The sequence below is a fragment of the Methylocaldum sp. 14B genome, from assembly GCF_002005105.1.
GTDB lineage: Bacteria > Pseudomonadota > Gammaproteobacteria > Methylococcales > Methylococcaceae > Methylocaldum.
In genome coordinates this window covers 57,672-115,342 of sequence record NZ_MSCV01000014.1, presented here as the reverse complement: position 1 = coordinate 115,342, position 57,671 = coordinate 57,672, and the positions used below count along the sequence as shown (strand labels likewise).

At 59.2% G+C, this 57,671-nt stretch carries 45 protein-coding genes (2 of these 45 cut by a window edge); 24 read left to right on the top strand and 21 right to left on the bottom strand.

The genetic code is table 11. From position 1 onward, the window contains the following. The 4 genes from B2A78_RS12295 to radC all read right to left on the bottom strand — a co-directional run. Positions 1-117 carry the 5' end (the start) of a sodium-translocating pyrophosphatase gene (locus tag B2A78_RS12295; RefSeq protein WP_205780763.1) on the bottom strand. Its footprint begins 2,016 nt before the window's first position, so 117 of the gene's 2,133 nt are visible here — the first part of the coding sequence; the start codon lies at positions 115-117; the stop codon falls past the left edge of the window. Between the two features lie 59 nt (positions 118-176). Beyond that, the gene (locus B2A78_RS12290; protein ID WP_077730285.1) at positions 177-1,439 is read right to left on the bottom strand and encodes a 6-phosphofructokinase; all 1,263 of its coding nucleotides are present in this window, start codon (positions 1,437-1,439) and stop codon (positions 177-179) included. 431 nt (positions 1,440-1,870) lie between these two features. After that, entirely contained in the window at positions 1,871-2,554 is a 684-nt protein-coding gene (locus tag B2A78_RS12285; protein WP_077730310.1) for a class I SAM-dependent methyltransferase, read from the bottom strand. 35 nt (positions 2,555-2,589) lie between these two features. After that, a complete protein-coding gene (gene radC, locus B2A78_RS12280; protein WP_077730284.1) occupies positions 2,590-3,264 on the bottom strand; it encodes a DNA repair protein RadC in 675 nt (224 codons plus the stop codon). Positions 3,265-3,376: 112 nt separating this feature from the next. Between radC and coaBC the strand changes: the two genes are divergently transcribed. The 3 genes from coaBC to argB are packed head-to-tail and all read left to right on the top strand — an operon-like array spanning position 3,377 to position 5,985. After that, positions 3,377-4,597 (top strand): bifunctional phosphopantothenoylcysteine decarboxylase/phosphopantothenate--cysteine ligase CoaBC, encoded by a 1,221-nt coding sequence (coaBC, locus tag B2A78_RS12275; RefSeq protein ID WP_077730283.1) that lies wholly within the window; start codon positions 3,377-3,379, stop codon positions 4,595-4,597. Continuing rightward, on the top strand, positions 4,566-5,021 hold the full coding sequence (gene dut, locus B2A78_RS12270) for a dUTP diphosphatase (protein ID WP_077730282.1): 456 nt from the start codon (positions 4,566-4,568) through the stop codon (positions 5,019-5,021). Before coaBC ends, dut begins: the two co-directional genes overlap by 32 nt. Before the next feature lie 55 nt (positions 5,022-5,076). Further along, on the top strand, positions 5,077-5,985 hold the full coding sequence (gene argB / locus B2A78_RS12265; protein ID WP_077730281.1) for an acetylglutamate kinase: 909 nt from the start codon (positions 5,077-5,079) through the stop codon (positions 5,983-5,985). A 177-nt stretch (positions 5,986-6,162) separates the two neighbouring features. Here argB and B2A78_RS12260 read toward each other — a convergent pair whose 3' ends face one another. From B2A78_RS12260 to B2A78_RS12250, 3 genes are all read right to left on the bottom strand, one after another. Next, a complete protein-coding gene (locus B2A78_RS12260; protein WP_077730280.1) occupies positions 6,163-7,176 on the bottom strand; it encodes a DUF4124 domain-containing protein in 1,014 nt (337 codons plus the stop codon). Continuing rightward, the gene (gene pyrE / locus B2A78_RS12255) at positions 7,173-7,814 is read right to left on the bottom strand and encodes an orotate phosphoribosyltransferase (protein WP_077730279.1); all 642 of its coding nucleotides are present in this window, start codon (positions 7,812-7,814) and stop codon (positions 7,173-7,175) included. The genes B2A78_RS12260 and pyrE overlap by 4 nt, the downstream gene beginning before the upstream one ends. A gap of 138 nt (positions 7,815-7,952) precedes the next feature. Next, positions 7,953-8,957, bottom strand: a complete 1,005-nt coding sequence (locus B2A78_RS12250; protein ID WP_077730278.1) for a MoxR family ATPase — start codon at positions 8,955-8,957, stop codon at positions 7,953-7,955. Positions 8,958-9,156: 199 nt separating this feature from the next. On the opposite strand from B2A78_RS12250, the gene B2A78_RS12245 reads away from it, so the two are divergent. After that, positions 9,157-9,846 (top strand): hypothetical protein, encoded by a 690-nt coding sequence (locus tag B2A78_RS12245; protein ID WP_240502504.1) that lies wholly within the window; start codon positions 9,157-9,159, stop codon positions 9,844-9,846. Positions 9,847-9,865: 19 nt separating this feature from the next. Here the strand turns inward: B2A78_RS12245 and purD are convergent, their stop codons facing one another. The 4 genes from purD to B2A78_RS12225 form a co-directional block, all read right to left on the bottom strand. Then, positions 9,866-11,143, bottom strand: a complete 1,278-nt coding sequence (purD, locus tag B2A78_RS12240; protein WP_077730276.1) for a phosphoribosylamine--glycine ligase — start codon at positions 11,141-11,143, stop codon at positions 9,866-9,868. Between the two features lie 4 nt (positions 11,144-11,147). After that, positions 11,148-11,807, bottom strand: a complete 660-nt coding sequence (locus B2A78_RS12235; protein WP_077730275.1) for a MarC family protein — start codon at positions 11,805-11,807, stop codon at positions 11,148-11,150. Then, the gene (locus B2A78_RS12230) at positions 11,807-12,322 is read right to left on the bottom strand and encodes a hypothetical protein (RefSeq protein ID WP_077730274.1); all 516 of its coding nucleotides are present in this window, start codon (positions 12,320-12,322) and stop codon (positions 11,807-11,809) included. The genes B2A78_RS12235 and B2A78_RS12230 overlap by 1 nt, the downstream gene beginning before the upstream one ends. Positions 12,323-12,441: 119 nt before the next feature. Continuing rightward, complete coding sequence (locus B2A78_RS12225; RefSeq protein WP_168175406.1) at positions 12,442-12,894, bottom strand: glutaredoxin domain-containing protein; 453 nt, start codon at positions 12,892-12,894, stop codon at positions 12,442-12,444. Positions 12,895-13,283: 389 nt separating this feature from the next. Between B2A78_RS12225 and B2A78_RS12220 the strand changes: the two genes are divergently transcribed. Continuing rightward, a complete protein-coding gene (locus B2A78_RS12220; RefSeq protein ID WP_077730272.1) occupies positions 13,284-14,027 on the top strand; it encodes a CHRD domain-containing protein in 744 nt (247 codons plus the stop codon). 79 nt (positions 14,028-14,106) lie between these two features. Here B2A78_RS12220 and pgl read toward each other — a convergent pair whose 3' ends face one another. Further along, the gene (gene pgl / locus B2A78_RS12215) at positions 14,107-14,814 is read right to left on the bottom strand and encodes a 6-phosphogluconolactonase (RefSeq protein WP_077730271.1); all 708 of its coding nucleotides are present in this window, start codon (positions 14,812-14,814) and stop codon (positions 14,107-14,109) included. Between the two features lie 3 nt (positions 14,815-14,817). Further along, on the bottom strand, positions 14,818-16,293 hold the full coding sequence (zwf, locus tag B2A78_RS12210) for a glucose-6-phosphate dehydrogenase (protein WP_166642659.1): 1,476 nt from the start codon (positions 16,291-16,293) through the stop codon (positions 14,818-14,820). A gap of 268 nt (positions 16,294-16,561) precedes the next feature. Here zwf and edd point away from each other — a divergent pair, with 268 nt between their 5' ends. Together edd and B2A78_RS12200 are read left to right on the top strand one after the other, a co-directional pair. Continuing rightward, the gene (gene edd, locus B2A78_RS12205; RefSeq protein WP_077730270.1) at positions 16,562-18,382 is read left to right on the top strand and encodes a phosphogluconate dehydratase; all 1,821 of its coding nucleotides are present in this window, start codon (positions 16,562-16,564) and stop codon (positions 18,380-18,382) included. A 41-nt stretch (positions 18,383-18,423) separates the two neighbouring features. Next, positions 18,424-19,047 carry a bifunctional 4-hydroxy-2-oxoglutarate aldolase/2-dehydro-3-deoxy-phosphogluconate aldolase gene (locus B2A78_RS12200; RefSeq protein ID WP_077730269.1) on the top strand — a complete coding sequence of 208 codons (624 nt, stop codon included), beginning with the start codon at positions 18,424-18,426 and terminating at the stop codon, positions 19,045-19,047. A 502-nt stretch (positions 19,048-19,549) separates the two neighbouring features. On the opposite strand, the gene rpiB is transcribed toward B2A78_RS12200, so the two are convergent. The 4 genes from rpiB to B2A78_RS12180 all read right to left on the bottom strand — a co-directional run bounded on the left by rpiB (position 19,550) and on the right by B2A78_RS12180 (position 22,604). Then, complete coding sequence (rpiB, locus tag B2A78_RS12195; protein ID WP_077730268.1) at positions 19,550-19,978, bottom strand: ribose 5-phosphate isomerase B; 429 nt, start codon at positions 19,976-19,978, stop codon at positions 19,550-19,552. Between the two features lie 92 nt (positions 19,979-20,070). Beyond that, the gene (locus tag B2A78_RS12190) at positions 20,071-20,901 is read right to left on the bottom strand and encodes an inositol monophosphatase family protein (protein ID WP_077730267.1); all 831 of its coding nucleotides are present in this window, start codon (positions 20,899-20,901) and stop codon (positions 20,071-20,073) included. 100 nt (positions 20,902-21,001) lie between these two features. Beyond that, positions 21,002-21,508, bottom strand: coding sequence for a peroxiredoxin (locus B2A78_RS12185; protein WP_077730266.1), 507 nt, complete (start codon positions 21,506-21,508; stop codon positions 21,002-21,004). Positions 21,509-21,554: 46 nt separating this feature from the next. Next, on the bottom strand, positions 21,555-22,604 hold the full coding sequence (locus B2A78_RS12180) for a transaldolase family protein (RefSeq protein WP_205780762.1): 1,050 nt from the start codon (positions 22,602-22,604) through the stop codon (positions 21,555-21,557). Positions 22,605-22,873: 269 nt separating this feature from the next. On the opposite strand from B2A78_RS12180, the gene B2A78_RS12175 reads away from it, so the two are divergent. The 14 genes from B2A78_RS12175 to B2A78_RS12105 all read left to right on the top strand — a co-directional run bounded on the left by B2A78_RS12175 (position 22,874) and on the right by B2A78_RS12105 (position 49,500). Beyond that, on the top strand, positions 22,874-23,887 hold the full coding sequence (locus tag B2A78_RS12175; protein ID WP_077730264.1) for a Gfo/Idh/MocA family oxidoreductase: 1,014 nt from the start codon (positions 22,874-22,876) through the stop codon (positions 23,885-23,887). A gap of 552 nt (positions 23,888-24,439) precedes the next feature. After that, positions 24,440-25,705: an HD-GYP domain-containing protein gene (locus B2A78_RS12170; protein WP_077730263.1), complete on the top strand. Its 1,266-nt coding sequence runs from the start codon at positions 24,440-24,442 to the stop codon at positions 25,703-25,705. Positions 25,706-26,337: 632 nt separating this feature from the next. Continuing rightward, positions 26,338-33,906 carry a type I polyketide synthase gene (locus B2A78_RS12160; protein ID WP_077730261.1) on the top strand — a complete coding sequence of 2,523 codons (7,569 nt, stop codon included), beginning with the start codon at positions 26,338-26,340 and terminating at the stop codon, positions 33,904-33,906. Between the two features lie 66 nt (positions 33,907-33,972). Then, on the top strand, positions 33,973-35,193 hold the full coding sequence (locus tag B2A78_RS12155) for a type III polyketide synthase (RefSeq protein ID WP_077730308.1): 1,221 nt from the start codon (positions 33,973-33,975) through the stop codon (positions 35,191-35,193). 2 nt (positions 35,194-35,195) lie between these two features. Beyond that, positions 35,196-37,067, top strand: a complete 1,872-nt coding sequence (locus tag B2A78_RS12150) for a polyketide synthase dehydratase domain-containing protein (RefSeq protein WP_077730260.1) — start codon at positions 35,196-35,198, stop codon at positions 37,065-37,067. A gap of 28 nt (positions 37,068-37,095) precedes the next feature. Further along, a complete protein-coding gene (locus tag B2A78_RS12145) occupies positions 37,096-37,836 on the top strand; it encodes an ABC transporter ATP-binding protein (RefSeq protein ID WP_077730259.1) in 741 nt (246 codons plus the stop codon). Next, positions 37,833-39,083 carry an ABC transporter permease gene (locus tag B2A78_RS12140; RefSeq protein ID WP_077730258.1) on the top strand — a complete coding sequence of 417 codons (1,251 nt, stop codon included), beginning with the start codon at positions 37,833-37,835 and terminating at the stop codon, positions 39,081-39,083. The genes B2A78_RS12145 and B2A78_RS12140 overlap by 4 nt, the downstream gene beginning before the upstream one ends. Before the next feature lie 57 nt (positions 39,084-39,140). After that, positions 39,141-39,887, top strand: a complete 747-nt coding sequence (locus B2A78_RS12135; protein WP_077730257.1) for an outer membrane lipoprotein-sorting protein — start codon at positions 39,141-39,143, stop codon at positions 39,885-39,887. A 41-nt stretch (positions 39,888-39,928) separates the two neighbouring features. Further along, on the top strand, positions 39,929-41,128 hold the full coding sequence (locus B2A78_RS12130; RefSeq protein WP_143735162.1) for a hypothetical protein: 1,200 nt from the start codon (positions 39,929-39,931) through the stop codon (positions 41,126-41,128). 619 nt (positions 41,129-41,747) lie between these two features. Then, entirely contained in the window at positions 41,748-43,136 is a 1,389-nt protein-coding gene (locus tag B2A78_RS12125) for a hypothetical protein (RefSeq protein ID WP_077730255.1), read from the top strand. A 206-nt stretch (positions 43,137-43,342) separates the two neighbouring features. Continuing rightward, positions 43,343-44,722 (top strand): hypothetical protein, encoded by a 1,380-nt coding sequence (locus B2A78_RS12120; protein WP_077730254.1) that lies wholly within the window; start codon positions 43,343-43,345, stop codon positions 44,720-44,722. Between the two features lie 258 nt (positions 44,723-44,980). Next, positions 44,981-46,003 (top strand): sulfotransferase, encoded by a 1,023-nt coding sequence (locus B2A78_RS12115; RefSeq protein ID WP_205780761.1) that lies wholly within the window; start codon positions 44,981-44,983, stop codon positions 46,001-46,003. Between the two features lie 230 nt (positions 46,004-46,233). Beyond that, positions 46,234-47,151: a methyltransferase domain-containing protein gene (locus B2A78_RS12110; RefSeq protein WP_077730252.1), complete on the top strand. Its 918-nt coding sequence runs from the start codon at positions 46,234-46,236 to the stop codon at positions 47,149-47,151. A 750-nt stretch (positions 47,152-47,901) separates the two neighbouring features. Then, complete coding sequence (locus B2A78_RS12105) at positions 47,902-49,500, top strand: hypothetical protein (RefSeq protein ID WP_077730251.1); 1,599 nt, start codon at positions 47,902-47,904, stop codon at positions 49,498-49,500. Between the two features lie 234 nt (positions 49,501-49,734). Here B2A78_RS12105 and B2A78_RS12100 read toward each other — a convergent pair whose 3' ends face one another. Further along, a complete protein-coding gene (locus tag B2A78_RS12100) occupies positions 49,735-50,154 on the bottom strand; it encodes a hypothetical protein (RefSeq protein ID WP_077730250.1) in 420 nt (139 codons plus the stop codon). Between the two features lie 346 nt (positions 50,155-50,500). Continuing rightward, the gene (locus B2A78_RS12095) at positions 50,501-52,324 is read right to left on the bottom strand and encodes a glycoside hydrolase family 15 protein (protein ID WP_077730249.1); all 1,824 of its coding nucleotides are present in this window, start codon (positions 52,322-52,324) and stop codon (positions 50,501-50,503) included. Positions 52,325-52,903: 579 nt separating this feature from the next. Here B2A78_RS12095 and B2A78_RS12090 point away from each other — a divergent pair. Beyond that, entirely contained in the window at positions 52,904-53,875 is a 972-nt protein-coding gene (locus tag B2A78_RS12090) for a DUF5996 family protein (RefSeq protein ID WP_077730307.1), read from the top strand. Here the strand turns inward: B2A78_RS12090 and B2A78_RS12085 are convergent. Both B2A78_RS12085 and B2A78_RS12080 read right to left on the bottom strand, forming a co-directional pair. Then, positions 53,872-54,732: a pirin family protein gene (locus B2A78_RS12085; protein ID WP_077730248.1), complete on the bottom strand. Its 861-nt coding sequence runs from the start codon at positions 54,730-54,732 to the stop codon at positions 53,872-53,874. The two genes, B2A78_RS12090 and B2A78_RS12085, sit on opposite strands and share 4 nt — an antisense overlap. Positions 54,733-54,755: 23 nt before the next feature. Then, complete coding sequence (locus tag B2A78_RS12080) at positions 54,756-55,394, bottom strand: FMN-dependent NADH-azoreductase (protein WP_077730247.1); 639 nt, start codon at positions 55,392-55,394, stop codon at positions 54,756-54,758. A gap of 43 nt (positions 55,395-55,437) precedes the next feature. Between B2A78_RS12080 and B2A78_RS12075 the strand changes: the two genes are divergently transcribed. Together B2A78_RS12075 and B2A78_RS12070 are read left to right on the top strand one after the other, a co-directional pair. Next, positions 55,438-56,415 carry a LysR family transcriptional regulator gene (locus tag B2A78_RS12075; protein ID WP_240502503.1) on the top strand — a complete coding sequence of 326 codons (978 nt, stop codon included), beginning with the start codon at positions 55,438-55,440 and terminating at the stop codon, positions 56,413-56,415. Positions 56,416-56,727: 312 nt separating this feature from the next. Beyond that, positions 56,728-57,671, top strand: partial view of a metallophosphoesterase gene (locus B2A78_RS12070; protein WP_077730246.1) — the 5' portion only. Its footprint extends 553 nt past the window's final position; only the first 944 of its 1,497 coding nucleotides appear in the window; its start codon is at positions 56,728-56,730; the stop codon falls past the right edge of the window.

Below are 57,671 nucleotides of genomic sequence, written 5' to 3'. Positions count from 1 at the left end.
TGTGAAACCGATGTATAGGAACTCGATGAGTCCCAAACCGGCGATCATTTTACAGCGACGGTCATTCAGCACTAACCGGACGCCCTCTTGCGCGCGGGCGACGAGTAAATAAGCCATTTTCTCCTCCTCTTTTTTGCTTTCTTGTTTTTACGTCACATGGGGCATGAACTCGGAAATCAAACTGCAAATTGGCTGGTCAGCTTCTTGGGAACCGACGCATTTTTCAACACGACGTAATTCGGCAAGCCATCTTTGTACGGCGGGTAATCTTCGCCCTCTATCAAAGGGAGCAAATAGGCGCGACAAGCATCGGTAATGCCAAAGCCGTCTGGAGAAATGAATTCCCGCGGCATCTTCTTTTCCACATTGGCCACGTCCGACAAGTCGGCGTGACCGATCTTCCACCGATAGGGCGAATCGGAAATACGATCGATCGTGGGCATGACCGCATTCCGGCCATCCAAAGCCAGTTCGACGGCGGCCTTACCGAGGCCGTAAGCCTGTTCGACATCGGTTCTGGAAGCAATGTGCCGGGCGGCGCGCTGCAGATAATCGGCTACGGCCCAGTGATACCTGTGGCCCAGCGAGCTCTTGATCAGAGCGGCAATGACCGGGGCGACACCGCCAAGCTGGGTGTGGCCGAAAACGTCTTTGATACCGGCATCGGCGAGAAACTTGCCGTCCGCCCCCTTTACGCCTTCCGAGACCACTACCGAGCAATAGCCGTAACGCTTGACCCTCTCGTCGACCGCGGCCAGAAACTCGGTTTGATCGAAGGGAATTTCGGGAAACAGGATCACCAGCGGGATATCGTGTTCCGCACCGGCCGCCAATCCTCCGGCGGCAGCGATCCAGCCAGCATGGCGCCCCATGACCTCGATCACGAATATCTTGGTTGAAGTGGCCGCCATCGAGGCCACGTCGAAGCTCGCTTCACGGGTGGAAACCGCAATGTACTTGGCTACGGAACCGAAACCGGGACAGTTGTCGGTAATGGGCAGGTCGTTATCGACTGTCTTGGGAATATGAATGGCGCACAATGGATAACCCATCTTCTCCGAAAGCTGAGACACTTTCAGACAGGTATCGGCCGAATCGCCGCCGCCGTTGTAGAAGAAATAGCCGATGTCGTGGGCCTTGAAGACTTCGATCAGCCGTTCGTATTGCGCCTTGCTCTCCTCGAGTCCCTTCAGCTTGTAGCGGCAGGAGCCGAAAGCGCCGCCCGGCGTGTGCCGCAGCCCGGCAATGGCTTGATCGGATTCCTGAGCCGTGTCGATAAGATCTTCGGTCAACGCACCGATAATGCCATTCCGCCCGGCATAAACACTACCAATATGATTACGGTGCCGCCGCGCGGTTTCGATCACACCGCATGCCGATGCGTTAATGACGGCGGTTACACCGCCGGATTGGGCATAAAATGCATTCCGAATGGCCATGGCCGCCCTTTATCGTTCTAAAGTCCTAATAAAAAGCCTACATTAGAACAATTACCCTTGCAGTACAAGGCGCTTAGGCTAACCGCCAAGGGTATTTGCACCATACGGCTATATTGGAATTGACAGCCAGATACGATGATTGTTTTCCACAGCGTCCGATGTTGTCTTTAGCCTTTCTACTGCGCCTCCTCCCGTGACACGCCGAGCAATGCGCCGGGACGATTCGCCGCGTCTGAGATGTTTACACAGATGCGGCATAAGGGTGATCCGTGTCGCCGAGCCATTAAGGCGGCACGGGCGACAATGTGCTGAGCGTCTTGCCCGGAGTCCGGAGCAACGACAGAATCGGCGGCGGTCCTCGAGTCAACGCGACAAATGCGTCGTGCAAGAACTGACTCTATTCGGCCATGAAAGCGGCCTCGGTCACCCGCTTAACGCTGGGTTTCCAGCAAAGAAAGTCGGCCCGACACGACGAGATGACGATCGCTGACGATAGTGACGGCAAAATCGGCTAGGCCGGCTTTCTCCAATTGCGCGCGGATTTCATCCGGCCGGTAAGCCGCACGAAGGGAGTTCGAGAAATCCCGTTTCAGCACCTCCGGCGCGTCGGCCGCATACTGCCGGACCAGTTCGTTTAGCTGCTCTTCGCTCTCGGGCCGCAGCAGGTCCATAATAAAAATCGGCGCGCCGGATTTTCCCCACCGCTTCACGGACGCCCATAACACCATGGGATCGGCCAGGTGATGGAGCAGCGAATTCGAGATCACCGCATCGTAAGACGTCAGCGGTAAGGTGGCATCGGGAAGATAGGCTCTGATCAGCCGGATACGCTGCTCCAAGCCTGCCGAGCGAACGGCTTTACGGCCGAACTCGAGCATGGCTTCGGCGCCGTCCACGCCGTCGATCCGGCAATTCGGAAAGGCGCGGGCGAAACGCACGGTTACGTCGGCCGAACCGCAGCCTAAGTCGAGAACTGCGCCGGCCAGCGTGTCGTCCGGAAACGCGGATCGAAACAGGGAGACGAAATGATCGTGCGGCTCGGAAAAATCCGCTTCCGCATAGGCACGGGCCTGATCTTCCTCGTCCATCAATTCCGGCTCGGGTACACGCTGCATGTTCGGCTCCATCGACAAGATCGCTTAGCAACGCACTATATCAACCCGTGCTCAGCGAAAGAATAGGCTTCCCCGTCACCAACGATGAAATGATCGAGCACGCGTATATCGATGAGCGACAAGGCTTGCTTGAGCCTGTGCGTGATGTGCTTGTCGGCCTCGCTGGGTTCGGCGATGCCCGAAGGATGGTTGTGGGCGAATATCACGGCCGCGGCATTGAAGGACAAGGCCTTTTTAACCACTTCCCTAGGATAGACGCTGGCTCCATCTATGGTGCCCCGGAACAGTTCTTCAAATTCGATGATCCGGTGCTGATTGTCGAGAAAGAGAGCCGCGAATACCTCGTGAGGATGGCTGCGCAACTGCGCGGCGAGATAGCGGCGGGTCAGGTCGGGACTGGTTAGCGCGCTTCCGCGCCGGAGCGTCTCCTTGAGATGTCTTCGGGCCATTTCGAGCACGGCCTGAAGCAAGGCATATTTGGCCGTCCCGAGCCCGCGGCTGCGGCTGAACCGTTCGAAGTCGCTTTCCAGCAATGCCCTCAGCGAGCCGAACTCGTTGAGCAGTTCGCGAGACAGATCCACCGCAGTCTTGCCTTTGACCCCCGTGCGCAGGAAAATCGCCAGCAGCTCCGCATCCGACAACGCCAGCGGTCCTTTTTGAAGCAGCTTTTCCCGCGGTCTTTCGTCGTCGGGCCAATCCGTGATGGGCATAGCTCCCCCCGTCCAATAAAGTGTTTCAAACCGAATCGCAGCAAAGCATAGAAGCCGTAACGCAAACTTGCCATAATGCGGCGGCTCAACCTCTTATCGAAACCAGCCAACATTGACCTATCTCACCGGTAAAAACATCGTTTTGGGTGTTACGGGCGGTATCGCCGCCTACAAAGCTGCCGAACTGACCAGACTTTTGCGTAATGCCGGCGCCTCGGTACGGGTCGTCATGACCCATGCAGCGACGGCTTTCGTCTCTCCGCTGACGTTTCAGGCGCTTTCTGGCAATCCGGTGCATACCGAGTTGCTCGATACCGGCGAGGAATCGGCCATGGGGCATATCAGCCTGGCCCGGTGGGCGGATCTGGTGCTGATCGCGCCGGCCACGGCCGATTTCATTGCCAAGCTCCGGATCGGACTCGGCGACGATCTTTTGTCGACGGTGTGCCTGGCAACCCGCGCCCCGATCGCCTTCGCCCCCGCCATGAACCAGGCCATGTGGGACAACCCGGCGACCCAAGAGAACGTCCGCCGCCTGTCCGACCGGGGCGTTCGAATACTCGGGCCGGCGGAAGGCGATCAGGCCTGCGGCGAGGTCGGCATGGGCCGGCTCTTAGAACCGCAACGGATTTTGGAGGAGTTGGAAAGCTTCTTCGGAGGCGGGGTTCTGGCCGGACTGTCGGTCCTGATCAGCGCTGGCCCTACCCGCGAACCGATTGATCCGGTGCGTTACATCAGCAACCGAAGCTCGGGCAAGATGGGCTACGCGCTTGCGGAGGCCGCCGGGCGGGCTGGCGCGAAGGTCAGTCTGGTGACCGGCCCCACGGCCCTGAAGGTCCCGAACGTACACGAGGTCTCATGGGTCGAGAGCGCCGCGGACATGTACCGCTGCGTCATGGACAAGGTCCCGTCCGCCAATATCTATATCGGCGCCGCGGCGGTGGCTGACTATTCCCCGGAAACCACAGCGAACCAAAAAATCAAGAAAAACCAGTCGGAGATGGTTCTGACACTGCGCAAGACCCAGGACATACTGAGCGCCGTCAGCGCCTCGCCGAAACGCCCGTTCACCGTGGGCTTCGCCGCCGAGACCGATAAACTCGAAGACTATGCCCGGCACAAGCTGGCGGCCAAATCGCTGGACATGGTGGCCGCCAACTGGGTCGGGCGTGACAAAGGCGGATTCGAAAACGACGACAACGCGCTCTTCGTTTGCTGGAACGGCGGTCATACCTATTTGCCGCTAGCTCCGAAGAAAACCATTGCCGAACAACTCATACGACTCATTGCCGAACGTTATCATGCGCAAAATTCAGTTAAAGATTCTCGATAAGCGCCTCGGGAGCGAGATTCCCCTGCCCCATTACGCCACCTCCGGCGCGGCCGGGCTGGATCTTAGGGCCTGCCTCGACGAACCGCTACGGCTCGAACCGGGCGAATCCAAACTGATTCCGACGGGGCTCGCCATCCACATCGAAGACCCCAATCTCGCCGCCGTACTGTTGCCGCGCTCGGGGCTCGGACACAAGCACGGCATCGTGCTCGGCAATTTGGTCGGCCTGATCGATTCCGATTACCAGGGCCAGGTTTTCGTCTCCTGCTGGAACCGGGGAACCGAATCCTTCGAAATCCAGATCGGCGACCGTGTTGCGCAGATGGTGTTCGTGCCGGTAGTGCAGGTGGAATTCGAACGGGTCGATGACTTCGAAACCAGCCGAAGAGGCGCTGGGGGCTTCGGACATACGGGGCATCAATAGGATTCAGACATCCGGCGGAACAGCGTGCTTCCGCCCCACTCTCCTGGAGTCATCCGTGAAAAAGCAAGAGTCCATCGAAATCAACTCCGCAACCCACATCGCGCACGTCCTGATCGAAGCGCTGCCTTACATCCGGCGCTTCAAAGGCAAGACCGTAGTCGTCAAGTACGGCGGCAATGCCATGACCGAGGAACGGCTCAAGAACAGCTTCGCCCGGGACATCGTGTTGCTGAAGCTCGTCGGCATCAATCCGGTCGTCGTCCACGGCGGCGGCCCCCAAATCGGCAATCTGCTGCAACGTTTGGGCAAGACCAGCGAATTCGTGCAAGGCATGCGGGTGACCGATGCCGAAACCATGGATGTAGTCGAAATGGTGCTCGGCGGCCTGGTCAACAAGGAAATCGTCAATTTGATCAACCGGCATGGCGGTTCGGCGGTCGGACTGAGCGGCAAGGACGGCGACTTAGTGCGTGCCCGCAAGATCGTGGTCAAGCAACGTTCTCCGGAAACCGAGGAACCCGAGATCATCGATCTGGGCCATGTCGGCGAGGTCGAGAGCATCGACCCGTCCGTGGTGGACATGCTGGTACAGGGCGATTTCATCCCGGTCATCGCACCGATCGGCGTCGGTGCCGACGGTTTTTCCTACAACATCAATGCCGACTTGGTGGCGGGCAAAATGGCGGAGGTCTTGAAAGCCGAAAAGCTGATACTTTTAACCAACACCAAGGGCATTCTGGACAAGGAAGGAAGTCTATTGACCGGGCTATCCCTGTCCGAAGTGGATGATTTGATCTCGGACGGCACCATTACCTCCGGCATGATCCCGAAGGTGCGCTGCGCCACGGACGCTCTCAAAGGCGGCGTCGCCAGCGTTCACATCATCGACGGACGGATCGACCACGCCGTGCTGTTGGAGCTTTTCACCGATCAGGGGATCGGCACGCTCCTGATGCGTCGCTAACGGAACCGGCGCTTGAAACCTCGAAAAACCGCCTTCCCGGCGGTTTTTCTCTTCGCCAAGCCCAAACGCGGTTTCGGCTTGGCTTACGTTTTCAGCCGCTTACGCGGCCGAAAACGACGGGGCATCACTGCCCCGTACGAGCACCTCGAAGTTTTTCGAGGTGCCCGCTCACGAAACTCACCCAGGACCGGCCAAACCGGCCTCTACGTAAGGCTTGAAACCGGCACGGATCTGGCGAACTTCGGGGCTTGCGCAAAGCGTTTCGCCGACTGTCGACGGCCGGCACCGTATGTCGAGAAAAATGACGTTCTCGGTTTTGCGGGTGATGCGGGTAACGGTTGTAGTGAACTCCCGCTCGTCACGGGGAGCCGCCGTTTGCAGGATTTTGTCGTTATCGATGGATAACGGCGTATCGGTATGTTCGAGCAGGTAAGCTCGCGCAAGGCTCCACGCCTTGTCGCACATCGCTCCCGCTGAGCAGGAAACAGCGCTGACGATGATGTTCCCGGTATCGGACTTATCCGCGCTATTCGGCGACTCGATCCAGGTTTGATGCCATCTCAAGCCGCGCTTCGGGTCGTTGATCGCTTTGAAGCGGGCGATGTCCTTGGCAAAGCTATCCGAAATTGAGGCTTTTTCGGCTTCGATGCGCTTTATTTTCGCCTCGTGACCGGCGATCTGTCGTCGTGCCGCTTCCATTGTGTCGCGTAGATTTTTCGGAATCGCCTGACCTTTTTTCTCCAGATCTGCGGCGCGCTTTTCCTGTCCGTCCAATAACGCCTGTTGGCGCTGTTTATTGGCTTCGGTCACCTTGATCAAGGAATCCAGCATGTTCAATTTTCCTTGCAAGGCCAGGTTGATCTCCTCCTCGCTGCGGTAGGTTCTGAGCAGCGCCAAGTCTCGATCGCGTTGCCCGGCCAAAATCCGCTCCTGGTCGAGACGCAACTGCTTGAGTCGGTTTTCGCCCTCGATTTGCTCCGGCGACTTGGCCCCCTCGAGCACTTCCACCTCATGCCCTTGGGCATCGAGCTTGGAGCGGCGGTGCTTGGCCTCCTCGGGCGGAACCCGGTCGGAGTAATGCACGGCGCCTTTTTCGTCGACCCACCGGTAAGTCGCGGCATCGCTGCCCGCCCCATAAACGGCGACGGCAAACGTGATCCAGGCAACGCGAAAACCGGTTAGAGGTGTCATAACACGCCGAATCGGGACTGGTATTCCCGAATCGCTTCAACGTCCGTGCGACGATTGGCCTTCTGAAGAAATTCGAGAATATTGCGCAGCGTGACGATGGAATAAACCGGCAACTGAAACTGATTGGCGACTTCCTGCACCGCGGAAAGCTCGCCCCGTCCCTTTTCCTGCCGATCCAGGGTGATCAGAACGCCGCTTGGTACCGCCCCGGCAGCCCGGATGATGTCCACCGACTCCCTCACCGAGGTACCAGCCGTAATCACGTCGTCGACGATCAGCACCGAACCTGTAAGCGGCGCTCCCACGAGCGAACCGCCCTCGCCGTGATCCTTGGCCTCCTTGCGATTGAAGGCGAACGGGACTTCCTCCCCGGTTTCCCGGGCCAGGGCCATGGCCGCGGCGCAAACCAGGGGGATACCTTTATAAGCCGGGCCGTACAAGACATCGGCCTTGATGCCCTCGTGCAACATGGTCTTAGCATAGAACTCGCCGAGCTTTGCCAGACGGGCTCCGGTGTCGAAGAGCCCGGTATTGAAGAAATACGGACTGTGCCGACCGGACTTCAGGGTGAAATCACCGAAGCGCAAGACGCCGCATTGGAGTGCGTATTCGATAAATTCCGCTTGGAATGGCTGCATGTATCGGGCTATATCTCTGTAATCTCGTTTTCTAAAGCCGCCGGCGAGCGAGTAGCGACGATGATTTCGCACCGCTTCGCCGACGAAAAGGGTCTGATGTGCTTATTGAACTTTAGCACATCGGCGCAAGCGGCCCGGTTAAGGCACGGCTACCCGGCGAAGCAGCTCCTGGACAACGCGGTCCGACGACACGCCTTCCGCTTCCGCCTCATAGCTCAAGATCAAGCGATGGCGCAGCACGTCCGGAGCAATGGATTGAATGTCCTCGGGCGTCACGTAATCGCGTCCGTACAGCCAGGCTCGGGCACGGGCGCACCGGTCCAGGGCTATGCTGGCGCGGGGACTCGCGCCGTATTGCAGCCAGCGTTCGAGTTCCTTGCCGTAAGCTCCGGGGTTGCGGGTACTCAGCACCAGTTGCAGCAGATATTCCTCCAGGGTATCGGCCATATAGAGATCGAGCACTTCTTGCCGCGCCGTAAACAAGGTCTCTTGGCTGACGGACTTGAACTCCGCCTCCGAGGCGGCACGTCCGCGCCGGGATTCTTCCCGCACCAGCCGCAGAATCGCGCGCTCGTACTGGGCTTCGGGATAACCGATCCGGATATACAGCATGAAACGGTCCAACTGCGCCTCGGGCAGCGGATACGTTCCTTCCTGTTCGATGGGATTTTGTGTCGCCATCACCATGAACAGATCCGGCAGCTTGTAGGTCACGCGACCGACGGTAATCTGGCGTTCCGCCATCGCTTCGAGCAGGGACGACTGCACCTTGGCCGGCGAACGGTTGATCTCGTCGGCCAGCACCAAATTATGGAACAACGGTCCGGGCTGAAAATGGAACGAACCGTCCTGAGGACGATAGATCTCGGTGCCGGTCAGATCGGCCGGCAGCAAGTCCGGGGTAAATTGAATGCGGTGAAAATCGCCCTCGACGGCCCGGCTCAGCACGTTGATCGCCCGAGTCTTGGCAAGGCCGGGCGCACCTTCCACGAGAATGTGCCCATCCGCGAGCAGCGCGATCAGCATCCGCTCGATCAGAGTATCCTGTCCGATTACCTGGGCCGCCACAAACTGGAAGAGCCGTTGCACATCCTGTTGAGCGGGCGATAAAGTCCTTTCGGAAATTTCGTTCTCTTGAAACATGAGTAACGTATATCCCTCTTGAGTGAGTCGATTCGCAGGCGCTTCAAAACGATGGATTATAATTGAAGTCATCGTCCCGCAGCGCGCGGATTGCTCCGATCCGGCCTCTCAGAAAATGAAACAATCTCCGACACTACCGATTTTCCTCCCGGCCGGCCGACGCGCGCTTTTATTGATGTGCGCCCTGCTGGTTTCCTGTATGACCTATGAGAACCGCATTCCTCCCGTGCCGCTGCCCTCGTCGAACCGCGATCACGTGGACGTGGAGGGCGCTCGTGTGGCGGCAGAAGCTTACGCTGATCCCGAACAGGCAGAGCAAGCGTTCGGATTCGACATACGCAAAGCCGGACTACTCCCGGTACGTCTCCTCATCGATAATCAAAGCGCGAGCGTCGTCAGGGTCAACCCGCAGCAAACGTTTCTGATCGATCAGGATGCCCAGGCGTGGCCGCTGCTGACCGGCGAGCAAGCCCATAACCGCGTGGCGAGTGCCATGCAGTTCGGCACCCTGATGGGCAATGCGGCGCGAGGCGCCGCATGGGGCGCCGGTGCCGGTGCGCTGACCTCGTTCGCTATCGGGATGATCTTGTACGGCGGGTTTGGCGACGGACTCAGCAACAATCTGCCCGAACACGCCGCCGCGGGCGCCGGTGTCGGAGCAATCGTCGGCGGAGGACAAGACTCGCAAGACCTGGAAGACCGCATACGCCGGGATTTGATCGGAAAATCGCTGCGCAACCAGCGATTACGACCAGGGGAACTGGCTTACGGCTATCTGTTTTTTCCCGGAAAAGAAGAAGCCCGAAGCGCCAAAATCCTGCGCATCGGGCTCGAACTCGACGGTTATCCGCAGGTCGTGAACCTGCCGCTAAAAACCGCGCCGCGCTGATCGCCCATCTTCAGCCCGGTCAGCGGCCTATAGCCCGGTAGCCGATGTCGGTGCGGTAATACATGTTTTCCCAGCGGATTTCTCGCACCTGTTCATACGCTTTCCGCTGAGCTTCCAGAACGGATTCGCCCAAGGCGCACACACAGAGCACGCGTCCTCCGGCCGTAACGATCTTGCCGTCCGACCGCGCCGTACCGGCATGAAAGACTTTGGTATCCGCACTCGCCTTCTCCGGCAAACCTTGGATTTCGTCGCCCTTGGCATAGTCGAAGGGGTATCCGCCCGCCGCCAATACGACGCCCAACGAGGCGCGCTCGTCCCATTCGGCACTAACCCGGCTCAAGCGTCCTTCCACTGCGCCAAGACACAGATCGACCAGATTGCTCTTGAGCCGCATCATGATCGGCTGGGTTTCGGGGTCGCCGAAACGGCAGTTGAACTCGAGCACCTTGGGCGTGCCGTCCGGCGTGATCATCACCCCGGCATAAAGAAAGCCGGAGTAAGGGATGCCGTCCGCCGCCATTCCGCGCAGCGTGGGCTCGATCACTTCCTTCATGATGCGATCATGGATTTCCGGCGTCACCACCGGGGCCGGCGAATAAGCGCCCATACCGCCGGTATTGGGGCCTTTGTCTCCGTCGTCCCGCGCCTTGTGATCCTGGGACGTCGCCATGGGCAGGACGTCCAGCCCGTTGGCCATGACGATGAAGCTGGCTTCCTCGCCCCTCAGGAATTCCTCGACCACGACTCTATGGCCCGCAGAACCGAAGGCATTGCCCGACAACATGTCGGTTACGGCATCTACCGCCTCCTGTTCCGACTGAGCAATGACCACACCCTTGCCGGCGGCCAATCCGTCCGCCTTGATCACGATCGGCGCACCTTTTCGCCGGATATAGGCGACCGCCTCGTCGACCGCCGTAAACGTTTGGTATCCGGCGGTCGGAATACCGTGGCGAGCCAGAAAATCCTTGCAGAATGCCTTGGAGCCCTCAAGCTGCGCGGCAAGCCGAGTGGGGCCGAAGCACTTGAGCCCCGCCGCGCGGAATTCGTCCACGATGCCGGCCACCAACGGAGCTTCGGGACCGACGATCGTAAGATCGATGGCCCGCTCCTTAGCGAATGCCAACAAGCCCGGAATATCCTCGGCCGCAATCGGACGATTCTCCACTTTCGGCTCGGCAAGCGTTCCGGCATTGCCGGGTGCGACGAAAACCGTCTCCACTTTGGGAGACTGCGCTGCTTTCCAGGCTAAAGCGTGCTCACGTCCGCCGCCGCCGACTATCAGTACTTTCATGGTTTTATTGCAGTTGATTTAAAGGATGGATCAAAGAATGGTAAAAACCCGCGATGCCGTTGAGAACGAATTGCGCCGCAAGCGCCGCAAGCACGATGCCAAGGACGCGGGTAATAATATGCACCTTGCTTTCGCCGAGGTATCCCGTAACGATTTCGCTGACGTACAACAGCAACCACGTGATCAGATAAATTGCGGCGATGACGCCGGCAAGCACGCTCATGCGACGGGTATCCGTACCGGCTCTATTGGCTAGCAGCAGAACGGCGGTAATGGTGCCGGGCCCGGAAAGCAAGGGTATTGCGAGCGGGAAAATCGCGATGTCTTCGCCTGCCGTGCGCTTTTCCTCGACTTTAGGCGCCTGAAGGCCGGCACGCTGCCCGAACAGCATGGGCATTGCGGTCACGAAAAGGAGAATGCCTCCGCTGATCGCGAACGCGTGCACGGTAACCCCGAGATGCGCGAGCAGATATTTGCCGGCCAGCAGAAAAAAAACCGTTACGCCGAAAGCGATGAGCAAAGCGCGGCTCAAGGTCTTGCGCCGCTCGCTTTTTCCCAGTCCGCGGGTCAAAGCGATAAACATCGGTGCCGCGCCGGGCGGATCAACGACCACGGCCAAAGTCAGAAAAGCCGTTAGCGCAAACTGAAACAAGCCTTCTTCCATCAACCGTTCGGCTGCGCCTGTACGGACGTCAGAAACCGAAGTCCTCCGCTCCCGCAAATCACATATCGCACTTTCAGATGGTTTCCCGTTGCGAACAGGACCGGCAGTTGGGACTTCTTGTCTTCCGGCACGCCATCGACATCCAAGTAATACTTATTCGTCACGCCTTCCTCGTCGGTCAGCAACACGCCTTTTTCGTAAGCGTCGAAAATATCCTTCCCGCCCATTTCCTTGACGATCACTTCGTGTGCATTCTTCTCGGCTTCGCAACCAGGCCCGCCCTGTCCCGCGATGGAAATTTCGACCGCAGCCGGAACCTCTACTTGCGGCTCCGGAATCGGTGCTCTACCGGGCTCCTGAGGCGCCGGCGGAACCGGCGGGATAACCTCTTCGGTAGGCGGTTTTCTGCCCACGATAAACAAGGCGGCCACGATCAATACGACCAACGCGACAGCAATGACTATGGCCCACCGGGCCCATCGAACAATCGAAACTCTCTGCTTCTCCGGCTGCATATCTTCTCATCCCTTGCATAAGTCAAATGAACTCTTGGATTCCGTAAACGCCGACCTTCTCCCCGGTAGATGTCCCTGCGGCATCTCTACACGATCGGATACTACGGCGGATTCGAAAATCAAATGCCAGCGTCCTTCAGCATGGTCTCAAGCTTCGTCGGGGAAAATCCGGTCATTTTTTCATTTCCGACCAGGATGACCGGAACGGCCCTGCCACCGAGTTGATCGAATCGAGTCTTGGCGGACCGAGATTTCTCGATATCGAATTCATCGTAGGCAATACCGTGGCTTGCCATATACGATTTCGCCTTCCGGCACACGCCGCACCATTCGGTGGTAAAAATCGTCACTTTCTGGGATACCGCGGCGCCTTCAACCGATGAAACTTCGGGCGAGCCCGAGTAAGAGTCAATCTCGACGAGTTCGACTTTGGCACTGTTGCCGCCTTCCGCACGACTATCGGTGTACGTCACTTTTCCGTCGGGACCCGTTACCTTATATACCTCGGCTTTACTCGCGGAACCGAAAGCGACGACAAAGCACAGAACAACGAAGGACAAGCATTTCTTCATTAAACCCTCCGGTAGCGTGTATCGGGCCTGACGAGTCCGGCGAAACCGCAACGTCCCGTATAAGCGGACACGTCTGGCAGCCCTTGTCTCCATCTTCTTAAGGCCATTCTGCGAAAACATTCGAAGGAGCAACTATAGCGCATCGGGTACGACTGTTTACACTTCCGAGCCTTCGACGATCAACACTACAAACGTTCGATTGGGGCGACCCGCCCCGACATCATTCGGAACATCTCCGGAAAAGTATTTGTCTCAGGTTAAAGCCTTATCCTAGAGAAAACCGACAGTGCACTTGGATTGCCGGGAAAAGTCATCGACGTCGTTGTTACGTGGGAGATTCGCGTTCGCTCGATGTTTCCGGTGGACAGATACGACTAAGGAGATCAGACGTGAACCGCCGCACTGTACCGATACTGCTCTGTTCGATTATTGCCGCGGGCATGGCTCATGGAAGCAACGGAAACACCTTGCCCCTTCGGTTCGACGCTGTTCTCAGCGGTTCCGAGGAAATACCCGCACCAGTGACCACCTCGATGTCGGGCCAAGCGGGTTTCGAATTCAATCCGGACGAAACCGTGATGTCGTTCATCTTGGCTCTCACCAATGGGGTAAACGTCACCGGAATCCAGCTGCATTGCGGTCCAGTAGGCGCGCACGGGCCCGCAATCGTTCCGCTTCTGAATGCGATTCAGGGCAGATGGGACGGCACACTGCAAGTACAATCGACCATAACCGGAGCCAATATCATTCAAGGGGTAGATTGCGTTTCCACGATCGGAAGAAACATAGCCACGCTTCCGGATTTGGCTGCGGCCATGAGAGACGGCAACATCTTCGTGAATGTCAGCTCGGCCGCATTTCCGGAAGGAGAAATCCGGGGGCAGGCACAGGTAAGCTCGGGTGATTTGATCTTATTGTCGCTGACCGGAACGCCCGATTCCGTCGCCCGAGTGCCCTTGCAGATCGGCGGAGAATCCGGCACCGTCGTCAGAATCGTGACCGAATCGCCCGTAACCGTGATCTCGCAGCCGAGCGGTTTCAATCCGCCGCTGAGAGAATTTCCGTCCTCGAGCTTTAATCCGCCCCTCAGAGATATGTCGACCTTTCCGTCCTCGGGCTTGAATCCCCCGTAGAAACGAGCCTTCAATGACCTTCGTGCACGTTAAAAGACGACGCGCCGCACGATCGGCCGATGCGCCGTAGTTTTTTGACTCAGCTTCTTGCAGCGAACACCACCACGGGCGTCTGCGTTTGCGTGAGCACGAAGCTCACGGGGTATTGACGGTTCGGCTCAGCCAGCGCGGCAGTGAACACCTCCGCCTTATTGGCGCCGCCGAACTGTAGATAGACTCGTCGGGCGTGCAAAATCCAAGGCAAGGTCATACTCATGCGTTCGGTTGGCGCGACTGCGCCCACTTGAGCGAGACAGGGCGGCGTATCCGCGACCGAACCTCCCAGAGCCAAACCGGCGTCTAAATTGGGACTGGCTGGGAATAGCGAGGCGGTGTGACCGTCGTCTCCCATGCCGAGAATCAGCGCCGCGAATGGCAGGGGCAGGCTTTCGAAAGTGGCAGCCAAGATCGCCTCGGCGTCTTCGGCGGACGCATTGCCGGTATAGAGCGGCACGAAACGAGCCGCCGCCGCGCGACCTTGCAGCAGATGAGTCTTGACCAGGGCGGCATTGCTGGCCGGATCGGTTTCAAGCACCCATCGCTCGTCCACTAGCGTGACGACCACGCGTGCCCAGTCCAAGTCTTCGTCGCGCAAAGCTTCGAACACGGGCACCGGCGACCGGCCGCCCGATACGGCCAACGCGGCCCGAGGCTCGGTCTGCAACACCGCGCGCAAGTCGGCAGCCACCGCGGCGGCGAGTGCCGGTGCGAGGCTTGCGTTATCGTCAAACCATCGAATGTCTACCATGTCTTAACCCTCGTCATGCCAGCCAAAACCGTCGCGCGACAGCAGCTCGGAAGATGCGGACGGCCCCCAGGTTCCTGCCGCATAAGGTTTCGGACCGCTCGGATCGGCGGCCCACGTGTTCAGAATCGGCTCGACCCAGCGCCAGGCCAGCTCCAGCTCGTCCTGGCGCACGAACAGCGCCTGGTTGCCACGGATGGTATCGAGCAGCAGGCGTTCGTATGCCTCGGCCCGGCGGCCCTTGAATTTTCCCGAGAAGTCGAGATCGAGCGACACCGGCTGAAGCTCCATCGAATCGCCCGGTGCCTTGGCGTTGAGGTACAAACGAATGTATTCGTCCGGCTGCAGGCGGATGACCAGCTTGGACGGCGCGCGCGAACCGCTGCTCGGCAGAGGAAAGATATGATGCGGCACATCATGGAAATGGACAACGATTTCAGCCAACCGAGTCGGCAAGCGTTTACCGGTGAACAGATAAAACGGCACTCCGGCCCAACGCCAATTGGCGATCTCCGCCTTGATGGCCACGAAGGTTTCCGTCTTGCTGCCGGCCGGGATATTGTCCTCTTCCAAATATCCCTTCACCTGACGGCCGCCCGAAACGCCCGCGCGGTATTGCCCGCGTACGGTCTTGGTCAAAACATCTTCCCGAGTGAACGGCACCAGACACTCGAGCACCTTGAGCTTTTCGTTGCGGATCGCGTCGGAATCGAGGCTGGCCGGCGGCTCCATCGCGACAAAACACAACAGTTGCAGCAAATGGTTTTGCACCATGTCGCGCAATGCGCCGGTTTTGTCGTAGAACCCTCCGCGGCTGCCGATTCCGACATCTTCGGCAATCGTGATCTGAACGTTGCTGATCCACATTCGGCGCCACAGCGGTTCGAACAACGAGTTGCCGAAGCGCAGCGCCATCAGGTTCTGTACCGACTCCTTACCCAGGTAATGATCGATTCGATAGACTTGTTTTTCGTAGAAGAACCGATCCACATCCGCGGTGATCGCATTGCTCGATGCCAGATCGTGCCCCAGCGGCTTCTCCAGCACGACGCGGCTATTCGGACCATTAAGCCCTTGCCGGGTGAGATTGCTGCAAATCGTCGCAAACAGGAACGGTGCGGTGGACAGATAGAATACGGTTACCTCGGCAGGGGACTGCTTCAGCAAGGTTTTCAATGCCACGTATTGCTCCTGCTGGGTGGCATCGAGTTTCAGGTAGGTCAGGCGCGAGAGAAACGTCGCCCACACCGCATCGTCCCAGTCGGCCTTGGGCACGAATTGCCTGACCTTGTCATCCACCATGGCGAGGAAAGCCTCTTGCGTCAGGTCCAGCAGATCGAGACAGAGGATGCGGCCCGACTCCACCAGCCGGCCGGTCTTATGGCACTGGTACATCGCCGGCAATAATTTGCGCGTGACCAGATCACCGGCACCGCCAAAAAAAACCAGGTTGAACGATTGGGGAAATGGGAGCTGACTCACCGCAGAAACCTCTTGTTAAAGATCGTGCCGATTATGGCTCGGCCGAGCTCATGTTGTATAAAGGCAGACCCGGAAAACCCGGATGAAAAAACCTTGCAATACTACTCGCCGCCCCTCCCACTGTCCAGCCGCCCCTGGGCCGAACGGCCGCGTTTCTTGACACGCTTTTGCGGCTTGGATTAAATGTGGCGCCTGCGCCCCGTTGCAGGGCATGCTCTTGCCCATCGCCGACGCAACCCGAACAAGACGCCACTTCAGCCGGAAACATATGTCCCTACATCCCACATTGCTCGCCGTCACCGAGCGCATTCGCGCCCGCAGCCAAACCAAGCGTCAGGCCTATCTGGAGCGCATGAAACGCGCCCGTCAGAAAGGCGTCGAGCGCAATCGCATCGCCTGCACCAACGTGGCGCATGCCTACGCCGCGATGCCGACCAATGACAAACTGGTGTTGAAAGCCGCCACAGTCCCGAACATCGGCATCGTGACGGCGTATAACGACATGCTCTCGGCGCATCAACCGTACGAACAATACCCGGCGGTGATTAAAGCCGAGGCGCGGGCAGCGGGGGCGACCGCGCAGGTTGCCGGCGGCGTCCCGGCGATGTGCGACGGCGTGACTCAGGGCCAAAGCGGCATGGAACTCTCCTTGTTCTCGCGCGACGTGATCGCGATGTCTACCGCTGTGGCGCTTGCCCACCGCGTGTTCGATGCCAATCTGTTCCTCGGCGTCTGCGACAAGATCGTTCCGGGCCTTTTGATCGGAGCGCTGCGTTTCGGGCATCTGCCCGCCATTTTCGTGCCCGCCGGTCCAATGGCCTCGGGGGTGTCGAACGCCGAGAAAGCCAAAGTCAGACAGATGTTCGCCGAAGGCAAGGTCGGCCGAGAAGCCCTGCTCGAATCCGAGATGGCGTCCTATCACAGCGCCGGAACCTGCACGTTCTACGGCACCGCCAACAGCAACCAGATGCTGATGGAAATCATGGGCCTGCAATTGCCCGGGTCGGCCTTCGTGAGCCCGGGCACCGAACTTCGCGAAGCATTGACCCGCGCCGCCACACGGCAAGCAGTACGACTCGCCCAGGACAAATCCTCCCCGAGCCTGTGCGACGTCGTGGACGAACGCGCCGTGGTCAACGGAATCGTCGGCCTGCTGGCGACGGGCGGCTCGACCAACCACACGATTCACCTGATCGCCATCGCGCGAGCCGCCGGGATAGAAATCAACTGGGACGACTTCAACGATCTGTCGGCGGTCGTTCCGCTGCTGGCCCGCGTCTATCCCAACGGCAAAGCGGATGTCAACCATTTCCACGCCGCCGGCGGTATGGGCTTTTTGATTCGCGAACTGCTGGATGCAGGGCTTCTGCATGAAGACGTCCAGACCGTCCTGGGGCTGGGTCTGCGCCGCTGGGCGGAAGAACCCTGGCTCGACAATGGTCAGCTGGCCTTTCGCCCCGCCAGCGAGAAGAGCCTCGATACCGCGGTACTGGCACCGGCCGGCGAACCGTTCAGCTCGGACGGCGGATTGCGCCTGGTTACCGGCAATCTCGGCCGCGGGGTGATTAAGGTCTCGGCCGTCGCACCCGAAAACCGGGTGGTGCGCGCCCCCGCCATCGTATTCGACGACCAGGAAGACTTGATTGCCGCCTTCAAACGCGGCGAGCTGGAACGGGACTTCATCGCCGTAGTCCGTTTCCAGGGGCCGCGCGCTAACGGCATGCCGGAACTGCATCAGCTCACCCCCTCGCTCGCGGTCCTCCAGGAGCGCGGATTCAAGGTGGCCCTGGTTACGGACGGCCGCATGTCCGGCGCCTCAGGAAAAGTTCCAGCCGCGATTCACATTTCGCCCGAGTGCGTGATGGGCGGCCCGCTCGCCAAGGTGCGCGATGGCGACATGCTGGTGCTCGATGCGGTGGAAGGCCGCCTGGAGGCCGAGGTCCCGGCCGCCGAATGGAACAGCCGCGAGCTCGCCACGGCCGACCTGTCGCGCAACCAGTTCGGCTGCGGACGGGAGCTGTTCACCGGCTTGCGCCAACTGGCCGACACCGCGGAACGCGGCGGCGCCACTTTCCAGTTCGACGACTGACACGGCTCTCCTTTTTTGCAACCGACGAAGAGATTCCTGTTATGAACCTTGACCAGATCATTGCCGCGACCAGTGTCATGCCCGTGATGGTGGTGGACCGCGTGGAAGACGCGGTACCGCTGTCCCGCGCCTTGGTGGAAGGCGGCATTCGCGTATTAGAAATCACCTTGCGTACCGCCGCCGGCCTGGACGCCGTACGGGTGATCAAGCAAGAAATCCCGGACGCGATCGTCGGCGTCGGCACCATCGCCACGCCGGCTCAGCTCGATGCCGCGATTTCCGCCGGTGCGCAATTCGGCGTTTCGCCGGGCACGACGCCCACCCTGCTGAAGGCGATCGTAGACAGCAAGCTGCCGTTTTTCCCGGGCGTTGCCACCATGTCCGAAGTGATGCAAGTCTTGGAAGCCGGCCTCGACGTCATGAAATTTTTCCCGGCCGTGGCTGCGGGCGGCATCAAGATGCTCGACTCGTTCAGAGGTCCGTTTCCGAACGTGCGTTTCTGTCCGACCGGCGGGATCAACGTGCAGAACGCGCCGGATTTCTTCAAGCTTCCCAATGTCGTCGCCGTGGGCGGCTCCTGGCTCACCCCCAAAGACTTGGTCGCCAGCGGCAATTGGGCTGAAATCACGCGCTTGGCTCGCGAAGCCTCGGCACTCAAGCCGTAATTACAAAGGACTGATTGGCCCGTTCGGAAGAGTCATTTTAGTCGCGACCTTCCAATCGCAGACAGTGGCTTTAGCGGCGTTGTCGGCAAAGGATTGCCGACCTACGAACAGATCATAGGACGTGCTGAACGAAGCGTAGCGTGGCAAGGCCGGTTTGCGCGGCAGCATCGCCCGGACGGTGCCGGACAGGGATGGTCCGGCATGAACCGCATGGTTCGCGATTGATGCTTGTCCTGAGCCTAGTCGAAGGGCGCTTCGTCCCTCAGCACATCCTACGCCCTGAGCTGTCGCAGATGGTAGGGTGGGTTAGGTGCGCCAGCGAGAAACCGGATTTGGCCGCATGGCTAGACGCGCACCGTAACCCACCGAATGGGACGGAAAAAAGTCGGAGGTCGGCAATCCTTTGCCAACATCTGAAAAGATGGGCACGGCCTGTTGGCCTTTGCCCATCCTACGGCTCTCGGTTAGCGGCATCTTATCGGGGACATCGCCGCATCCCGAATCACTCATCGATCGCCTTGATCCTCGGCACGTGCCGGCCGCCTTCGAATTCGGTGGACAGGAAGGTTTCGACGATCTTCTTTGCCATTTCGAGACTGATGATCCGCTGGCCCATGGCGATACAGTTGGCATCGTTGTGCAACCGGGTGAGATAGGCGGTTTCCTCGTTGAAGCAATAGCCGCAGCGGCAGCCCTTGACTCGGTTGGCAACGATGGCCTCGCCGTTCCCGCTGCCGCCCAGCACGATGCCACGCTCGACTTCGCCGTTGGCGACAGCCACGGCGCACGGGCGAATCCACGTGGGATAATCGGTTCGTTCGTCGCTGAAACAGCCGTAGTCGACGACCTCATGGCCAAGAGAACTTAGCCAAGTACGCAGTTCTTCCTTGTAGGCGAATCCCGCGTGATCAGAAGCGATGCCGATTTTCATGATGACTCCTTATTGATTTAAGGTAGGCGGACACCCGCGTCCTTCACCGGGACAGCGGGCGAAAAAGTATAACCGCGGGAGAAGCTCCTCCATCAACCGCGATCGTCGGCGGCTTTCAAGACGTCCAGCATCTCGCGATGAATCAGACCGTTGCTGGAAACGATGCGGCCGGTACTCAAGATCTCGTCGCCGCCGTCGAAATCGGTAACGGTACCGCCCGCCTCGCGCACCAGCACGATGCCGGCCGCAATGTCGTGCGGCTTGACCTTCATCTCCCAATGTCCGTCCAGCTGTCCCGTGGCCGTATAGCACAGGTTGAGCGCGGCCGAACCAATACGCCGCGTGGCTTGCGCGCTGCGCTGAAAGCCGAGGAAATTCTTCATATTGCTGTCGCTGGTATGGGTATCGTAGGAGAAACCGGTAATCACCAGAGCACGATTCAGCACCGGCGTCGCGGACACATGAATCGGCCGGTCGTTGCGCGTGGCACCCAAACCGAGCGCGGCGGCGAATGTCTCGTCTGTGGCGGGGTTATACACCACGCCGAGCGAAGGCACGCCGTCGATCAGCAAACCCATCGATACGCAGAACATCGGAAACCCGTGCGCGAAGTTCACGGTACCGTCGAGCGGATCGATGTGCCAGAGGTAATTCCGCGCAGGCGGGCGAGATTCCTCGGCGCGATAAGCTCCGCCCTCTTCGCCGACAATTTGGTGAGAAGGGAAAAGCTTGCGCAGTTCGCCGACGATGAACTGTTCGCTGCGGATGTCGTATTCGGTGACCGGGTCGATATCGCTGGTCTTGAACTGCACCGCAGTGCCGCGACGGGTTTCGAATCCCTCTCGAAGAATGGCCCCTGCGCCACGGGCGATCGTGACGGCGGCACCAAGGATGTCGGTAAGCGAAGGATCGGTTGATTGCATTGTTCCGTGCCGTTAAGAAAACAGGCCGGCCATTCTACATCAGACGGCGAAAGAGCCGCAGCGTGACGATTTCCGCGGCTCCGGAGACAGTAAGGCGTTCTTATAAGTGGGCGAGCATCGCCTCGGCGCTCGAGACTTCGAATTTGCCAGGCGCCTCGACGGCCAGATGCTTCACGACGCCATCGTCGACGACCATCGCGAAGCGCTGGCAGCGTACACCCATGCCTTTTTCGGTCAAATCGAGTTCGAGTCCGAGTTTCCGGGTGTATTCGGCGCTGCCGTCGGCCATCATGCGCACCTTGCCGCCGGCCTTCTGATCCCGGCCCCATGAAGCCATCACGAAAGCATCGTTGACGGCCATGCACCAGATTTCGTCGACATCCTTGGCTTTCAGCTTGTCGAAGTTCGTGACGTAACCGGGCAGATGTTGCGCGGAGCAGGTCGGCGTATACGCGCCCGGAAGGCCAAAAATCACGATTTTTTTACCCTTGACGAGATCGCCGACATTCAACGGTTGCGGCTTCATCGGACAGCCGATAGCCGGGTCGAACTCGGTAGACTCGTACAGCTTGCCCTCGGGCAGGCGATCTCCAACTTTGATGGTCATGGCATCTCCTTAGGTGGTTGCAGTTAGAACGGATAGGCGAACTAAATCACGTCGACGCAAGGGCCTCGTGCTTTTCCGCGATGAGTTTCAACAGCGCCTTGTGCGGATCGGCGAACTTTGCCGTCCCTTCATCCATCAGGACCTGCTCCATCTTCGCCACGTCCACCTTGGCGTCGATCTCGTCTAGGACGGCTTGGGTCGGCAGTTGATCGACCTTGCGCGTGTATTGCTTGTTGAGCCCCTCGACAGCGTCGTTGGTGGCGGGCGGATTGGTCTGGATGTCGCTGCCGGCCAAGGCTTCCACGTATTTGTCGGGCGGATCGCCGGGTCTCTTGGTGCCGGTGCTGGCGAAAACGATTTCCTGCTGGAGTGGCAGATTCTTGTCCTTCCAGAAGGACTGATTAAGCTGCCAGAGACGCTTGACGTTAACGATGCCGACCTGTCCCTGGGCGTCGGGACTGAGCTCCGGAATCTGCTTTTCCGTGTATACGTCCACACGCGAGACGAAGATGCTGTACACACTCTTGAAATGAGTGAGGCTCGAGCGCCGCTGCGCACCGCGCCAAACGGCCTCACGGGCGATCTTGTACTGGCGTTCGGAGAAAATGAGGGTGACGTTGAGATTGATTCCGGCAGCGGCCAATTCCTCCAGCGAATCCAGCCCGGCCGGGGTTGCGGGAACCTTGATCAGGCGGTTGACGTGCCCGCTGCCCCAATGCTTGCCGAGCTCGATGTACTCCTTGACGCGTTTGGCGTGAGGCAGATTCAGCTCGCGGTCTTCGAGGAGCGGATCGAGTTCGAAACTGACGTAGCCGTCGTTGCCGCGGGTTTCTTCCCAAACGGGCAAGAACACATCCTGAGCGTTGCGCACCAGGTAATCGGTCATCTCCCAGGCGATGGCCGAATTGTCCATGCCTTCATCGAGCAAGGCGCGCATATGATCGTCGAAGCGGCCCGTGTTGAGGATGTCGGCGATGATGATGGGATTGGAGGTCGCGCCGGTGGCCCCGAGAGCGCGGTCTCTTTCGACCAGTTCGGGATCAATGGAATCGAGCCAGAGTTTGGTGCCGGTGGAAATCAAAGATCTTAGTGACATGATGAGCTCCTTGCGGGGTGTTAAAACCCAATGCATTGCTCTTTTGACTTGTCGGCCAAGACAAAAGCGCAACGTTAGTAAAGAAATTCAAAGCACTCCCCATGTGCTCTCCATTCAAGCAACCATGCGCTCGCGCTGAACCGGTGTCAAGTGCGAGAGTCGGGCGGACGGGGCGGATCGGTCGATGCTGTCAAAGCCCTTGCGGTGGAGACGATCACCGATTCCTGCGACACTATGATGTGCACGTTAATTCGCAAAAAGGATGAATCATGACTGACCGAAAACTCCGTTGGGGCATACTTGGTGCCGCGCGCGTTAACGAACGCCTGATGCCCGCCATCGTCGATGCCTCGAATGCCGAACTGGTCGCCATTGCCAGCCGCCGTCCCGGAGCAGCCGCCGAGACACTGGCGAAATACGCGCCGCAACAACAGGGAGTCCGGACTTATGACAAGCTCGACGCGCTGCTCGACGATGCCCAAGTGGAAGCCGTTTACCTGCCTCTCGCCAACCACGAACACGCCGAATGGGCATTGCGCGCCATACAGCACGGCAAGCACGTACTGTGCGAGAAACCGATGGCGCTGACCGTCGCCGATATCGAAGCAATCGAAGCCGCGGCACGCCAGCACAAGGTGACCGTGATGGAAGGCTTCATGTACCGCTTCCACCCGCAGCATGCGCGCGTGCGGGAGCTAATCCGCTCCGGCCTCGTCGGCGACATACGCTCCGTCCGCGCCACCTACTCGTTCATGATGCGGCCGGCACGCTTGTATCGCCTCGCGGAAAGTGTCGAGCGCGGCGGCGGCGCCATGTGGGACATAGGTTGCTATGCGATCCATTCGGCCCGCATGTTTTTCGGCGAGCCGCCCCTCGCCGTCACCGCCATCGCGAAATACGTCGAGAGCGGCGCGGATATCACGACCAGCGGCATCATCAATTTCGGAGACGGCAAACATGCCCATTTCGATTTCAGCTTCGAACGGGCGCGGCGCTCGGAATACGAAATCATAGGCACCAAGGGCGGCTTGAAATGCCATACCGTCTGGCAGCTTCCGGGCGATATCCCGGTGCTTTCGTGGTGGACCGAAGACGGGCGGCAGTGTGAAGAACGTCTGCCCGCGGCCAACCATTTCACACTGGAAATCGAGCATTTCAGCGAATGCGCGCTGACCGGAAAAGCGCCCCAGCTTTCGCTGGACGACGCAAAGGACAATTGCCGGATCATCGTCGCCGCTTTGGAGTCCGCGGCTAACGGGCGAACGGTAAAACTGAGCCCATAGCGCCGAAAAAGCCCGGCGCGCTACACCAAGTCCTATATGCCGCAATTCTGTCGGCCATGTTCGGAAAGCTCTTCAGGCCCTTCGACGAACCGTAAGCTCTGATTCCATTCGTGGTGAGCCTGTCGAAGATTCTCCTCGGTCCGGACGAAGAGAATGAACGACATCAAAGTTGTTCAGCGTTTCGTTGATCTGGTTTTGTCGGAAAAACAAAAAAGGGCCTTGGGCGAGGCGCCCAAGGCCCTTTTTGTTGAATAACCGCAAGCCCGGCCAAACAAATTCAAGATCATTCGCAATACTCCAAAACAAGTAGCGACATCGGCACCAACCGGCTTAAGCACGATTCTCAAAAATCACACCAACTATACTTGTTATTAACCCAGCCTATAAATATAGGCCGGGTTAATCCGGGGCAGGGATGCCCCGGCGCGGCGACAAACCGCGTGAGCCCAGGCCGGGCGTGTACCGGCCTGGGCGGCGGCCCGAAATACCAGGAGGGTATTTACGGGCCTGATTAATAATCGTGCCTTTCGGATTGTTTTTGGAATGCCTCCTATGGACAAGTCTTTTGATTCTCACGGAATAACCACCCTGGGTAAGGTCAAGGTGCCCGTCGGCGATCTGAAGATCGGGATGTATGTATGCGAACTCGATCGTCCTTGGCTGGATTCACCGTTTCTGTTTCAAGGATTCATGCTCGCGACACAAGCGGACATCGAAGCCGTTCGGAAGGTCTGCGATTACGTCTACATCGATTCCTACCAAACAAAATATCCGGAAACGGAGCACACGCAGCAGCCCGCCAAATCCTCGTCCATATCGTGGACCGCCGCCCCGCCCGAAAAGCACCTATCCGTCGAACAAGAGATCGACAACGCCGAAAACACGCATAAGCAGACAAGCAAGCTGGTCAAGACATTCATGGACGAGATCCGCTTCGGTCGCGGCCTCGATATTCAGCTTGCAAAAGAGGCCGTTTCCGAATGCGTGGACAGCGTCTACAAGAATCCCGACGCCATGCTGCTGTTGACCCAGCTCAAGAATCGGGACGAGTACACGTCCCAACACTCCATGAACGTCTGTATCTTCTCGATCGTGCTCGGCCGCCACTTGGGCATGTCCGTCGACGAGCTACGGAATCTCGGTTTGTCCGGGCTCATGCACGACATGGGCAAGATGAGAGTCCCCCTGGAGGTCCTCAACAAACCGGGGCGGCTCTCCGATGAAGAAATGACTCTGGTAAAGGCGCATACCGTGCACGGCCGAGAAATACTCATGTCCTCCCACGGCATCTATCCCGGTGCCATCGAGGTCGCTTACCAGCATCACGAAAACCTCGACGGAACCGGTTATCCCACCGGCCTCACCGATGCCGAAATCCCCTCTTTTACCCGGATCGTCGCCGTTGCCGATACCTACGACGCCGTCACCAGCGATCGCGTGTATCAATCGGGGCGTACTCACATGGAGGCGATCGCGATTCTCTACAAAGAGAGCGGAAAGCATCTTGATGCCGAACTAGCATCGAAATTCATCGAATGCCTCGGCATCTACCCGGCCGGAAGCCTCGTCGAAATGAGCAACGAGGAAGTAGCCCTCGTTATCGAAGTCAACCCTCGGCAAAAACTCAAACCGAAAGTCATCATGCTGCTCGATTCGGAAAAAAATCCGCAGCCCCATCGCATCGTCGATCTGGCGAAAATCGACCTGGATCCCTGTGGGCAACCCTATCGAGTCAAGACGATGCTGAAAAACGGAAGCTACAACGTAGATATCAAGCAGCATTACGAACGGGGGCTCATTCAAAAAGCCGCCAGGTAGAATTAAGCCAAGCCGCCGCTGATCCGGGCGGTGTCCGGGTCGGTGATGGCTCGAATGGATTAAGCTGTCTCGCCGGATACCCCTTCCGTGGCCTTGAGACACAGGTGACTAGGATTGACGCAACATTGAACGTTGCATTTGTGGCAAACGCACTGTCCAGTCGGGATGTGTCCGAAATGGACTTCCCAGAAGTACTCGTCCGGATGCACGTTTTCCCACTCTGCGTTCATGCGCCTACTGTCCTCCTGCATTGACCCAATCCATATCCAGCACCCGGACTCGGTCACAGGAACGACATATTCCATGAGTTTCTCAATCGAGATTCGATTGTCCATAATCGCGCTCCGTTTCTAGCGGAGTCCACAATCACAAATTTAAGGCACACTTGTCAACGGCAAAATGTACTTTTGCTTTTTTGAGAATTTGGGTATGATCAGCTCGCAATGACTGGATTGAGAAACAATTGGGCTTTTAGCCCCTTGTTTTTACATAAATTCACGCAACTGATTTAGCTCGCTTCTTCTAAGTTATCTTTGCGTGCAATGCCTGGGGTTCAGGAAAATCCTGCTCGCCTAAGCTTCAGGATCTGAATTCCAGCTAGGGAAAGTATCCATCACATAGGAGGTGAACGGATGGAAACGCTTATTGCTATCACGCCGGCACACTGTCTTGATCCGCAGATTGCCATCGCGGCCGTAAGAGCCCACGGAATCGGGATCTTGGATCTAGGCTACCGGGAGATGCCAGATGCATTGTCGTCGGCGCTTGACAGCCTGGCGTCCGCCGCCAGCCAATCGGCGCAGTGGGGGGTCCGCTGGGACGTACTCGGATTGGCAGCCCGAGACCTCAACCGACTTTCCGAACTCCTACCATACCAAGTTCCCATCCTTGTCCTCGCCGGTTCGACACCGGCCGAACTGACTGCTCTGCGGAAGCGAGTCAAATCCATCGCCCGCCGAGTTTTCGTCGAAGTCCATGATTTCCCGTCGGCCCAGGCCGCCATCGCCGCCGGCTGCGACGGACTGATCGTCAAAGGCCATGAAGCGGGCGGATCGGTTAGTCGCCACTCGACTTTCATTCTGCTGCAGGAGCTCAAGGGACGGCTGAACATTCCCTACTGGATTCAAGGCGGAATCGGGCTGCGCAGCGCTGCAGCGGCGGCGCTCGCCGGCGCGAACGGCGTCGTATTGTGCGAACAACTGTGGCTGACCGACGAAAGCCCGCTCGCTCATTCAAATCTGCGCGGCATGTGGAGCCAGTTGGACGGCAGCGAAACGATTCTGCTCGCACCGGAAGAAGCCCCGTTTCGGCTGTTCGCACGCTCCGGCCGCGATAAGCTCCAGGAATTGGAGCAACGGGTGGTTCGCGGTGAACCCTGGCGGGACCTGCTGGTACAGCGCCTCGGAGAAACCGAAGACGCGTTGCTGCCTCTCGGGCAGGATATCGCGTTCGCAGCTCCTTTGGCCAAGCGCTACGGCACCGTAGGCCGCATCCTCACCGCTGTGAAAGAAAGCATGGATTCGCTGATCGAGCAAGCGCGCTCGCACCAGGCCTTGTCCGCCGACTCGCCTCTGGCGCGCAAACACGGCACCCGGTTTCCTATCGTTCAGGGTCCGATGACGCGGGTCAGCGATACCGCCCAGTTCGCGAAGGCGGTGGCGGACGCCGGAGGGCTTCCGTTTCTCGCCCTGTCCGTCATGCGCAAACCGCAAATCCAAACATTGTTGAGCAGCACCCGCAAACTCATGGGCGATCTCCCCTGGGGTGTGGGGCTGCTCGGCTTCATGCCGCTGGAACTGCGTCAGGAACAGCTCGATGTCATCCGCGAAATCAAGCCCCCCTTCGCCATCGTCGCCGGCGGAAGGCCGAGTCAGGCGCGCGAACTGGAAGCGCTCTCGATAATGACCTATCTGCACGTACCTTCGCCGGGGCTGCTTAACAGCTTCATCAAGGAAGGCGCCCGCAAATTTATTTTCGAGGGCAGCGAATGCGGCGGACACACCGGTCCGCGCACCAGCTTCATCCTCTGGGAATCGGCCATCGAAGTCCTGACTGCGGCCGAGCTGGAGGATCCCGAGTCGGTTCAGGTGCTGTTCGCCGGCGGAATCCACGACGAGCTTTCGGCTGCGATGCTTTCGGTCCTGGCGGCGCCGCTCGTCGCCCGCGGCATGAGTATCGGGGTCGTCATGGGCACGGCATACCTCTTCACCGAAGAAATCGTCCACACCGGCGCGATCGTGAACGAGTTTCAGGCCCAGGCGATCGCCTGCCGAGAAACCGCCTTGCTCCAATCCGGCGTCGGAATCTATACCCGTTGCGCCAAGACGGAATTCTGCGACGAGTTCAACCGGACGCGGCGCGAACTGCAAATGGCTTTGGAATCCGAAGAGCGCACGCTGAAGGTGCTCGAACTGCTCAACATCGGCCGACTGCGCATCGCATCCAAGGGTATCGCTCATAAGAGCCAGTCCGCGGCAACAGCCCCGGACGACCGGTATGTCAAGGTAAATGTCCAGACGCAACGGCGCGAGGGCATGTACATGCTGGGCGAAGTCGCGCGGCTGAGGAACAATACCCTTACGATCGCCGAGCTTCACACTGCGGTCGCCACGGGCAGCCAGGAACTGCTTGCCGGCGCAGCGCACGAGCCCGAGGCGAAACGCTGGACGCGGCGACAGAACCGGGATGATATCGCCATCATCGGTATGGCCTGCCTGCTGCCCAAGGCGGGCGACGTGCGCCAGTACTGGCAGAACATCCTCCGGCGGGTGGACACCATCCGGGAGGTCAGCGACGACCGCTGGCGTCCGGCCGATTTCTTCGACCCCAAGCGCGGAACGCCGGACAAGAGCTACTCGAAATGGGGCGGTTTCCTCGACGACGTCCAATTCGACCCCACGGTGTTCGGTATTCCCCCGGCCGCTCTGCGCTCCATCGAACCGATGCAACTCCTGGCTCTGTACGTGGCGAAGCGCGCCCTGGAAGACGCCGGGCTCGACCGCCGCCCGTTCCCCAAGGAGCGGACCTCGGCCATATTCGCTTCCGGGGGAATGAACGACCTCGGCACGATTTATATCTTCCGCACCTTGCTGGCCCATTATCTGCCCAAGGTTCCGGGGCTGCCCGAGGCGACCCGGAAGCACATCATGCAAACTCTTTACGAGCGCGAGCTTCCCAACTGGACCGAGGATTCGTTCCCCGGCTTCCTCGGCAATGTAGTGGCCGGCCGGGTGGCTAACCGCTTGGATCTCGGAGGAACCAACTTCGCGGTCGACGCCGCCTGCGCCTCGTCGCTCGCAGCGCTGGACGTGGCGATCAAGCAATTGCGAAATGGCGACGCCGACGTGGCCCTGGTGGGTTCCATCGACGGCACCAACAATGCTGTGGCTTTCATGGCGTTCGCCCAAACTCATGCCCTTTCGCCCCGCGGGCGATGTCGGCCGTTCGACGACAGTGCGGACGGCATCGCTATCGGCGAGGGCGTCGCGGCACTGGTGCTCAAGCGCCTGAGCGACGCCGAACGGGACGGCGATCGAATCTACTCCGTCATCAAGGGGATCGGCGCTTCCAGCGATGGACGCAATCGCAGCCTTACCGCGCCCCATCCGCAAGGCCAGGTGCGTGCATTGTGCCGCGCCTACGAGGACGCCGGGGTGAATCCGTCGACGGTCGGTTTGATCGAGGCTCATGGCACGGGTACCGCCGTAGGCGACAAGTCGGAGATCGAATCCATCAACACTGCCTTCGGCGAATGCAATCCGGCGCCCCAGTCCTGCGCCATCGGCTCGGTGAAATCGATGATCGGCCACACCAAGGTCAGCGCCGGTCTTGCCGGGCTGATCAAGGCGTCCTTGGCGCTGAAACATCGCGTTCTGCCACCGACTTTGGGTGTCGAAACGCCCAATTCGCGCGTGGATTTCACAAACAGTCCCTTTTATATCAATACCGAAACCCGGCCTTGGTTCGCTCACCCTGACGGACATCCGCGACGCTGTGGCGTAAGCGCCTTCGGTTTCGGAGGTACCAACTTCCATGCAGTACTGGAAGAATACGGCGGCGACTACCGGGACACCGATGCAATCGATCTGAATCCCCGTGACGTCGAACCCTTCATTTTTTTTGGACCGAATCGTTCTCACATCGTTCACGCGGTGGAACGCCTGCAGCAGGGACTCGAATATACCGAACATCTCGATCTCGCCCAATTGGCGTATTCGCTGCAATCGGAACAAGTCAAAACGGGAACCGGCGCGGGCGTCCGCGCCTGCCGGCTGGCCATGGTCGCCACGTCGGTTGCGGATCTCAGGCAAAAGCTCGATTTAGCTCTTCGCGAGTTGCGCGATAATGACAAAGCGGAGATCAGGCATCCTCAAGGCATTTATTATCGGGAGTCCGATGCCGCAGGTGGCTTATGCTTTGTCTTCCCGGGCCAGGGATCGCAGAAGATCAACATGCTGCGCGATCTGGTCGCGACCCAGCCCGAACTGCACGGCTTCTTCGAGCGGGCGGATACTCTCCTCGCCGAGCGCCTGCCTCAGCCGCTGTCCCGATTCATTTATCCGCTGCCGGCGTTCAGCGACGAGGAACGGGAACGGCAACAAAGTGCATTGAATGCAACGCAGATCGCGCAACCCGCGCTTGGCGCGGTCGAGCTGGCGGCGTTCGAACTGCTCAAGAACTATGGCGTCCATCCCGATTTCACGGCTGGCCACAGCTACGGGGAATACGTCGCCTTGTGCGCCGCCGGCGCTCTCGATCGCGACGACCTGATCCGGCTCTCGGAAGTTCGCGGACGCATCGCCGCCGACGCGGGACAAAGTTCCCGAGGGGCAATGGCCGCCGTGGACGCGGATGGCGCTCGGCTCGAAAAGCTGATCGCCGAGCACGGACTTGCCGTCTGCATTGCCAATTTGAACGCTCCGGACCAGACCATCATCGCCGGCCCGGCTGAAGCCATCGACGAGGCGGCGGCGGTATTGGCCAAGAACTCTCTACGCGTAACCAAACTGGCGGTCAGAGGCGCGTTCCATTGCGCCGCCATGGCCGATGCCAGCGCCGTACTCGCCGCCGAATTGGCCAAGATCGACTTCCGCTCTCCCGAGTTCCCGATCTTCAGCAATACCACGGCCGACCGCTATCCGGACGAGCCTGCCGAAATCCGGGCACTGCTAGCCCGCCATCTGGCCGAGCCGGTGCGCTTCGTGGAGGAGGTGAACCGTCTCTACGACGCGGGAGCCCGGATTTTTCTGGAGATCGGTCCCGGTCTGGTGCTGAGCGGACTCGTCGACCGCATCCTGGCCGATCGGCCGCACACCGCTCTGGGTCTCGACGCTCCGGGGCGCCCCGGCTGGCTCCAGCTCTCCCACCTTCTGACTCAACTGTTCGCGCTGGGCGTTCCGGTACGCTTCGAAACCTGGTTCAGACACCGCGGGCTGACGGACCGTCCGCTGCCGGAGCTGTTCGCCCAGGCTCGGGCGAAAGCCAATCCGGGACCGCTGATTTGGCGGGTCAACGGCGGCCGGGCGGTACCCTGGCACGACTCGGCGGACACATCCAAGAATGTCGTGCCGTTGCCGACAGGATTGAAATCCCCGGCGGCTTCCACCGATATGGCGCCAACTCAGGCCGCGGGCGCGCGCCCGTCCTTGGCCGTGGTGCAAGATCTTCCAACCAACACAAGGAGGTATTCCGTGATGAACCATGAAGCATCCAACTCCGCGAAGCCGGCTTTGGGGCCGCCAGCAGAGGGAATCCCGGCGGGATCAGATCCGAGATTCTCGTTGATCCAGAACTGCGTCGCCCAGCTCATCGATCTGCAGCGCGAGCAACAAAGAACCTTGTGCTCCTTCCTGGATTTTCTGCACGCCAACCTGGCGGGCGCATCGTTGTCGGCGCAGCAGTGGACGGTCGCATCGCCCGAAATCTCCTCGATGGCACAAGCGCAACCGGTCGCGACAGCGGCCGCGTCCGGCGGAGCGGTTCTGAACGGCGTGCCGCCGGCACCCGTTTTGCCGCTTCAGCTTCGTACCGCGGGTCCCGCCGAAGCGGCAGGGGAACGGCCGTTGTCCGTCATTCCGACGCCCGCCGTCCGTAGCGGCGGACCGGTCTCCGCCAAACCCACCGGCGGTGGCGACACCGCACCGCTTGTGGCGGTGAAGGCGCCGGCAGCCGGCGGCACCGGGCTCGCGCCCACCGAGCAGTTCAAGGCCGATCTGCTCCGCTCGGTATCGGAGCGCACCGGTTATCCGGAAGACATGCTCGATCTCAATGCCCACATGGAAGCCGATCTCGGCATCGACTCCATCAAACGGATCGAAGTTTTCAGTGCCCTGAAAGACCACCATAACCTGCTGGAAGGACGTGACGAGGAAACGGTGCTCGAAGAGCTGTCGGGTCTCAAGACCTTGAACGAGATCATCGCCTGGTACGACCGGCTGCGGGAACCGAAACCAGCGCAGGGAGGCGCCGATTCGCCAAAAAAATTGCAGACTCCACCATCGATCTCGCCGGTTGAGATGGTGGAGTCTACCGCTGGTGCCAAACAACCGGACTGCGTGGCCTGTTACGTCGTGAAGCCCGCTCCCGCTCCGCTCGAAGGGGGAACGGTCATCAATCCGGGCACGCCATCCATGATGCTGTTGCTGGGGCATGCCTCCGAGCTCAGCGAGGCGCTTCGTAACGCGCTGAACAGCATCGGCTATGTCACGCGGCAGCTTGTCCCGGGTCGCGAAACCCGCGCCCTGGACGGTGATCGCTTGGAAGTCGATTTGTCCTCGCCCAAAGGCTTGGACGGCTTGCGCGATTTCCTTAAAGCCGGCGGGAAACCGCTGGGCGGGCTGATCAATCTATTGAGCGCGGAGACGCCAGAAGGCAGCGAGGACTATCGGCCCTCGGAGGCGCGGGCACTGTTCCTGACCTTGAAAGCTCTGGAACAGGACTTCAAGGAGAACGTTCGGGCCGGGGGCGGCTGGCTGATCAATCTGACCGCATTGGACGGACAATTCGGCCTGAAACGGTCTCGGCTGTTCGAGGCAGAGCGAGCGGGCACCCTCGGGGTTGCCAAGTGCGCCGCCCGCGAATGGCCGCATTTAAAGGTAAAGTGCATCGATCTTGATCCGAACCTGGGGACCAGCCAGTCGATCGAACGGGTCTTGATGGAGTTGCGCCCGGACGATCAAACCTTGGAAATAGGCCACACCAGGGAGGGACGCTGGCGGCTCGATCTGCAACAGCGCCCGGACCATGGCACCATCAGGCCGGAACTGGAGCTGGACTCCGGCGCCGTGGTTCTGGTCACGGGCGGAGCGTATGGCATCACCGCCGATATCGCCAAAGGCTTGACGCGAAATCGGCGCCTGCGGCTGGTGCTGGTGGGACGGAGTCCGATGCCCGAGCCTGAATCGGCATCCACCCGAAATATCGCCGATCCGGATGCCTTGCGGCAATTTCTGATCGGAGAGATGAGGCGCGAGAGCGGTAAGGTCAAACCGGCCGAGGTCGAGGCCGCACTCAGACGAGTTCTCAAGGAACGACAGATCCGCGCCAACCTGGCCGCCCTCAAGGAATCCGGTTCAGAAGTCGATTACCATGCTTTGGACGTGCGCGATAGCGCTGCTTTCGGACAATTGATCGACGACATCTATGCGCGTTGGGGACGAATCGACGGCGTGCTCCACGGCGCAGGCGTCATCGACGATAAGCTGATCCGCGCCAAGACGCCGGAATCCTTCGACGCGGTTTATGAGACCAAGGTAATTCCGGCACTGACCATGGCCCGGAAGCTGGACCCGTCAAAGCTGAAGTTCCTGGTGCTCTTTTCCTCGGTGGCCGGCCGGTTCGGCAACGTAGGCCAATGCGACTACAGCGCGGCCAACGAGGTGTTGAACAAGCTGGCCGACCGACTGACCGTGGAGTGGCCGAACGTCCACACCGTCTCGATCAATTGGGGTCCTTGGGACTCCGGCATGGTGAACGACGAACTGCGCAAGCTCTATGCTTCCCGGAACATCCGCCCGATCCCGGTAGAAATCGGGGTTCGGCATTGCCTGGAAGTATTGGAACGCCGCGACCGGCAGGAGCCTGAACTCGTGATCGCAGCGAGCATCGAGGCGATCGCCGCCGGACTCGGACGCTCCTCGGCGCGCGATGAAACCACGCGGCGCGCGGTCGATTCGACCGTTTTGACACCGGCGGTGGCGTGATGCCTCGCGACCGCTCGACCAAATCCCCTAAGTGAACCCGACAAGGAGTAAACGGAGCATATGGATATGGCAAATCTACACAGTGCGGTACTGGCGGACTTCACCCCGGTGAGGGTATCGAAACCCGTCCCGCAGCGCATCACTCTCGAACTGGCGGCCTTCGGTTTCGCCAAGGCTTATTGCCTGAACAATGACATCTGCGACAAGGAAGGCTTCCGCCGGGTTCACAGGGAAGTGAAAGAGAAGCTGGACAAGTACGCGCTCTCGCCTTCCCATATCAAGCGCCGGCAATTGGTGTTCTTTCCTCGCCTCACCGATATCCGCTTCTCGGACGGCGAGTTCACGTTGGCGGAGCCCGAGTATGAGTACTTGCAGTTGTTCAAGGACAAGAACGATCCGAAGGGCGTGGACCTCAAAGCCCGGCACGAGAGCTACGGCAAGGTGGTCGACGGATGTCTGAACCAGATGTACGACGACGGGGCCAAAGCGCCGGACGACGTCATTCACGTGACCTGCTCCGGTTACCTGGCGCCGAGCCCCGTCGAGCGCATGGTCGCACGGAAGGAATGGTTCGACACCACGGTCACACACAGCTATCACATGGGCTGCTACGGCGCCTTCCCCGCCATCAAGATGGCGCACGGTTTTCTGTCGTCCTCGCAATGCTTGGTGACTCCGCCCAAAGAGCGGGTGGACATCATCCACACCGAACTGCTGTCGATCCACAACAACATCGAGGACTTCCGTGCCGAGAACATCATCACCATGACCTTGTTCGCGGACGGATTCATCCGCTACTCGATGTATCCGGAACCGGTGGCGCGTGAGAGAAAAATTCCCGGCCTCAAGGTCCTGGCGTTCAACGAGCATCTCCTGCCCGATTCCGCCGAGGACATGACCTGGGTGCCGGGGTCTCATCAATTCCACATGACCCTGTCGGTCATGGTGCCCGTGGTCCTCAAGAAGCACATCCGGTCTTTCGTCCAGTCGTTATTGCGGCGGGTAGAGATCGATTTCGACGCGCAAAAGGATGAGCTGACCTTTGCCATTCATCCGGGCGGGCCGAAGATCGTGGAACACATTCAGGACGAACTGGGTCTGCGGGAAGATCAGGTGGAGGTCAGCAAGGAGGTATTCCGCGAGAACGGCAACATGTCTTCGGCGACCGTGCCTCATATCCTGAAAACGATCCTGGACGACAAGTCGATTCCCCGCGGGAGACGCGTCGTCTGCCTGGGTTTTGGACCGGGACTCACGATTACGGGTCTCGTTTTGGAAAAGGTCTGATCATGAAGGAACTATCGAGCCGCGCAACGGAAAGCGATCTTCCGCCCTTGATCGGGCGGGTATACGAGGTGGAGTCACTGAGGGAGCTCGAAACTCCAGAACCTTCCCCAGCCGAATCGACGGCGACAACCGACGAGCCGAGGGATGCGTTCGACCCGGCATCGGCGGCACAGGACTGGACCAGGCAAAATGCGGAACGCGGCGACGAGCCCGTTTTGCCTTTCATCGGGCGCATTCTCGATCATGTGCCCGGCCGGTCGATTACCGTGGAGCGCGAGTTGACCCTGGACGAGGATCTGCATCTCGCGGATCACGCCTTCGTCCATGCGCCCGGGGTGAAACCGCTATTCGCCTGTCTGCCGGTAGTTCCCATGACCCTAAGCCTGGAGATCCTGGCGGAAACGGCTGCCTGCCTCGCACCCGGCTACGGGCTGATCGGCTTCGAGGACGTGAAGGCCACGCGCTGGATCGAACTGGCCGACACCGACCGCCTGTGTCTCCGGATTTCGGCCCGTTTCGAGCAATGGGATGCCGAACGGAACACTTGCCATATCGCCGCCGCCATCCATATCGAAGACCAAGCGACTCCGGCGATCCAGGCTCGCGTCCTGTTCGCGCCCTACTATCGTCTCGATCTCGAGCTCAGCTTCACGGAGTTCGCCAATGCCCGTCTCTATCCCAAAAGCGCCGAGGAAATTTACCGGGGCCGCCACTTATTCCACGGACCCGTGTATCAATGCCTGGTCGGGGAGATCGTGCTGGGCGATCGGGGCGCCGCCGGCGAGTTGGTGGTCAAAGCGCCCGAGATCATGTTCCGATCCATACGCAAGCCCCAGTTTCTGACCGAGCCGGCGTTGCTCGATGCGGTCGGACAATTGATCGGAATCTGGGCCATGGAAAAAGAGCGCTACGTCTTTCCCGTCGGCATCGGCAAGCTCGAGCTATACCGGCCTACCCCGACGCCGGGAACACGATGCCCGGTGCGAATCGAAATCACCCGCGACGAAGGCAAGCTCCTTTCCGCCGACATCGAGATTCAGGACGGCGCGGGCGCCGTTTGGATGCGGATCAGGGACTGGACGGACTGGAAGTTCCGCTGGGAGAAGCGGCTACTTAATTTTCGCCGCCTGCCGACCCGCTATTTGCTGAGCCATGCGCTCGACCTGCCGGCACTCCCGCCTTCCGCCAGCTGCCGCATGATCTCAGGCGAAGACATCGCCGGCTTCGACAGTACGCTCCTCGCTCGCTTCTGCCTTCATCTGGACGAGATGGAGACGTTTTCCGACATGCGCTCGCATGCTCCGGGCCTGCAGCATTGGCTGCTGGGGCGCATCGCAGCCAAGGATGCCGTGCGCGACTGGCTGGCGCGGCAAGCCGGGACGGAAGAAATGCTGCACCCGGCCGCCCTGATCATTCGCAACAACGACCAGGGCCAGCCCGAGGTGGCGCCGGTCCCCGAGGCGAACCGGTTGCCGCAGCTCAGCATCAGCCATAGCGAACATCGCGCTATCGCCATCGCCCATGCGGGACCCGTGGGCGTGGATATCGAACCGATCCGCCCGCGCCAGCCGAGCTTCGTGGAGACCATGGCCGGCGAATCGGAACGCTCGCTTCTCCGTGACACGAGCGGCGACCCCGACGAATGGGCCACCCGCCTGTGGTGCGCCAAGGAGGTCGCCGCCAAGTTGCTGGGTCTCGGCATGAACGGCTCGCCGAAAGCCTACGAGGCGCAGGCCATAGGCGAGGACGGTCTGATCCACATCGTCCATCGAGACAGCGGCCGAACGATTATGGTACGGACGGTACGCCTGGAAGAGTTCGTCATTGCCTATGCCGGCGCCGCGACTGCGGAGACGGAAGCGGGGCAAGCCTAAACGCCATCAACACACAAAGGATTGAATAATGAGCAGGATTGGTCCGCCGCTGCTGGTAGAGCTTCGCCAGGTCGGGAAGGTTTATCACCTCGGCGAAAGCCGTATAACGGCTCTCAAGACAGTGAATCTGTCTATTCATAGGGGCGAATTCGTGGCCGTCTGGGGTCCGTCGGGTTCCGGCAAGTCTACCCTCTGCAATCTTATCGGGCTGCTCGACGTATGCTCTTCGGGTACGGTGCGTTTCGAAGGCCAGGATGTGGCCGCGCTGTCGGACGACCAGCGCAGCGAGCTTCGAAACCGCGGAATCGGATTCGTCTTCCAGAGCTTCAATCTGATTCCGGTACTCTCGGCTCTGGAAAACGTCATGCTTCCGCTGCAGATCTCCGGAGTTTCCACGGCACAGGCAAGGCGAGCGGCGCGCAAGCGTCTGGCCGAAGTGGGGCTGGACGACCACGCGGCGCATCGTCCCGCCAAGCTTTCCGGCGGACAGCAGCAGCGCGTCGCGATCGCGCGGGCCCTGGTTACCGATCCGGCACTGGTGATCGCCGACGAGCCCACGGCCAATCTGGATTCCGAAAACGCCTTGAGGATTACCGAGCTCATGCGACGACTCAACAGCAACAACGGCACGACCTTCGTGTTCTCCACGCACGACCAGCGCCTGCTGGAACGTGTGGAGCGTCAGATTCAGATGCGCGACGGCGAGATCATCGATGACAGGTCGCCGGAGCAGCCGGCCATGCGGCTAGACCGATCGGTGGGCTTATGATGACCTGGATCAAGCTCGCCTTAAGAAATCTCTTCCGCAATCGGCGCCGGTCGCTGTTCACGATTCTGGCGATCGGCCTCGGCTTTGCGGCGGTCAACACCCTGGGCGGATTCACCGCCTACATCTTCACCAGCCTCAAGGATTCCTACATCTACGCGCAGGGTAACGGCCATCTCAGCGTTTTCAAGACCGGCTTTCTCCAGGAAGGCAAACTCGATCCGACCCGTTATCTCATCGACGAAGAAGAGATGGGAGTCATTCAACAGGTGCTGGCCCGGCATCCGGAAATCGTGGTGGTGGCACCGCAGCTCCACATTTCGGGACTTCTGAGCAACGGGAAGGTGTCGACGATCTTCATCGCCGCCGGCCGAGTGCCGTCCGCCGTGCGCCGCATCAACGAGCATGCCCGCGGGATGATAGGGAAAATCCAGTTGTTCGACGGCAAATCCCTGGAGGACGACGTCATTCACGGCATCGGCCTGAGCCGGGGACTGGCGGAGCAGCTTAATCTGGACTTGGGCTCCGACGCCGTCGCCATGGCGCCCACCGTGTCGGGACAGATCAACGCGCTCGACGCCCAGGTGTTTCAGCTCTTCGATGGCCCGGTCGAAGCGCTGGAGGACAAGCTCATGTCGGTTTCGCTCAAGTTCGCCCAGAGCCTCTACGATACCGGCAGCGTGGATCGCCTGACCTTGCTGCTGACGAACGACGACACAACGGAAACCGTGCGCGCCCAGCTGGCCGGAGAACTGGCGGCAGAAGGCTTGAAGCTGGAAGTCAAGACCTGGAACGAGCTTTCCACCTTTTACACCAAGGTGAAGCAGATGTTCGACGTGATCTTCCTGTTCACCTTCCTGATCGTGTTCACCATCGTCGTCATGAGCGTGATCAATACCGTCAGCATGGCGATCATGGAACGGACCCGCGAGATCGGCACGCTGCGGGCACTGGGGTTCAAGCGCCGCGGCATCGTCGGACTGTTCGCGGCCGAAAGCATGTTATTGGGGATTCTTGGATCGCTGCTCGGCATGGTCCTCACCCTGATCACCTGGTCGGGCGTCGCATTTTTCAAACCGACCTGGATACCGCCCCAAATCACCCGCCGGGTGCCATTGGAGGTCTACCTGGTGCCCGATTACATGCTCTACAGCATCCTGCTGCTGATCGTTCTTTCCCTGGCCGCAGCCAGTCTCCCGGCGCGCACGGCAGCTCGCATGCAGATCGTCGGCGCTCTGGGACATACCTGAACCTAGGAGCGACAGTTGACCGCTTCGATGGAGTAGATAAAGTACAAGGAGAAGACGATGAGAACGACCCTCTTGCTCGGAAGCTTGCTAATCCTGGCCGGATTGCTGTCCGCCGCGCCGTTGTCGGCTTCGCCGGACGTCAAGACTATACTGAAGACGGCGGATCAATCGCGGGGCAACCTCCTGGGCATTTCCTGGGAAGTGGTGATAGAGTCCATCGAAAACGGCCGTACCGACTCTTTGAATTACGACATCAAGGCGCGCGGCTTCGACATCTCCGGAATAAGCCTCGCACCGCCGAAGTACAAGGGCAACAAGCTGCTCATGTCGAACAACAACATGTGGTTCTACAAACCGGGGCTGAGCAAGGCGGTCCCCATTTCGCAGCGCCAGAAACTGATGGGCAACGCGGCCTACGGCGACATCGCCTCGACCAATTACGCCGAGGACTACAATGCTGCTCAGTTGCCCGACGACACGGTGGGCGACGAGGAATGCTACGTTTTCGATCTCACCAGCAAGAACGACAAGACCACGTACGATCGGATCAAATACTGGATTTCGAAAAAGCGCCTGGTGGGAGTGAAAGCGGAGTACTTCACGGTATCGGGAAAGAAATTCAAATTGGCTGAAATGGAATACGGCAATAAAGTGCTTATCGACGGAAAGGAGCGCCCGTTCATTTCCAAGATCACCATGTACGACGAACTGATGAGCGAGGACGTGACCTATCTCAACCTCACCAAGCCTCGGTTCGAGCCACTTCCGGATTACGTATTCAATCTCAACCTCTTTATGAAATGAAAAAAAACGGTGGACTAACGTGGGGACTATGGGTTTTTGTCATGTGCGCAATATCGGGAACGGCGGCCGCGGCCACCGAACCCGTGATCGTATCCACGGGGCCGGTGAGCATTTTCGACGAGATCAAGAGCGGCTTCTATTCGCGGATCAACGTCCTGGCTTTCGGAATTTTCCAGGAACCGGAAATGAATTCGCGCCTGAATCCCAATAATATCCTGGAGATATCCACTTATCAGGCGTCGATCAACCCGCGCGTGGATCTCAACCTGGACTTCCGCCGGCTGGAACTGGGTATCAAACAACGCTTCATCTACCTGTGGCAGCGCTGGGAAGAAGGGTTCCCGGAGGGCGAAGAAGACAGCCTGGCGCAGTTCTACACGAACGAGTGGTTCGCGCGTTACCGGCTGATGGACGAGTTGTTCGTCTCCTACGGCCGCGAGAACCTGCAGTGGGGACCGTCGGTGCTCCTGTCTTCGTCCAATCCGTTCAACAAGGAGAACGGGCGGAACAACCCGAGAGTGGAAGTCCCCGGACTCGGCTATGCGAGGGCCGTGTGGATACCGAATTCCACCTGGGCCGTTTCGTTCATCGCCAATACGGATGAAGGCCGGTTGGGACGGCAGCAGGGTTTCGGTCTCAACCAAGCGGGATTCGCCGACGGCTCGGCGCAAGGCCAGGACTTTCAGCCGGGTTATGCCTTCAAGATCGATTGGACCGGGGATGGCAAGTATCTTTCCGTCATCCCTTCGTACCGCGAAAACACCGGCTACCGGGTCGGTTTCTTCGGCGGCTGGAACGTGACCGACGCGCTGCTTCTCTACGGAGAAGGCTCCCACGGCGATTACGGCGACTTCGAATTACTGGGAGGCGCCTCGTACACCTTCGAGGCCGGACCGACCGTCAACCTGGAATATTTCCATAACGAAAACGGCTGCCTGCGGGATCGCATCGATCAATGTTTCCTTAGGGGCGAAATCGACTCCACCGATCCCATGTTTCGCCAAGACTACATGATGCTCCAGTATTCGGATACCGAGATCTGGAACGATTTCAACGTGAATTTCCGGGTGATCCACAATCTGAACGACCAGTCCGACCGCCTGATCGGCATCTTCGAATACGAAGCCACCGACCATACGCTGTTGTACGTCATTGCCAACGGTTTCACGGGCTCTCGCGACAGCGAGTTCGGCAGCCTCTTGAATTATTCGTTCTTCGTGGGCGCCGCGTACACGTTCTAGCGCGTTTTTCATTACGGTCTAGCGGCGTGGATCGGGAAGGTTGCAGGTCGGCAATCCTTTGCCGACAAAGCCTCTCACCGATCCAGGGCGTCGGCAAAGGATTGCCGACCTATCACACCGTGGGGGCGCTACACGAAAGAGGAAAATTCTCTAGCGTCGCGGCGACAACCCCGGTGCAGCGGTGTCGGGAGCCCTGACGGCGTTCCATCGGCCTGTTCCGAGGCAGGGATATGCCTGGATCGAACGAACCAGTCGCGTTCGCGCTGGAGCGGCGATGTTGGAATGATCTGCGCATTTACATGAAGTATCGGCTGAATAGAAGAATCAGCAATTTCTCTGGGAGGAGATTTTCCTATGAATTCCAAGCCTACGTTTGCCTTCGTCACAATCGGCAATGGCTCCTATCTCGGCTCCACGCAGCGACGCTGACGTCCTTCCCGAACGCAGTCGCAAACCTCGTGCGATCGAGGGAGCGCATCACATTCCCGGTTAATGTTTCTTAATGCAATCAGGAATCGTCCAATCGAATTCATCGGCAGATCGATAACGAAGCACGAAGTTCAAGGGATATCTCCAGTTGGCCATGGAGTTGGCTCATATCTTTACACGGAGGTGTGCAATGAAGGATTCGTTCCGCAAGCTTGTGACGATATCAGGCGTGATGGGAAGCGGCCTGCTCGGGTTGCTTCCCGGCGAAAGTTTTGCTGAGGGGGACCTGGTCCGAGGCCAGGAGGTTCCCCTGACGGAATGCTCGGGCTGGGTAATGGAGAACAGCACTGCACCGGCCATAGAAAGTAACGCCGTGTACTGGTTCGTCCAGGGGCTCCCGGCACATCCACCGGGCGGACACTTCCGGTTCCGCGCCGAGTTCCCTCAAGCACGCTATCTGTCCTGGCAGAACCACGATTTCTTGGGGTTTTCGACGGCGCTGCTGGCCGACACCGACATCGTGCCCGATCGCGGCGAAAATCCGTTCCTCCCGAATACGCCGTACGTCCCGGAAAGCGCTTATACCGTCGATCTACTGGATGTGCCGCCCGAGGCTCGGCCGCCGCAGCCGCCGAGGCCGGCGAATATCCTCTACGGCGGCTATCGTTACGATGGAAGCAAGACGGAATACAACTCCGTAGCCTACCGGGTGTACCTGCCCGATCCGGGCACGGATTCACTCGGCGGCATTCCTCAGCCGGACTTCTATTTCGTCGTCGATGACCCTGCAATGGCCAGCCTGGAAGGCATTCACAAGATGTGCGAGACAATGCGAAAGATCCAGGAAGCAGAGAAGCAAGCGCTTATCGCAGTAGCTAAAACCACCAAGTCTCTGGCGGCAAGGCAGGATAGGCCGCTTTCAGATACCGCGGAGAAAGAAATTGGCCAGCGCGTGATCGACGGCCCGTCCGCAGCAGGGGGCATACCGAGTCCCTCCGCATCCGATTTCAACAACGGTCTGGCGCGTTATCGGGCCGTAACGCCGCATCCGAACGGCCGGGGCACCTACTACAACGCTCAGACCGGGTATCTTCAGGTGTTTTTGAGTCCCTCGCGCGGCGAGGTGACGGTGATGCGTTTCAGGGCGCCCAGCTTCCCCGACACCCAGGGCCTCCAGGGTATTCCGGACGATATTTCCGGCAACGAGCAGCTCCGCTATTGGTCTCTGTGCATGCACGATGCCACGGCCGGGTTGCCTACCACGGGCTGCTTGTACGATGCCCAAGCGGCGCAAGATGGCGACGGCTATGTGACGTTCGCCTTTTCCAATCCGGAGAACCGGCCCGCCAACGCGACCAACTGGTTGCCCATCGCCAGCGGCCCCATACCGGCGTTGATCCTGCGCCACATGCAGCCAAACCCGGCATTTGCCGAGGCGCTGCTCTACTATGCCGGCACCAACAACGATCCCGCCGCCATTACGGCGCACATGGGAGAGTACTTTCCGCTCGTCACGACATGCACCAAGGCCGAGTTTGAGCGGGATCGCTGTGGGCTGGCGCCGCAAGGTACGCGGTGATGCAGGAGCGATGCCGTCGACGCGCGGCACAGTCGAAGCGGCGTATCGAAGAACCGCATCGCTCCTTAGTCATTTACTTGGGGCTTACACCGGAAAGAACCACTCAAATGGAATTGTCCGCAAATACAGTAGATGGCAAAGCACAAAGCTCGGGGGATGTCTTCGACTGGCTAAGGATTGGCCCATTGCCTTTAAGGAGGTGTGCAATGAAGGATTCGTTCCGCAAGCTTGTGACGATATCAGGCGTGATGGGAAGTGGCCTGCTCGGGTTGCTTCCCAGCGAAAGTTTTGCCCAGGGGGACCTGGTCCGAGGCCAGGAGGTTGCCTTGACGGAATGCTCGGGCTGGTTGATTCAAAGCAGCACTGCACCGGCCATAGAAAGTAACGCCGTGTACTGGTTCTTGCAGGGGCTCCCGGCACATCCACCGGGCGGACACTTCCGGTTCCGCGCCGAGTTCCCTCAAGCACGCTATCTGTCCTGGCAGAACCACGATTTCTTGGGGAATTCGACGGCGCTGCTGGCCGACACCGACATCGTGCCCGATCGCGGCGAAAATCCGTTCCTCCCGAATACGCCGTACGTCCCGGAAAGCGCTTATACCGTCGATCTACTGGATATTCGCCGGCCTCGGCCGCCGCAGCCGCCGAGGCCGGCGAATATCCTCTACGGCGGCTATCGCTACGATGGAAGCAAGACGGAATACAACTCCGTAGCCTACCGGGTGTACCTGCCCGATCCGGGCACGGATTCACTCGGCGGCATTCCTCAGCCGGATTTCTATTTCGTCGTCGATGACCCCGCAATGACCAGCCTGGAAGGCATTCACGAGATGTGCGAAAAAATGCGGAGGATCCAGGAAGCAGAGAAGCAAGCGCTTATCAGATTAGTAGAAAGCGCCGAGTCGTCGGAAGAAACGCGGGAAACACAAATCTTTCCCGCAGAGAGAGACGAGCTTCGCCTCCGCGTGATCGACGGCCCATCCGCAGCAGGGGGCATACCGAGTCCCTCCGCATCCGATTTCAACAACGGTCTGGCGCGTTATCGGGCCGTAACGCCGCATCCGAACGGCCGGGGCACCTACTACAACGCTCAGACCGGGTATCTATTGGTGTTTTTGAGTCCCTCGCGCGGCGAGGTGACGGTGATGCGCTTCAGGGCGCCCAGCTTCCCCGACACCCAGGGCCTCGAGGGCATTCCGGACGATATTTCCGGCAACGAGCAGCTCCGCTATTGGTCTCTGTGCATGCACAATACTTCGACCTTATGGACTACTAACGGCTGCTTGTACGATGCCCAAGCGGCGCAAGATGGCGACGGCTATGTGACGTTCGCCTTTTCCAATCCGGAGAGCCGGCCCGCCAACGCAGCCAACTGGTTACCTACGACCGATACCATACCGGCACTGATCCTGCGCCACATGCAGCCAAACCCGGCATTTGCCGAGGCGCTGCTCTACTATGCCGGCACCAACAACGATCCCGCCGCCATTACGGCGCACATGGGAGAGTACTTTCCGCTCGTCACGACATGCACCAAGGTCGAGTTTGAGCGGGATCGCTGCGGATTGGCCGCAGATGCGCAATGAGGCAGTCCCGGTGCTGACTTTTCGTGCCGTAGTGGACGCTTCGCGTCGCAGAGGAAACGCCTCGCTGTCACTCATCTAAACCTTACAGAAGGAATCGCCCAAATGGATTTGTCCACGAATACAACCGATAGCAAGACACAGAGCGAAAAGAAGTCGTATGCCAAAATCTGGCTTGGGGGCAATTTTTTCGGCTGGCTAAGAATGTTGGCCCACAACAGATTTGACGTTGGGGTGCGACGCATACCCCGGATTGTGGCCATGACATTCGTCATATTGCTGGGCAGCTTGAGCCACGGTCTGCAAGAGCTGATATGGAACCGTCGGGTGCGCAGAACGGAAATCAAGCAAGCGCCCTTATTCATCATCGGACATTGGCGTTCCGGCACCACGTGGCTTCACGAGCTTCTCGCCCTGGACGACCGTTTCACCTATCCAACCACTTACGTGTGCTTCAACCCTAACCGCTTTCTGCTCACGGAGCGGTTCGATGCGCACTGGCTCGGTTTCCTGTTCAAGGCTCTATTACCGGAGCAGCGGCCGTTCGACAACATGGCCATGGGTTGGGAACGTCCCCAGGAAGACGAGTTTGCGCTGTGCAATCTCGGACTGCCTTCCCCTTACCAGAAGATCGCCTTCCCCAATCGCAATCCCTACCGCGAATATTTCAGTCTGGAAGATGTCCCGTCGCGGGAACTGCGGCGCTGGAAAGACGGCTTCGTAAAATTTCTCAAGCAGCTGACGATACGCAACCCCAAACGTATCCTGTTGAAATCCCCCACCCACACTTATCGAATCAAGGTCTTACTCGAGCTGTTTCCGGATGCACAGTTCGTTCACATCGTGCGCGACCCTTACACCCTGTTTCTCTCGACGATGCATTTGTGGAAATCCTTGTACGAGGCTCAGGGCTTGCAAGAACCGAAATACGACGATCTGGAAGACTACGTGTTCGAAAATTTCTTGCATATGTTCCAGAAGCTCGAGGAAGCACGCCCGCTGCTCCACGCCCCCCGCTTCCATGAACTGCGATACGAGGACCTCGTGCAAGATCCGGTCGGGCAACTCCGTAAGCTGTACGACCAGCTGGAACTAAGCGATTTCGAGCGAATGCTTCCCAAATTGAAGCAGTACCTAGAAGAGACGAACGATTATCGTACCAATCGCTACGACCTCACCCCGGAACTGAGGGAGGAAATTACCCGACGCTGGGGGCAGGTAATAGAACGCTATGGGTATGCGAGCGGACTGGGCACCCCTATGCGCAGGAATGATGCGGCTTAGGTTGAGGAGGCTCCGATTATTAACCCGGCCTATAAATATAGGCCGGGTTAATCCGGGGCAAGGATGCCCCGGCGCGGCGACAAGCCGCGTGAGCCCAGGCCGGGCGTGTACCGGGCCTGGGCGGCGGCCCGAAATACCAGGAGGGTATTTACGGGCCTGATTAATAACTTATTGCCGTTCCGCAAAACGGGTGGATCGCACCGAAAGGCAGCGTAGACAAATGGCTGGCGATGGAAACGGCCAACGATGCCGCCATGGAGAAGTTTCATTTCGGAATTGTCATCGGCATTTCTGCGAATGTTTCGGGACGCATGACGAAAGACTATCCGTTATGTCCGGACATCCGTTTGATGGTGGCAATTCCGGTGAAAACACAGTGGTTTGAAACAATTGGAGGAATAATCATGAACAGCTTTTCGCAACGCTCCAATCTCAGCGAGCTCCTCGACGACCCAACGCTCGGCGGTGATGATCTGATCAAAAACCTAGAGGATATCGCCAGGGTCAACCGCTGGCTGGGCGGAGAAAAAGCGTTGGTTTCGGCCATCGCACCGTTACTTGAACAGCATGATTTCGGCCGTCCGATAGAAGTTGTTGATCTGGGTTGCGGTAGCGGCGATCTTCCCAGAGCAGTCGTCAAATGGTGTCGAAGGAAAAACATCCCGGTTTCAGTAACCGCCGTCGATATAAACGACTCGATTATTCGGTATGCGACTTCGCAATCGAAAGATTTTCCGGAGATACGCTTTGAAAAGATAGATGTTTTTTCGGACGAGTTTAAAAAAAGGCGGTTTGACATCGTCGTGATGAGCTTGTTTCTTCACCATTTCGACAACCGAAAGGCAGAAGAATTGTTGAAGAATTCTTACGAGCAGTGCAGGTTGGCAGTTGTGGTCAACGACCTGCACAGAAGTCCTGTTGCTTATCATCTTTTTGAATTGTTCGCCTTTGTTACAGCCTCATCCACCATTACCCGTCACGATGGATTAATCTCCATCCTGCGGGGATTCCGGAAAAAGGACCTGGAGAGGCTGACAGACGAATTTTCTGAGGCAAAGAGGAATATTAAATGGAAATGGGCATTTCGTTGGCAACTGGCATTAGAAAAAGAAATTCCCGCAACCGAAAGAGTATATAAAACGAAATAAAAACCCGAATTATCGCAACTTTAATAGTACTGCCTGAACTTGCACCGTCCACTGCATAGACATCGAATATACAAAGAGCTTTCATGGGCTAAAAAATAATTCATTAATATTAGACTCCCGGCGTTTTTCAGTTAATCAAAACTCGCTGAGAGCCGGCATTTTATTCCATTCGGCTTTCGATAGGGTGGGTTACGGCGCACGCAAAGCGCGGTGATCGGCGGTCAGTCAGTGCTGATGTGCGCCTAACCCACCCTACGAAAGCAAGTCCTTATCGAAAGCGATTTGAAATTAGCCTTTCAAGCAAATAACAGTGTCAGAAAATTTTACAATCGATTCGCCATACCAAGCCAAGTAATTAACCTATAATTATAATTATAAATATACACATGATCCGGACATATTACGATTTCGGCTCAGCCTACGTTCGCTGAATATCCTTTTTCCAAAGAATTGGCATAACTTCCCCGCGTGATCGGCAATATCAAGGTGTCAGAAAATTTTACAGACACTTTACTATCTCCAAGCAAATAATTGATCTAATTAAAAATATAGATATGGCATAAGATTCGCGTAATAAAATATTCGGTGCCATACCGAAATCTCGTAATAAAAATTCAAAAACAACTCAGGAGGAGAATGAAAGCAACCACTTAATTCAACGATTACATATAACAAATATGCGAGTTCTGCCCGGTTACGGGCAATATGATACGAACAGGAAACATGCACTTTGGAAAAAGGAGTATCGACATGATCAAGTGCAATTGGCGAGTTGTTTTTCCCTTATCTCTTTTTATTTTCCATTCGGCGGTAACGGTTTCCCACGCGCAGACCGCTACCGTCTTGGCGAAGGCCGTCCCGGACGAGTGCTGGAACGGCTGCGGCATGCCTTATGTCGCCGCGTCGGCAAATGGAGCCTGCCCCACCGGCACGACGCCCAAGCGAAATCAGGCCTATCTTTGGGGTCTGGCCCAATGGAAACAGACCCTCTGGATCGGAACTGGAGCCAATGTCGCGGGTATAGGACAAACCGCAGGCGACGGATTGCAGGAATGCGATTTCGCTAACGATTCCACCGGCAATCCCATCAACGTCCTCGAGGGCTCGCTGAGCCAATACCCCGGCGTTCCCGTACCATTGCGCCAATTCCTGGGCGACTGGAGACCGCCGCAGGTATGGGTTTATGACATCGCCACCGGTAAGCAAACCAATGTGACGCCGAACGACCCGCTCATCAACGAGACCTTGGGCTTGCGGTCGGCCGGCGTATCCAATGGCGTGGCAATACTCGCCGGTCCGGGCCAGCTCGGGGTGAGCGTCAATTTGTTTGCCTTCGATGCCGATACCAAACAATATCTCGGCTCGACGACTTTGTTGCGATACGCCAACATCCGCAAATTCGTCTCTGCGCAGGGCGCCATGTATACCGGCGTGCAGACACTCACCGGAGGCGGCGAAATACTGCGCTGGACGGGAACTCGAAGCAATCCTTTCAGCTTCACGACAGTGGGTATGGTAGACAACGATGCGGTCAATCTGGCCGTGCACGAAGGGCGTCTTTTCGTGGCCACCTGGCGTCCGTCGACACTGTCCAGCTCGGTCGGCAGCTTCCTCGGAACCAACAACCCGCCGGCCGGGATCTGGATGAGTCCGCCGATTCCCGCAGGAGGCTTGCGGCTTATCCATGCTGGCCTTTGGACCAAGGTTTGGGAAGTAAATGACTACGAAGTCGACGACCTCGTTGCCTCGACCCAAGGGGTGGGCGACTTGGCCTCGTTCGCCGGTTACCTCTACTGGGGACATATGAACCCGCCGTGGTCGGTCTATAGCACGTTCGTAAGTACCTACGGAGAGCCCCAGGATCGTACCGAAACCCAAAAGAACCTCAGCCGGGCCATTCCGATCTTCCGCGGCCGCAATTTCGGTAGCAGTCCCGAGATTCAACTGCTCTACGGGGAAAAGCAGTTACCGAAATACAACGGCAGCACTTGGAGCATGGTGGATAACAATCTGGGCGGCATGACCCCGCTCTACGGCGCGGCGGGCTTCGACGTTCCGACCAATGTCTATACCTGGACCATGGCGGTTTTCCAAGGAAAGCTGGCCGTGGGAACGCTCGACTCGGGATCCAGCGTCAACTTCAGCAAGAATCCCGGTGCCGACCTTTGGGTCTTCCCCGATGGGAATTCCAAGGCAGTACCGTGGACCATAAACGGCTTCGGCCATCCCGAAACCGTTATGGGTGTGCGGAACATGCTTCCAACGAAAGATGTCCTCTATGTGGGATCGTCCAGCAGAGCAAATCTCTCTCCGGATGGCGGTTGGAAACTCATCGGAGTAAAGCCGTAACATCGAGAGATCGGGAAAGGAGTGCCGCAGCGCGGCACTCCTTAAGTCAGGCAGACAAAAGCAAATACCATGTAGAGCGGCTAGATGGGGGAACTGTCCCGTACCTATTCGTAGGTCGGCAACCCGTTGCCGACGAAGCCGCTTTTCCGACCTATTCCACGTTGGGAGCGCTACGCCAAGCCGGAAAATGCTCTCAATGGCGCAACGGAATCGCTACCAAGACGACGCCGACATCTACCAAAATAGAAAACCGTCGAACGCGTTGGGATGTTTTCTGCTTTTGCTCCATGAGCCCGATTGTTGCCATGTCCGCCAAATTGCCTCCGGCACGGCGGAAAGCGTAACCGAGCGGGTCTTGGGCACTAAATCGAACCCGACCTCGAAACCATGGTAATTCCGAATCATGTCCATCGTGATTGGCCCGCGTATGGAATCACGTATGGGCGGCCCGATCATGACTCGCGCGTTACTCAGTTCCCTCCCGGAAAGCGCCACTACGGTCTTTCCCTTCCATATGGGCTGGCACTCGATCAATTCGCCCGCCTTATTGAACACATAGAGATCGAGATCGATCAGCAGTCCACTGAGGCCTTCATACAAGGCAATGAATGAAAAAACCTCGATCCTCTCGTCTTGCCGCATGTTTGCTGGCATGAGTCACCTTTAACGCATTAGATCAGTCTCTGACTCCGCACCGAGGCGGCCCCCAAAAAAACGGCTCTTACCGGTGCGCCTTTAGATACGTGTCCAGGAATCGCCGCACCCGTCGGGTACTAGAGTACGGAAGCAACATGAGAACGCCGCCGGGGAAAAGATTAAAGAAAGATGAGGATCGCCGGTGCCGACGATCGATTCTTCGGCCGACGAAGTAGGATAGGTCAGGCGCGCAGCGACCTCGAATCGGCGGGTTACGCGGAGCCTAGGGGCTAACCCACCATCGATGGGTTTCGCTTCGCTCTACCCATCCTACGATGAATGTTCACTCGAATGTCGAATGGAATTACGGTGCCGATCGGGCTTGCTCGGCCTCGGCAATCGCCCACGCGGCGTTGATCAAGCCGATATGGCTGAAGGCTTGCGGGAAGTTGCCGAGCAGCTCGCCCGTGCTCGGATCGACCTCTTCGGCGAGCAGGCCCACATCGTTGGCATAAACGGCGCCGCGGGCCAGGATGCCCTTGGCGCGCTCGACCTCTCCTGCCAAAGCGACTGCGTGGGCAAGCCAGAAAGTGCAGAGCAGGAAAGTGCCCTCCTCTCCTTTCAACCCGTCGTCGGCGCGATAGCGGAATACCAGCCCCCGTTTGTCCGTCAACTCCCGCTCGATCGCATCGATCGTCGCCAGCATGCGGGGATCGTCCGCCGGCAGGAAGCCGACCAGCGCCATCATCAGGACCGAAGCATCGAGCTCGTCCGAACCGAACGCCTGAGTAAAGGACTGAGCCCGCTCGCTCCAACCCTGGGTAAGAATCGCCTGGCGGATTTCCTCGCGGACGGCGCGCCAGCGCTCGACACGATCCGCGGCGCCGAGCAGATCTGCGAGCCCGATGGCCCGGTCGAGGGCGACCCAGCACATCAGTTTCGAGTACAGGAAGTCTCGCGGCGGACCGCGGATTTCCCAAATGCCCTGATCCGGATCGCGGTAATAACGACCGGCAGCGTCGGCGACATCGGCGAGGAAATTACGGGTGATGGGATCGAGAGTGGTGAGCTGTCCCTGTAGCCGGTACGCTGCGTTCAACAGCTCGCCGTAGACATCGAGCTGCCGCTGATTCCAGGCGCCATTGCCGACCCGGACCGGACGGCTACCCCGCCAGCCGGACAGATGTGGCAGCTCGCGTTCGGTCAGATCGTGCTCGCCGCCGATGCCGAACATGATCTGCATATCCACGCCGCGCTCGATCTGGGTCAAGGCCGAGCCTGCCAAGAAGTCGAAGAATTTATAGGCTTCGTCCGGGCAGGCCGCCACCCACAGCGCTTCCAGGGTGAAACTCGCATCGCGCACCCAAGTGTAGCGGTAGTCCCAATTGCGGCTGCCGCCCACGGCTTCCGGCAGCGAAGTCGTCGGTGCGGCCACGATGGCGCCGGTCGGAAAATAGGTCAGCCCCTGAAGCACGCGCCCGCTGTGGCGGACGAGCTCCCGCCACGGTCCTTCGTAGTTCTGGTGGAGATCGGACCAGCTGCGCCAGGCGGTGATGGTGTCGTCCAACCGTTCGGCGATATCCGCTTCGGTCCAGACTCGAGGCGCGGCTTCGGAACTCGAACGATGCTGCAAGGCGAAGTCCAGGCGTTGGCCGGCTTCGATTCTCACGCCCGCCCATGCCGTCGAACGGGTGATTTGAAACGGCACGGGCGAACTGAGATGGAGCACCGAGGCGCCGCCCCGCGCGGATACGCCGCCAACGACCGGAACCAACAAGGGAAAGACCAGCCCATACTCCGGCCGGGGCGCGTACTCGATCTCGAGGTCTGCGTGCCCGGCCAGGCATCGGACGCTGCGGATCAGGGTATGCGGCGCGTCGGCGCCGAGCTGGTGGCCGCGTTCGTTGGGTCCCATCGCCAGCGCGTCGGTCAGAACCACGGTGCCGGTCGGCGTCTCGAAGGTCGTTTCAAGCACCAGGGTGCCGTCGAGATACCGGCGGCGCGTCGATGCTTGGCCAACCGGGCGGATGGCCCAATGGCCGCCGTCCGTATCCAGAAGCCGCGAGCAGATCGCGGGCGCGTCGAAACGGGCAAAGTTAAGCCAGTCGACCGAGCCGGCGCGGCTGACCAGGCCGGCCCCGTGGCAATCGGACAGAAAGGCGTAGTCAGCGATGGGAAGCTGGCTCACGGCTGTATCTCCAGTCGGATGGGACGCAGGACAAGCACCGAACGCACGGAGTGAGACCTTGATCGATTCGACCGACAGGGCATGCGGGAGTGCCTTCGCTCCGTCTGAAACCGGAAGCTCTGACAAAGGTAAATCATGGCGGCATGCGGAACTCCGGAACGGCCGGACCTCGCGAGAAATCAAACCAGATGTTGGTTCCCAACCTCAAGGTTGGGAACCCAAGTCTTGGAGGCTCCGGCTTCCTGCCCTTTGCGAGGCTGGAGCTTCCAAGGCCGTATTCCCAAGCAGGAGCTCTCATCGTTATACACAACTTACGAGCGACCCGAAACGTGCCCGGACCCGTCATTCCGGCAGGGAAGCCGGAATCCAGCCACACGGAGGTGAAGCGGCGGGCCGGAGCTGTGCTTCGGATAAGCCAGCGTGCGACCGGCCGGTTACCATCCATGGCCCTGGATTCCGTCGTCCATGGACGGAATGACGGTGACGACCACCCGCTGGGTCTTGTGTATAACGATGAGAGCAGGAGCTTGGGAACAAGCGGAAGTAGACGTTGAAATTCCCCGCTCGATGGAGGTCACCATGACGAGCCAGAACGCTTCGAGCACCATCAACGACAATTCGGCCTGGCCGGACCTGCCTTTGCAGGCATGGCAAGACACCTATGCGACCTTGCATATGTGGACACAGATCGTCGGCAAAATCCGGCTGGCCTTGACGCCCTGGATCAACCACTCCTGGCATGTCGTGCTTTATCTGACGACATCCGGGCTGACGACCTCGCCGATTCCCTATCGTGACCGAACGTTCCAGATCGATTTCGATTTTATCGAGCATCGACTCGTGATCCGGACCAGCGACGGCGCGGCGCGACAATTCCCGCTTCGACCCTGCACGGTGGCCGATTTCTACCGGGAAATTTTTGCCGCGCTTCGGGCGCTGGATATCGAGGTCGCCATACGGAAAAAACCCAACGAGGTCGCCCGCGCGATTCCCTTCGACCAGGATCGGGAACACGCCGCCTACGCTGCCGAGCACGCCCACCGGTGCTGGAGGGTGCTGGCCCAGGCGGATAGCGTATTCAAGGCATTCCGCGCGCGCTATATCGGCAAATGCAGTCCGGTGCATTTTTTCTGGGGCAGCTTCGACCTGGCGGTCACGCGCTTCTCCGGCCGGCGCGCGCCCGAACACCCCGGCGGCGTGCCCAATCTTCCCGATTGGGTGGTCCGCGAGGCCTATTCCCATGAGGTAAGCAGTTGCGGCTTCTGGCCGGGTAACGATGCTGTCCCGTTTCCAGCCTTCTACGCCTATGCCTACCCTGAACCGAAAGGTTTTCCGGACGCACGGGCACGTCCCGAAAGCGCGTTTTACAGCCCCGAGCTCAAGGAATTCGTCCTGCCTTATTCCGAGGTGCGGCAGGCGGATTCACCCGGCCGGCTGCTGCTGGAGTTTCTCCAAAGCACCTATGACGCGGCCGCCGATCTGGGACACTGGGATCGGCCGTCATTGGAACGGAGCCTATCCGGCAAAGAGCCTACCTTCCCCACGACCTAAAACTTGCCCGAGCGGAAATCGTGCATGGCCTGTTCGACCTCGTCGCGCGTGTTCATCACGAAAGGTCCCCACTGCACAATCGGCTCGTTGAGGGGACGGCCGGCGACGAGCAACGATCGAGCCCCGCGCGAAGCCGTCAGCCGCACGCCATCGGCATCCGCGCGGTTGGTCAGGACCGCGAGCTGACGGGCGCGCACCGGCTCGCCCCGTGTGCCGACGCCGACTTCGCCTTCGTAAACGTACAGAAACGCGTTGTGTCCCCCAGGGATCGGCGCCTCGTAAGCGCTTCCGGCCGGCATTTCGAGATCGAGATAGAGCGGCTCGGTCGCCTCGCGCCTGACCGCGCCGCCGATGCCCGCAACCGATCCGGCGATGATCCGGATGGTCACGCCTTCGGCCGTGGTGGTGCTCGGGATCGCTTCCGCCGAAATGTCCCGGTAGCCGGGCTCGGTCATCTTCTCGCGCGCGGGCAGATTGATCCAAAGCTGGAAACCGTGCATCAGCCCCTGCTCCTGCTCGGGAAGCTCGGAATGAATGATGCCTCGACCCGCCGTCATCCATTGCACGCCGCCGGCAGCCAGCAAGCCTTCGTGGCCGGCGTTGTCGCGATGCCGCATGCGTCCCGCGAGCATATAGGTCACGGTCTCGAAGCCCCGATGGGGATGATCGGGAAAGCCGGCGAGATAGTCGTCCGGATTGTCGGAGCGGAACTCGTCGAGCATCAGAAAGGGATCGAGCCGCCGCTGCAAATCCGGGGTCAGCACGCGCAGCAGTTTTACGCCCGCACCGTCCGAAACGGCATTGCCGGTGACCAGTCGCTCGACCTCGCGGGTTACAAAATTCGGAGAGGTGGTCATGGGTGTTCTCCTCAAACAATTTGTCAAACATCGATCGGTTTCGCCGCAGTCGTTACCGCTCGGGAACCGACAAGCCGGGCGATCTGCCCGAGCGCATCGGTTTCCGCTTGCCCCTTGGCGGTCTCCCCCAAAGCCAGTCCTTCGGCATAGACGAAATTGACGTCCGTCATCCCGAGGAAACCCAGCACATTGCGCAGGTAAGCGGTTTGGGTGTCCTGCGGCGTGCCACGATGGACTCCGCCGCGGGCGGCGAGCACGAACACCTGTTTGTCTTGGACCAAACCGACCGGGCCGTTTTCCGTGTACTCGAACGTGATTCCGGCGCGGGCGACGTGGTCGATCCAGGCTTTGAGAGTCGACGGGATGCCGAAGTTGTACATGGGAACGCCGAGCACGAGGACATCCGCCGCCTGAAGCTCCGCAATCAGTTCGTCCGAAAGTTCCACTGCCGCCCGCTGCTCGGGAGTGCGCCGTTCGGCCGGCGCGAAGAAGCCTGTGATTGCGGTCTCGTCCAGGTGCGGAATCGGCTCGCGGCCGAGGTTGCGGGTGACGATCCTGTCCTCCGGATGCCGCGCGCGCCACTGGGTGATGAAAGCGTCGGCGAAGCGGTTGGCGTTGCCGGTGTCGGACAAACTGGTCTTGATTTGCAGCACGTTGGCCATGGCGATCTCCTGGTAAGAATCGATAGACGGCACCAGGATAGGTTTGTATCACTCGATTAAAAAGCGCAAAATTCTGGGCATTCTTATCGAAAAATTCGATCATATGAAGATTCCCCGGACCACTCTCGAGCAATGGCGGGTATTGCAGGCGATCGTGGAATACGGCGGATTCGCCCAGGCCGCCGAAGCGCTGCATCGCAGCCAGTCGTCCGTCAGCTATACGGTCGGCCGGCTGCAGGAGCAGCTCGGCCTGAAACTGCTGGAGATTCACGGCCGCAAGGCAAAGCTCACCGAATCGGGAGAGACGCTTCTGCGCCACGCCGAAGAACTGCTCGGCGAAGCGCTTAAACTGGAGAAGCTGGCCCACAGTCTGGTGCAGGGGTGGGAAGCGGAAATCCGGCTGGTGGTCGACGCGTTGTTCCCCACTCCCCTTCTGCTGCGCATGCTGAGGGAATTTGCGCCCCTCAGCCCGCACACGCGCGTGCTGCTCAGCGAAGAGGTGCTGTCCGGCACCGACGAGGCGCTGATCATGGGCCGCGCCGATCTCGCGATCGGCGGACAAGTCCCGCCGGGATTTTTGGGAGATCACGTGCTGGACGTGGAACTCGTTGCCGTGGCTCATCCCGACCACCCGCTACACCGGCTCGGACGAACCCTGGATGCCGATGACTTGAGCCGGGAGCTGCACGTCGTCGTGAGCGATTCGGGCACGCTGGCGCCGCGCGATTCCGGGTGGCTCGGCGCGACGCGGCGCTGGAGCGTGACCAGTCCCGAGAAGCGGATAGCCTTGTTATGCGCGGGGCTGGGCTTCGGCTGGATTCCGTGCCATCTGATCGAGGAGCCGCTCGCCTCCGGCCGGCTCAAGCCGCTGCCCCTGCGCGATGGACAGCGCCGAAAGGTGCCGCTGTATCTCATCTTCGCCCAGCCCAAGCTTGCCGGCCCCGCCACCCGCAAGCTGGCCGAACTGATCCGCGCCTGCGCCGCCGAAGGCGGAACCGGGATGAACAGCGGTTCCGTCTAGCCCGCAGTTCTCCGATTTCTCCCGCAGCGGACTCCGATTCGCTTGGCTTGTTGGCGAGCTGTGCTCTGTCTCACCGTGGGGAAGGACATTGTAAAAGCTGCCTCTGTGCATGAATCTTTACACAAATCGTCACCCCGGCAAGGAAGGGTGTCTTCGGTGCTCCCGAAGACACCGTTTGCGATCGGAAGGATGTCTCCGGCGCTCATCGAGCTTAAAGCCTATCCTTTATAAAACCGTCGAATCGGAATTATCATCCGCGCTTGCAGCGGACGTCATACGAACACTTTGGACTTATCAAGGGGGGGTAGGAACATGAGCGAGTTCCCGGCTTACGACGAGGTGCATGTCATCTCCGATATCCACATGGGCGGCAAGCCCGGCTTCCAGATCCTTAGGGAGACCCAGCGTCTCGCCAACTATATCCGGTGGGTGGCGGCGCAGCGCCCCGAGGGGCGCGTCGCGCTGGTTCTGAACGGCGACGTGTTCGACACGCTGGCCGAGGACATCCGGGGCTACGTCGCCGTCGACGAGGCGACGGCCACGCTGACGCGGATCATGGACGACAAGTCCTTCTCCGGGATTTGGGAGGCTCTCGCGGATTTCGTGAAGAAAAAAGGACGCGCGCTGGTGATCGTCATCGGCAATCACGACATCGAAGTGTCCTTTCCCTCGGTCCAGCGCCTGATTCTGTCGCGGCTCGCGGGCGAAGACCTTCTCGCCAGGGCGCGAATCGAGTTCTCCACAACCGGCGCGGGTCACACCTGCCTGGTCGGCAATGCCCGCGTCTTCTGCACCCACGGCAACGAAGTCGACGCCTGGAACTACAACCGCTACGAGGACCTGGCGAAAGTCGCGCGGCGCCTGAATGCCGGCCGTTCGCTCGAACCGAGCGAATGGTACCCGAACGCCGGCACCCGCATGGTGAAGGAAGTCATGAACGAGGTGAAGCGCCGATACGCGTGGATCGATCTGCTGAAGCCCGAAACCTCCGCCGCCGTCGGAACCCTGGTGGTGCTCGATCCGTCCCAGGCGGCCAAGATCAATAGCCTGCTGTCGATCCTCGGCGAGCGCCAACGGGGCAGCGGGCAGGTGGACCAGCGCCTGTCGGCGGAAGGATTCCAGCCCCGCCGAGAGACCGGCGCGCCCGCCATCACGGTCGATCAACTGCTGGGGCCGAACGTTTCGGCCGGCATCCAGGGCGGCGGTCCGGCCGGCTCACAAACCGCCGACGACATGCTGCTGGCCGCCGAGAAGGG

Bases quoted from the DNA above. Each gene is read 5' to 3' on its own strand.
- B2A78_RS12115 (WP_205780761.1), top strand. From the start codon at position 44,981: ATGACATTCGTCATATTGCTGGGCAGCTTGAGCCACGGTCTGCAAGAG.
- B2A78_RS12285 (WP_077730310.1), bottom strand. From the start codon at position 2,554: ATGCAGCGTGTACCCGAGCCGGAATTGATGGACGAGGAAGATCAGGCC.
- B2A78_RS12230 (WP_077730274.1), bottom strand. From the start codon at position 12,322: ATGCAGCCGGAGAAGCAGAGAGTTTCGATTGTTCGATGGGCCCGGTGG.
- rpiB (WP_077730268.1), bottom strand. From the start codon at position 19,978: ATGAAAATCGGCATCGCTTCTGATCACGCGGGATTCGCCTACAAGGAA.
- B2A78_RS12150 (WP_077730260.1), top strand. From the start codon at position 35,196: ATGAAGGAACTATCGAGCCGCGCAACGGAAAGCGATCTTCCGCCCTTG.
- B2A78_RS12085 (WP_077730248.1), bottom strand. From the start codon at position 54,732: ATGACCACCTCTCCGAATTTTGTAACCCGCGAGGTCGAGCGACTGGTC.
- B2A78_RS12125 (WP_077730255.1), top strand. From the start codon at position 41,748: ATGAAGGATTCGTTCCGCAAGCTTGTGACGATATCAGGCGTGATGGGA.
- pyrE (WP_077730279.1), bottom strand. From the start codon at position 7,814: ATGCAGCCATTCCAAGCGGAATTTATCGAATACGCACTCCAATGCGGC.
- B2A78_RS12180 (WP_205780762.1), bottom strand. From the start codon at position 22,604: ATGTCACTAAGATCTTTGATTTCCACCGGCACCAAACTCTGGCTCGAT.
- B2A78_RS12120 (WP_077730254.1), top strand. From the start codon at position 43,343: ATGAAGGATTCGTTCCGCAAGCTTGTGACGATATCAGGCGTGATGGGA.
- B2A78_RS12160 (WP_077730261.1), top strand. From the start codon at position 26,338: ATGGAAACGCTTATTGCTATCACGCCGGCACACTGTCTTGATCCGCAG.
- B2A78_RS12100 (WP_077730250.1), bottom strand. From the start codon at position 50,154: ATGCCAGCAAACATGCGGCAAGACGAGAGGATCGAGGTTTTTTCATTC.
- B2A78_RS12090 (WP_077730307.1), top strand. From the start codon at position 52,904: ATGACGAGCCAGAACGCTTCGAGCACCATCAACGACAATTCGGCCTGG.
- B2A78_RS12225 (WP_168175406.1), bottom strand. From the start codon at position 12,894: ATGAAGAAATGCTTGTCCTTCGTTGTTCTGTGCTTTGTCGTCGCTTTC.
- B2A78_RS12235 (WP_077730275.1), bottom strand. From the start codon at position 11,807: ATGGAAGAAGGCTTGTTTCAGTTTGCGCTAACGGCTTTTCTGACTTTG.
- B2A78_RS12260 (WP_077730280.1), bottom strand. From the start codon at position 7,176: ATGACACCTCTAACCGGTTTTCGCGTTGCCTGGATCACGTTTGCCGTC.
- B2A78_RS12135 (WP_077730257.1), top strand. From the start codon at position 39,141: ATGAGAACGACCCTCTTGCTCGGAAGCTTGCTAATCCTGGCCGGATTG.
- B2A78_RS12185 (WP_077730266.1), bottom strand. From the start codon at position 21,508: ATGACCATCAAAGTTGGAGATCGCCTGCCCGAGGGCAAGCTGTACGAG.
- B2A78_RS12290 (WP_077730285.1), bottom strand. From the start codon at position 1,439: ATGGCCATTCGGAATGCATTTTATGCCCAATCCGGCGGTGTAACCGCC.
- B2A78_RS12245 (WP_240502504.1), top strand. From the start codon at position 9,157: ATGACCTATGAGAACCGCATTCCTCCCGTGCCGCTGCCCTCGTCGAAC.
- radC (WP_077730284.1), bottom strand. From the start codon at position 3,264: ATGCCCATCACGGATTGGCCCGACGACGAAAGACCGCGGGAAAAGCTG.
- B2A78_RS12130 (WP_143735162.1), top strand. From the start codon at position 39,929: ATGTGCGCAATATCGGGAACGGCGGCCGCGGCCACCGAACCCGTGATC.
- B2A78_RS12175 (WP_077730264.1), top strand. From the start codon at position 22,874: ATGACTGACCGAAAACTCCGTTGGGGCATACTTGGTGCCGCGCGCGTT.
- B2A78_RS12190 (WP_077730267.1), bottom strand. From the start codon at position 20,901: ATGCAATCAACCGATCCTTCGCTTACCGACATCCTTGGTGCCGCCGTC.
- B2A78_RS12250 (WP_077730278.1), bottom strand. From the start codon at position 8,957: ATGTTTCAAGAGAACGAAATTTCCGAAAGGACTTTATCGCCCGCTCAA.
- edd (WP_077730270.1), top strand. From the start codon at position 16,562: ATGTCCCTACATCCCACATTGCTCGCCGTCACCGAGCGCATTCGCGCC.
- B2A78_RS12105 (WP_077730251.1), top strand. From the start codon at position 47,902: ATGATCAAGTGCAATTGGCGAGTTGTTTTTCCCTTATCTCTTTTTATT.
- pgl (WP_077730271.1), bottom strand. From the start codon at position 14,814: ATGGTAGACATTCGATGGTTTGACGATAACGCAAGCCTCGCACCGGCA.
- B2A78_RS12080 (WP_077730247.1), bottom strand. From the start codon at position 55,394: ATGGCCAACGTGCTGCAAATCAAGACCAGTTTGTCCGACACCGGCAAC.
- B2A78_RS12145 (WP_077730259.1), top strand. From the start codon at position 37,096: ATGAGCAGGATTGGTCCGCCGCTGCTGGTAGAGCTTCGCCAGGTCGGG.
- dut (WP_077730282.1), top strand. From the start codon at position 4,566: ATGCGCAAAATTCAGTTAAAGATTCTCGATAAGCGCCTCGGGAGCGAG.
- B2A78_RS12110 (WP_077730252.1), top strand. From the start codon at position 46,234: ATGGAAACGGCCAACGATGCCGCCATGGAGAAGTTTCATTTCGGAATT.
- B2A78_RS12200 (WP_077730269.1), top strand. From the start codon at position 18,424: ATGAACCTTGACCAGATCATTGCCGCGACCAGTGTCATGCCCGTGATG.
- B2A78_RS12140 (WP_077730258.1), top strand. From the start codon at position 37,833: ATGATGACCTGGATCAAGCTCGCCTTAAGAAATCTCTTCCGCAATCGG.
- B2A78_RS12170 (WP_077730263.1), top strand. From the start codon at position 24,440: ATGGACAAGTCTTTTGATTCTCACGGAATAACCACCCTGGGTAAGGTC.
- B2A78_RS12155 (WP_077730308.1), top strand. From the start codon at position 33,973: ATGGCAAATCTACACAGTGCGGTACTGGCGGACTTCACCCCGGTGAGG.
- purD (WP_077730276.1), bottom strand. From the start codon at position 11,143: ATGAAAGTACTGATAGTCGGCGGCGGCGGACGTGAGCACGCTTTAGCC.